Source organism: Flavobacterium sp. LAR06 (assembly GCF_041946075.1).
Taxonomy (GTDB): domain Bacteria; phylum Bacteroidota; class Bacteroidia; order Flavobacteriales; family Flavobacteriaceae; genus Flavobacterium.
This window is the reverse complement of the sequence record NZ_JAUTYT010000007.1, coordinates 1-57,384: the sequence shown is the minus strand read 5'-3', so window position 1 is coordinate 57,384 and position 57,384 is coordinate 1. Positions and strand designations below refer to the sequence as shown.

General features: G+C 35.2%; 61 protein-coding genes and 1 other RNA gene (1 of these 62 only partly in view). 23 read left to right on the top strand and 39 right to left on the bottom strand.

Going from position 1 to position 57,384, the window contains the following annotated elements; all coding sequences use genetic code 11:
- Positions 1 to 498, top strand: the 3' portion of a protein-coding gene (locus Q7C23_RS11560; protein ID WP_375032666.1) for an acyl-CoA dehydrogenase family protein. 1,308 nt of this gene lie to the left of the window's left edge; 498 of the gene's 1,806 nt are visible here — the last part of the coding sequence; the start codon falls outside the window, past its left edge; its stop codon occupies positions 496 to 498.
- A 333-nt stretch (positions 499 to 831) separates the two neighbouring features.
- Entirely contained in the window at positions 832 to 1,926 is a 1,095-nt protein-coding gene (locus Q7C23_RS11555; protein ID WP_375032665.1) for a glycoside hydrolase family 18 protein, read from the top strand.
- A 74-nt stretch (positions 1,927 to 2,000) separates the two neighbouring features.
- Here Q7C23_RS11555 and Q7C23_RS11550 read toward each other — a convergent pair whose 3' ends face one another.
- The 4 genes from Q7C23_RS11550 to Q7C23_RS11535 all read right to left on the bottom strand — a co-directional run bounded on the left by Q7C23_RS11550 (position 2,001) and on the right by Q7C23_RS11535 (position 4,520).
- Positions 2,001 to 2,489, bottom strand: a complete 489-nt coding sequence (locus Q7C23_RS11550) for a hypothetical protein (RefSeq protein WP_375032664.1) — start codon at positions 2,487 to 2,489, stop codon at positions 2,001 to 2,003.
- 82 nt (positions 2,490 to 2,571) lie between these two features.
- Positions 2,572 to 3,489, bottom strand: coding sequence for a transporter (locus Q7C23_RS11545; protein ID WP_375032663.1), 918 nt, complete (start codon positions 3,487 to 3,489; stop codon positions 2,572 to 2,574).
- 46 nt (positions 3,490 to 3,535) lie between these two features.
- Positions 3,536 to 4,057 carry a DUF4251 domain-containing protein gene (locus Q7C23_RS11540; protein WP_375032662.1) on the bottom strand — a complete coding sequence of 174 codons (522 nt, stop codon included), beginning with the start codon at positions 4,055 to 4,057 and terminating at the stop codon, positions 3,536 to 3,538.
- A gap of 37 nt (positions 4,058 to 4,094) precedes the next feature.
- Positions 4,095 to 4,520, bottom strand: coding sequence for an META domain-containing protein (locus tag Q7C23_RS11535; protein ID WP_375032661.1), 426 nt, complete (start codon positions 4,518 to 4,520; stop codon positions 4,095 to 4,097).
- Positions 4,521 to 4,733: 213 nt separating this feature from the next.
- Between Q7C23_RS11535 and Q7C23_RS11530 the strand changes: the two genes are divergently transcribed.
- Positions 4,734 to 5,261 (top strand): superoxide dismutase family protein, encoded by a 528-nt coding sequence (locus Q7C23_RS11530; RefSeq protein ID WP_375032660.1) that lies wholly within the window; start codon positions 4,734 to 4,736, stop codon positions 5,259 to 5,261.
- A gap of 105 nt (positions 5,262 to 5,366) precedes the next feature.
- Complete coding sequence (locus Q7C23_RS11525) at positions 5,367 to 6,569, top strand: LETM1-related biofilm-associated protein (protein ID WP_375032659.1); 1,203 nt, start codon at positions 5,367 to 5,369, stop codon at positions 6,567 to 6,569.
- 48 nt (positions 6,570 to 6,617) lie between these two features.
- Here the strand turns inward: Q7C23_RS11525 and can are convergent, their stop codons facing one another.
- From can to Q7C23_RS11505, 4 genes are all read right to left on the bottom strand, one after another.
- Positions 6,618 to 7,256, bottom strand: coding sequence for a carbonate dehydratase (gene can, locus Q7C23_RS11520; protein ID WP_375032658.1), 639 nt, complete (start codon positions 7,254 to 7,256; stop codon positions 6,618 to 6,620).
- Between the two features lie 127 nt (positions 7,257 to 7,383).
- Positions 7,384 to 9,027 (bottom strand): SulP family inorganic anion transporter, encoded by a 1,644-nt coding sequence (locus tag Q7C23_RS11515; RefSeq protein ID WP_375032657.1) that lies wholly within the window; start codon positions 9,025 to 9,027, stop codon positions 7,384 to 7,386.
- 79 nt (positions 9,028 to 9,106) lie between these two features.
- Complete coding sequence (locus Q7C23_RS11510; protein ID WP_072972689.1) at positions 9,107 to 9,391, bottom strand: hypothetical protein; 285 nt, start codon at positions 9,389 to 9,391, stop codon at positions 9,107 to 9,109.
- A 134-nt stretch (positions 9,392 to 9,525) separates the two neighbouring features.
- Complete coding sequence (locus tag Q7C23_RS11505) at positions 9,526 to 10,005, bottom strand: Dps family protein (protein ID WP_375032656.1); 480 nt, start codon at positions 10,003 to 10,005, stop codon at positions 9,526 to 9,528.
- A gap of 108 nt (positions 10,006 to 10,113) precedes the next feature.
- On the opposite strand from Q7C23_RS11505, the gene Q7C23_RS11500 reads away from it, so the two are divergent.
- Entirely contained in the window at positions 10,114 to 11,055 is a 942-nt protein-coding gene (locus Q7C23_RS11500) for a LysR substrate-binding domain-containing protein (protein WP_375032655.1), read from the top strand.
- 34 nt (positions 11,056 to 11,089) lie between these two features.
- On the opposite strand, the gene Q7C23_RS11495 is transcribed toward Q7C23_RS11500, so the two are convergent.
- On the bottom strand, positions 11,090 to 11,287 hold the full coding sequence (locus Q7C23_RS11495) for a hypothetical protein (protein ID WP_017496117.1): 198 nt from the start codon (positions 11,285 to 11,287) through the stop codon (positions 11,090 to 11,092).
- Between the two features lie 166 nt (positions 11,288 to 11,453).
- Positions 11,454 to 12,119, bottom strand: coding sequence for a tRNA (5-methylaminomethyl-2-thiouridine)(34)-methyltransferase MnmD (gene mnmD, locus Q7C23_RS11490; protein ID WP_375032654.1), 666 nt, complete (start codon positions 12,117 to 12,119; stop codon positions 11,454 to 11,456).
- Positions 12,120 to 12,427: 308 nt separating this feature from the next.
- On the opposite strand from mnmD, the gene Q7C23_RS11485 reads away from it, so the two are divergent.
- The 3 genes from Q7C23_RS11485 (at position 12,428) to Q7C23_RS11475 (ending at position 14,593) form a co-directional block, all read left to right on the top strand.
- Complete coding sequence (locus Q7C23_RS11485) at positions 12,428 to 13,498, top strand: branched-chain amino acid aminotransferase (protein ID WP_375032653.1); 1,071 nt, start codon at positions 12,428 to 12,430, stop codon at positions 13,496 to 13,498.
- An 88-nt stretch (positions 13,499 to 13,586) separates the two neighbouring features.
- A complete protein-coding gene (locus Q7C23_RS11480; RefSeq protein WP_375032652.1) occupies positions 13,587 to 14,162 on the top strand; it encodes a Crp/Fnr family transcriptional regulator in 576 nt (191 codons plus the stop codon).
- Positions 14,163 to 14,233: 71 nt separating this feature from the next.
- On the top strand, positions 14,234 to 14,593 hold the full coding sequence (locus Q7C23_RS11475) for a DUF4406 domain-containing protein (RefSeq protein ID WP_375032651.1): 360 nt from the start codon (positions 14,234 to 14,236) through the stop codon (positions 14,591 to 14,593).
- 45 nt (positions 14,594 to 14,638) lie between these two features.
- Here Q7C23_RS11475 and Q7C23_RS11470 read toward each other — a convergent pair whose 3' ends face one another.
- The gene (locus Q7C23_RS11470) at positions 14,639 to 15,019 is read right to left on the bottom strand and encodes a nucleoside triphosphate pyrophosphohydrolase family protein (RefSeq protein WP_194656934.1); all 381 of its coding nucleotides are present in this window, start codon (positions 15,017 to 15,019) and stop codon (positions 14,639 to 14,641) included.
- A 92-nt stretch (positions 15,020 to 15,111) separates the two neighbouring features.
- On the opposite strand from Q7C23_RS11470, the gene Q7C23_RS11465 reads away from it, so the two are divergent.
- From Q7C23_RS11465 to Q7C23_RS11445, 5 genes are all read left to right on the top strand, one after another.
- Complete coding sequence (locus Q7C23_RS11465; protein ID WP_375032650.1) at positions 15,112 to 15,300, top strand: hypothetical protein; 189 nt, start codon at positions 15,112 to 15,114, stop codon at positions 15,298 to 15,300.
- Positions 15,301 to 15,497: 197 nt separating this feature from the next.
- Positions 15,498 to 16,637, top strand: a complete 1,140-nt coding sequence (locus tag Q7C23_RS11460; RefSeq protein WP_375032649.1) for a transcriptional regulator — start codon at positions 15,498 to 15,500, stop codon at positions 16,635 to 16,637.
- Positions 16,638 to 16,739: 102 nt separating this feature from the next.
- Positions 16,740 to 17,282 carry an RNA polymerase sigma factor gene (locus Q7C23_RS11455; RefSeq protein ID WP_375032648.1) on the top strand — a complete coding sequence of 181 codons (543 nt, stop codon included), beginning with the start codon at positions 16,740 to 16,742 and terminating at the stop codon, positions 17,280 to 17,282.
- A gap of 33 nt (positions 17,283 to 17,315) precedes the next feature.
- Positions 17,316 to 17,732 carry a hypothetical protein gene (locus Q7C23_RS11450; protein WP_375032647.1) on the top strand — a complete coding sequence of 139 codons (417 nt, stop codon included), beginning with the start codon at positions 17,316 to 17,318 and terminating at the stop codon, positions 17,730 to 17,732.
- Between the two features lie 17 nt (positions 17,733 to 17,749).
- Positions 17,750 to 18,205, top strand: a complete 456-nt coding sequence (locus Q7C23_RS11445) for a sensor of ECF-type sigma factor (protein ID WP_375032646.1) — start codon at positions 17,750 to 17,752, stop codon at positions 18,203 to 18,205.
- A gap of 85 nt (positions 18,206 to 18,290) precedes the next feature.
- Here the strand turns inward: Q7C23_RS11445 and Q7C23_RS11440 are convergent, their stop codons facing one another.
- Positions 18,291 to 19,352: a WD40/YVTN/BNR-like repeat-containing protein gene (locus Q7C23_RS11440; protein ID WP_375032645.1), complete on the bottom strand. Its 1,062-nt coding sequence runs from the start codon at positions 19,350 to 19,352 to the stop codon at positions 18,291 to 18,293.
- A 120-nt stretch (positions 19,353 to 19,472) separates the two neighbouring features.
- On the opposite strand from Q7C23_RS11440, the gene Q7C23_RS11435 reads away from it, so the two are divergent.
- The 3 genes from Q7C23_RS11435 to Q7C23_RS11425 all read left to right on the top strand — a co-directional run bounded on the left by Q7C23_RS11435 (position 19,473) and on the right by Q7C23_RS11425 (position 24,256).
- Positions 19,473 to 20,789, top strand: a complete 1,317-nt coding sequence (locus tag Q7C23_RS11435) for a hypothetical protein (protein WP_375032644.1) — start codon at positions 19,473 to 19,475, stop codon at positions 20,787 to 20,789.
- Positions 20,790 to 20,918: 129 nt separating this feature from the next.
- A complete protein-coding gene (locus Q7C23_RS11430; protein ID WP_072972711.1) occupies positions 20,919 to 22,892 on the top strand; it encodes a KUP/HAK/KT family potassium transporter in 1,974 nt (657 codons plus the stop codon).
- A 149-nt stretch (positions 22,893 to 23,041) separates the two neighbouring features.
- Positions 23,042 to 24,256, top strand: coding sequence for an RsmB/NOP family class I SAM-dependent RNA methyltransferase (locus tag Q7C23_RS11425; RefSeq protein ID WP_194656942.1), 1,215 nt, complete (start codon positions 23,042 to 23,044; stop codon positions 24,254 to 24,256).
- Positions 24,257 to 24,341: 85 nt separating this feature from the next.
- Here the strand turns inward: Q7C23_RS11425 and Q7C23_RS11420 are convergent, their stop codons facing one another.
- Both Q7C23_RS11420 and Q7C23_RS11415 read right to left on the bottom strand, forming a co-directional pair.
- A complete protein-coding gene (locus Q7C23_RS11420; protein WP_375032643.1) occupies positions 24,342 to 25,385 on the bottom strand; it encodes an AMP-binding protein in 1,044 nt (347 codons plus the stop codon).
- A gap of 6 nt (positions 25,386 to 25,391) precedes the next feature.
- Positions 25,392 to 26,324 (bottom strand): lysostaphin resistance A-like protein, encoded by a 933-nt coding sequence (locus tag Q7C23_RS11415; protein ID WP_375032642.1) that lies wholly within the window; start codon positions 26,322 to 26,324, stop codon positions 25,392 to 25,394.
- 112 nt (positions 26,325 to 26,436) lie between these two features.
- Between Q7C23_RS11415 and Q7C23_RS11410 the strand changes: the two genes are divergently transcribed.
- Positions 26,437 to 26,781, top strand: a complete 345-nt coding sequence (locus tag Q7C23_RS11410; RefSeq protein ID WP_375032641.1) for an arsenate reductase family protein — start codon at positions 26,437 to 26,439, stop codon at positions 26,779 to 26,781.
- A gap of 94 nt (positions 26,782 to 26,875) precedes the next feature.
- The gene (locus Q7C23_RS11405) at positions 26,876 to 29,365 is read left to right on the top strand and encodes a TonB-dependent receptor domain-containing protein (protein ID WP_375032640.1); all 2,490 of its coding nucleotides are present in this window, start codon (positions 26,876 to 26,878) and stop codon (positions 29,363 to 29,365) included.
- Between the two features lie 429 nt (positions 29,366 to 29,794).
- Here the strand turns inward: Q7C23_RS11405 and Q7C23_RS11400 are convergent, their stop codons facing one another.
- Positions 29,795 to 29,974, bottom strand: coding sequence for a hypothetical protein (locus tag Q7C23_RS11400; RefSeq protein ID WP_375032639.1), 180 nt, complete (start codon positions 29,972 to 29,974; stop codon positions 29,795 to 29,797).
- Positions 29,975 to 30,008: 34 nt separating this feature from the next.
- Between Q7C23_RS11400 and fumC the strand changes: the two genes are divergently transcribed.
- Positions 30,009 to 31,394 (top strand): class II fumarate hydratase, encoded by a 1,386-nt coding sequence (gene fumC, locus Q7C23_RS11395; RefSeq protein WP_375032638.1) that lies wholly within the window; start codon positions 30,009 to 30,011, stop codon positions 31,392 to 31,394.
- 191 nt (positions 31,395 to 31,585) lie between these two features.
- Here the strand turns inward: fumC and Q7C23_RS11390 are convergent, their stop codons facing one another.
- Complete coding sequence (locus tag Q7C23_RS11390; protein WP_375032637.1) at positions 31,586 to 32,785, bottom strand: NAD(P)-dependent oxidoreductase; 1,200 nt, start codon at positions 32,783 to 32,785, stop codon at positions 31,586 to 31,588.
- A 240-nt stretch (positions 32,786 to 33,025) separates the two neighbouring features.
- Between Q7C23_RS11390 and Q7C23_RS11385 the strand changes: the two genes are divergently transcribed.
- Positions 33,026 to 34,228 (top strand): serine hydrolase domain-containing protein, encoded by a 1,203-nt coding sequence (locus tag Q7C23_RS11385; protein ID WP_375032865.1) that lies wholly within the window; start codon positions 33,026 to 33,028, stop codon positions 34,226 to 34,228.
- A gap of 67 nt (positions 34,229 to 34,295) precedes the next feature.
- Positions 34,296 to 34,691, top strand: a transfer-messenger RNA (tmRNA) gene (gene ssrA / locus Q7C23_RS11380).
- Here the strand turns inward: ssrA and Q7C23_RS11375 are convergent.
- The 23 genes from Q7C23_RS11375 to Q7C23_RS11265 all read right to left on the bottom strand — a co-directional run bounded on the left by Q7C23_RS11375 (position 34,646) and on the right by Q7C23_RS11265 (position 55,043).
- Entirely contained in the window at positions 34,646 to 36,202 is a 1,557-nt protein-coding gene (locus tag Q7C23_RS11375; protein WP_375032636.1) for a recombinase family protein, read from the bottom strand. The two genes, ssrA and Q7C23_RS11375, sit on opposite strands and share 46 nt — an antisense overlap.
- On the bottom strand, positions 36,153 to 36,350 hold the full coding sequence (locus Q7C23_RS11370) for a hypothetical protein (protein WP_375032635.1): 198 nt from the start codon (positions 36,348 to 36,350) through the stop codon (positions 36,153 to 36,155). Before Q7C23_RS11370 ends, Q7C23_RS11375 begins: the two co-directional genes overlap by 50 nt.
- Before the next feature lie 62 nt (positions 36,351 to 36,412).
- The gene (locus Q7C23_RS11365; RefSeq protein WP_375032634.1) at positions 36,413 to 36,697 is read right to left on the bottom strand and encodes a hypothetical protein; all 285 of its coding nucleotides are present in this window, start codon (positions 36,695 to 36,697) and stop codon (positions 36,413 to 36,415) included.
- 11 nt (positions 36,698 to 36,708) lie between these two features.
- Positions 36,709 to 37,761 carry a hypothetical protein gene (locus tag Q7C23_RS11360; RefSeq protein WP_375032633.1) on the bottom strand — a complete coding sequence of 351 codons (1,053 nt, stop codon included), beginning with the start codon at positions 37,759 to 37,761 and terminating at the stop codon, positions 36,709 to 36,711.
- A 26-nt stretch (positions 37,762 to 37,787) separates the two neighbouring features.
- On the bottom strand, positions 37,788 to 38,588 hold the full coding sequence (locus Q7C23_RS11355; protein ID WP_375032632.1) for a hypothetical protein: 801 nt from the start codon (positions 38,586 to 38,588) through the stop codon (positions 37,788 to 37,790).
- 23 nt (positions 38,589 to 38,611) lie between these two features.
- Entirely contained in the window at positions 38,612 to 38,923 is a 312-nt protein-coding gene (locus Q7C23_RS11350; RefSeq protein WP_375032631.1) for a hypothetical protein, read from the bottom strand.
- A 6-nt stretch (positions 38,924 to 38,929) separates the two neighbouring features.
- Positions 38,930 to 39,799 carry a conjugative transposon protein TraN gene (gene traN / locus Q7C23_RS11345; RefSeq protein WP_375032630.1) on the bottom strand — a complete coding sequence of 290 codons (870 nt, stop codon included), beginning with the start codon at positions 39,797 to 39,799 and terminating at the stop codon, positions 38,930 to 38,932.
- 11 nt (positions 39,800 to 39,810) lie between these two features.
- Positions 39,811 to 41,103, bottom strand: coding sequence for a conjugative transposon protein TraM (traM, locus tag Q7C23_RS11340; protein ID WP_375032629.1), 1,293 nt, complete (start codon positions 41,101 to 41,103; stop codon positions 39,811 to 39,813).
- A 4-nt stretch (positions 41,104 to 41,107) separates the two neighbouring features.
- A complete protein-coding gene (locus Q7C23_RS11335; protein WP_375032628.1) occupies positions 41,108 to 41,374 on the bottom strand; it encodes a hypothetical protein in 267 nt (88 codons plus the stop codon).
- 6 nt (positions 41,375 to 41,380) lie between these two features.
- A complete protein-coding gene (gene traK, locus Q7C23_RS11330) occupies positions 41,381 to 41,989 on the bottom strand; it encodes a conjugative transposon protein TraK (protein ID WP_375032627.1) in 609 nt (202 codons plus the stop codon).
- Between the two features lie 28 nt (positions 41,990 to 42,017).
- Entirely contained in the window at positions 42,018 to 43,220 is a 1,203-nt protein-coding gene (gene traJ / locus Q7C23_RS11325; protein WP_375032626.1) for a conjugative transposon protein TraJ, read from the bottom strand.
- Between the two features lie 4 nt (positions 43,221 to 43,224).
- A complete protein-coding gene (locus Q7C23_RS11320; protein WP_375032625.1) occupies positions 43,225 to 43,860 on the bottom strand; it encodes a TerB family tellurite resistance protein in 636 nt (211 codons plus the stop codon).
- A gap of 11 nt (positions 43,861 to 43,871) precedes the next feature.
- Complete coding sequence (locus tag Q7C23_RS11315) at positions 43,872 to 44,486, bottom strand: hypothetical protein (protein ID WP_375032624.1); 615 nt, start codon at positions 44,484 to 44,486, stop codon at positions 43,872 to 43,874.
- A 15-nt stretch (positions 44,487 to 44,501) separates the two neighbouring features.
- Positions 44,502 to 45,185 (bottom strand): conjugal transfer protein TraI, encoded by a 684-nt coding sequence (locus Q7C23_RS11310; protein ID WP_375032623.1) that lies wholly within the window; start codon positions 45,183 to 45,185, stop codon positions 44,502 to 44,504.
- A 235-nt stretch (positions 45,186 to 45,420) separates the two neighbouring features.
- Positions 45,421 to 47,235, bottom strand: coding sequence for a reverse transcriptase domain-containing protein (locus Q7C23_RS11305; protein WP_375032622.1), 1,815 nt, complete (start codon positions 47,233 to 47,235; stop codon positions 45,421 to 45,423).
- A 551-nt stretch (positions 47,236 to 47,786) separates the two neighbouring features.
- Positions 47,787 to 50,150, bottom strand: a complete 2,364-nt coding sequence (locus Q7C23_RS11300) for a TraG family conjugative transposon ATPase (protein ID WP_375032621.1) — start codon at positions 50,148 to 50,150, stop codon at positions 47,787 to 47,789.
- A 19-nt stretch (positions 50,151 to 50,169) separates the two neighbouring features.
- A complete protein-coding gene (locus tag Q7C23_RS11295) occupies positions 50,170 to 50,499 on the bottom strand; it encodes a DUF4133 domain-containing protein (RefSeq protein WP_375032620.1) in 330 nt (109 codons plus the stop codon).
- Between the two features lie 12 nt (positions 50,500 to 50,511).
- Entirely contained in the window at positions 50,512 to 50,802 is a 291-nt protein-coding gene (locus Q7C23_RS11290) for a DUF4134 domain-containing protein (RefSeq protein ID WP_375032864.1), read from the bottom strand.
- A 182-nt stretch (positions 50,803 to 50,984) separates the two neighbouring features.
- Positions 50,985 to 51,422, bottom strand: coding sequence for a hypothetical protein (locus Q7C23_RS11285; protein ID WP_375032619.1), 438 nt, complete (start codon positions 51,420 to 51,422; stop codon positions 50,985 to 50,987).
- A 246-nt stretch (positions 51,423 to 51,668) separates the two neighbouring features.
- Positions 51,669 to 51,866 carry a YqaE/Pmp3 family membrane protein gene (locus Q7C23_RS11280; RefSeq protein WP_065449522.1) on the bottom strand — a complete coding sequence of 66 codons (198 nt, stop codon included), beginning with the start codon at positions 51,864 to 51,866 and terminating at the stop codon, positions 51,669 to 51,671.
- A gap of 113 nt (positions 51,867 to 51,979) precedes the next feature.
- Complete coding sequence (locus Q7C23_RS11275; RefSeq protein ID WP_375032618.1) at positions 51,980 to 53,170, bottom strand: hypothetical protein; 1,191 nt, start codon at positions 53,168 to 53,170, stop codon at positions 51,980 to 51,982.
- Positions 53,171 to 53,195: 25 nt separating this feature from the next.
- Positions 53,196 to 54,080 carry a helix-turn-helix domain-containing protein gene (locus tag Q7C23_RS11270; protein ID WP_375032617.1) on the bottom strand — a complete coding sequence of 295 codons (885 nt, stop codon included), beginning with the start codon at positions 54,078 to 54,080 and terminating at the stop codon, positions 53,196 to 53,198.
- Positions 54,081 to 54,356: 276 nt separating this feature from the next.
- Complete coding sequence (locus tag Q7C23_RS11265; RefSeq protein WP_375032616.1) at positions 54,357 to 55,043, bottom strand: hypothetical protein; 687 nt, start codon at positions 55,041 to 55,043, stop codon at positions 54,357 to 54,359.
- Between the two features lie 333 nt (positions 55,044 to 55,376).
- On the opposite strand from Q7C23_RS11265, the gene Q7C23_RS11260 reads away from it, so the two are divergent.
- A complete protein-coding gene (locus Q7C23_RS11260) occupies positions 55,377 to 57,077 on the top strand; it encodes an AraC family transcriptional regulator (RefSeq protein ID WP_375032615.1) in 1,701 nt (566 codons plus the stop codon).
- A 75-nt stretch (positions 57,078 to 57,152) separates the two neighbouring features.
- On the top strand, positions 57,153 to 57,329 hold the full coding sequence (locus tag Q7C23_RS11255; protein ID WP_375032614.1) for a histone H1: 177 nt from the start codon (positions 57,153 to 57,155) through the stop codon (positions 57,327 to 57,329).
- Positions 57,330 to 57,384 lie beyond the last annotated feature (55 nt).

The following is a 57,384-nucleotide window of genomic DNA, read 5'->3' as shown; positions in this document are numbered from 1 at the left end:
CCTGCAATGAAAGTTCAGGAAGAATTAATGGGAATTCCATCTTTTGATACTCCTGATTTCTCTGAATTATTTGCTGAAGAAAAAGGAATTATCGCTAACCTGAAAAAAGTATTCTTGATGGTTGCTGGTAGCGCTGTTCAAAAATATGGTCCAGATTTAGATTCTCACCAACAGTTATTAATGGCTGCTTCTGATATCTTAATCGAGGTTTACATGGCTGAAAGTACTATTCTTAGAACGGAGAAATTAGCCAAAAATCAAGGTGAAGCTAAAGTACAAGAGCAAATTGCCATGGCAAAATTATACTTATACAAAGCGGTAGATATCGTTAACTCTAGAGGAAAAGAAGGAATTATTTCTTTTGCTGAAGGTGACGAACAACGTATGATGTTAATGGGATTAAAACGTTTCACAAAATACACAAACAATCCAAATGTTGTAGCATTAAGAGAAACGATTACTTCTAAGTTAGTTGCAGAAAACGAATACTGCTTCTAATACAAAAATAGTTTTTAGCTTTTAATTTGTTTAAACCCGCACAAGTCCGAAACTGTGCGGGTTTATTTTTTTTCCAGCCCTGTTTTTTTCCACCATATTAGTGGAATAAGTTCATTTAAAAGTAGAGACGCATAGCAGTGGGGGTTAAACTACAGTGCATATAAAATAGGTTTTGCTACAGATTAAAAATCTTTGAAACCTGATTTATGAAGCGCAATATTTTTGCAAAGATTTGCAAATTTTCGTTAAAATTAGCTTTATGATACAAATAACATAGTTAAATATTAAATGTATTGCCTTATATTTAGCATTCAAAAAACAAAAAACTTTAAAATGAAACAAATTAACCTGATCGCCTTTTTGTTATTGTGCAGCTTTACGACTAGTGTTTTTGCGCAAAAAAATAAAAAAATGGATATCATTGCTTACTACACGGGCGATGACAAATTGATTAACGAATACGAAGTCAACAAACTGGATCAAATTATTTTTAGTTTTTGTCATTTAAAAAATGGAAAACTAAGCGTTGATTCTCCTAAAGATTCTATAACAATTAAACATTTGGTTTCTTTAAAAGCTAAAAATCAGCAACTTAAAATTGTTTTATCTCTTGGTGGCTGGGGTGGTTGCGAGCCATGTTCAGCTGCATTTTCAACAGATGAAGGCAGACTTACTTTTGCAAAATCCGTGAAAGAAGTTAGTGATTATTTTAAAGTAGATGGTTTAGATTTAGATTGGGAATATCCATCAATTGAAGGTCTGCCAGGTCACTTATACCAAGCCGCTGATAAACCTAATTTTACTGATTTGTTAAAAAAATTGCGTTCCACTCTAGGTAAAAAGTATGAACTAAGTTTTGCCGCGGGAGGTTTTCAAAAATGTTTGGATGAATCTATAGACTGGAAAGGCGTTGCACCATATGTAAATCGTATTAATATTATGAGTTACGATTTAGTAAACGGATATTCTAAGGTCACGGGGCATCATACACCATTATATAGTACAAATCCGAAAGAAGAATCTACTGACAGAGCGGTTAATTATCTATTAAAACAAGGCGTTCCTGCTAGCAAATTAGTCATAGGTGGTGCATTTTATACCAGAACATGGAAAAATGTTGAAAATGTAAACAATGGCTTATATCAGGCTGGTGAACATATTGAAGGTGTAAATTTCAAAAATTTTGCTACTACTTACACTGAAGCAAACGGCTGGAAATATTTTTATGATGAAAAAGCGCAAGCACCGTATTGGTATAATGCAAATACAAAAACATTTGCAACCTCTGATGATCTTAGATCTATCAAAGCTAAAACAGAATATGCAAAAGCCAAAAAATTAGGAGGTATTATGTTTTGGGAACTTACTCTGGATAGCCAGAAAAATGGAATGGTAAATGCTATTTATGAAGTTAAAGTAGCTAAATAAAGAGTCTAAAAATAAAAAAAAGCGACAGTTATAGATTTTCTACAACTGTCGCTTTTTTTATCAATAGTGAAAAATCACATCTGAACTTTTGTTTTATCCAATTCACCAATAAAAGGTATTGACTCCTGAATTTCGTTACGAATAACAGTCTGCAGATAGACCTCTAGCTGAATAAATTTTGCAGCATTTATTGCTCCAATTGCTTTTTTAGCCTGACCATAAGTTTTGGAATATAACTTTTCATAATCCTGATTATTTTTTAAAGTTCCTTTGGCTAATTCGTCTGCTTTTTCTTCCGTAAGAGTTGCATAGTTCTCTGCATAATAATTAATTAGCTGTAATTTGGTTTGACCAAGCGCTTTACGTTCGCTTTCGTAATTGTCATATACTTTTGTAAAAGCAGCATTTTGAGTATCAGACAAATTCATATATTGTTTTACGAGGTCACTTTTAGATTTTCCATAAATACTCTGCACTAATTCTACATCTTCTTTATATGAAGATTGCGCATACGATGAAAAGGAGGCGATTGCCATAACAAGAATAAGACTTAATTTTTTCATAGTTTTTTGGTTTTAGATTGATTCAAACATTTACTCATTATCAAATATACTGATTTTAAACACATTACACCATTTTCAATCTCTAAAAGAAAGAATATTGATACGCTGCCGTTAAAGCATAATAATTTAAGCCATTGTTTGTATAGGCCCCTACATGGTATTGAAACCTAAGAGACTGGCCTTTTGCAATTGGTGTTGAAAATGTTCCTCCTACTCTCCAATTATCAATCTCACTGGCATCAGAAACACCATCGGTAATTGTTTTGCCTCCAAAAAACCAGGTCGTATTAAAACCAAGCCACATACTGTTCTTAAAATAATAACTGGCGTGTGCCTGTAAGCTGCCTGTTGGTTTCTGCTCCATTTTTTTTCCTAAAAAATCATTGTTAGCGGTATAAAACCAGACGCCACCATAGACTTCAGCATAAAAATGAGAAAATCGCTGCGAAATACCAACCTCAGGTTTAAATCCCCAACGGTTTGTACCAATATTCACGCGCTTATCATCATAATATTTTCCTGTTGGAATGGATGTCACTAAACTCACCCCTAAAATGGTTTTTTGCTCAAATTTTCTAAATTCTGATTTATCAAGAGCCGGGGAACCTAACAAATTGATTCCAAATCGTACCTTCATATCACCAAAACCCGTTCTTGAACCTGTTATATTCTGACCACTTACGTTCACTGATCCATCCATAAAAGTAAAAGGTAATGCAACTTGCACGCGAGCCAATTTATTTGCCAAACCAAATGTTCTCACATAGGTTGCGGCCAGATTATGACTTTGAATAACGAAATCAGAAACTGGCAATGATGGTTCTGTTAGTACATTTCCATCCATAAAAGCATATCCGAAGGCAGCTACATTTAATTTTTTAGGAACATTAGCATATACCCGAGGTTCTAAATCCTGGCTAAAACCTGAAGACATTCCCAACAGAAACAACATCAAAAAATAGTGTTTCTCAATCAAAGCATAAAAAGTATTTTTTGGCATAAAGTAAAGAATTCGGGGATCCAATTATTTAAAACTAAGGCTCTTCTTATTTCTTAATTTCATCTGTTTTTGGAGCTTCAATTTCTCCATCATATGAAATCGATGCTCTGTTATTACTGCTGATAGAAAGCGAGGCCCCTCCATTAAAAAAAATATTAAAATAAAGCGTATAAACATCATCTTTACCTTTTACAGTTGCTTTCAAAGTATACGATTTTTTCTTTTTTTCAATCTTTACGTTTTCCGGCACGCCTTCGAATTTTATACCACCATCTCCCCCATATGGTACACTAAAAGCACGACCAAAGAATGGCAAATCACACGTGGTTTTGTCTGTATTAAATTTTAAAAAATAGGTATTGTAATCTAAATTCAACATCCGGCCTCCTTGTGGAGTTGCTTTTTGTGCTTCAAAAACAAAATTTTTAGAATCGATAAGTGCTTCTATTTCTTTTTGTTTCTGTAATTCACGCTCTGCTTTTAATTCTTTCTTTGTTTTTTCCTGAGCCAAAACTGGAAAGCTTAAAAAGCACAATAACACTAATAAAATTGATAATTTACGTTTCATAAATAAATTTTTAATAGAGTTAAATAGAAGTAAAAATTTACTTTTTGGTAAATCGCATCATAGCAATATCACCAGAAATAAGATTCAAAGTCTTACCATCATCTGTCACATCATAGGAAGTTATTTTTTGCAAAGTGCTCATAAATACTTGTTCTCCTTGTCCGTCCTGGCACATCATTTTTGTCATTGCCATAGGTTGAGTGAAATCAATTTTATTAGCGTCGAGAACCAGTTTTCCGTTAAAAGAATTACAGCTGCTGTTACCCGAAATATGATTTTCTTTAAGATCGAAATTTATGGTTGGTTTTTTGGTGGGGTACAATCCATCAAAAGCAATTCTTGGGCCCGAAATATAATTTAGTTCCCAATTTCCTTCTAGTTTAGAAACTGAATCTACTTTTTTGCATTTACACGAAATTAGTATAGCACTTAAAAAAAACAGGATAAAAACATTCTTCATCATAACGTTAAAGATTAAATATTAATGAATTAGAAAATCGAATTTGGGAAAATTTTCGTTAAAAACCTCTACGAATTTAAACAATATTTTTGTCTTCAGCCTCAAACTATTAGTAAAATACGACTAATAGTTTTAGATTTTTTTAACTTAAGACGTTAAGTTATATCGTATTTTTTATGTTAAATTTACTTAATCTTTAATTTAAAAGCCTCACGTATGAAAAAAATAATTGTTTCTTTCGCTATAATTACTGCCTTAATTATTGGCTGTAAGACAAATACAAAATCAAATGATGCCAAAACTTTAACTGTAAATCTGGAACCAAAAAGTAACAGCACCGTAAGCGGAACTGCAACTTTTACAGAGAAAAACGGAAAAGTAACTTTTGTTGCAAAAGTGGCCGGATTACAGCCTGGTGTTCACGCTATACACATTCACGAAAAATCAGATTGTACTGCTGCAGATGGAAGTTCAGCTGGCGGACACTGGAATCCAACCTTTAAAAAACACGGAAAATGGGGCGTTGGTGAATATCACAAAGGCGATATAGGAAACTTCACTGCTGATGCAAAAGGTAACGGAACTATAACTTTAACCACTGACGAATGGTGTGTTGGCTGTGGAGATGCATCCAAAGATGTTTTAGGCAAAGGTTTAATAGTACATCAGGGAACAGATGATTTTACCACTCAGCCTACCGGAAATGCCGGTGGTAGAGTTGCCTGCGCAGGAATCATCAAATAAAAATACAATAACCACTATTTTTTCACAAAATCTAGTGGTTATTTCATTTTAAAGTAATTCTAAAACAAGAAAAAGATATAGCTTTGTAGCCTCAAACAAAAGTTAATGATTAACCCATCAGCACCAGGTTGGATAGATAAGTTTTTTAGCGAACAAAAGTTTTCAGAAGCTATTCCTTTTGAGACTAATGAATCGTTTTACGATAAAGTCAGAGCCACCGGATTTATTTATGGCCATATCATTTCGATTGATTCTCAAATTCCCATTCCGATAAAAGGCTGGTTTAAAACCGAGATTTCTAAAATTGCCTTATTAAATACTTTGTATGGTGTTTTTTGCCTGGAAAAAAGAAATTCTGAACCCAACAATTTCACTACCGAAGTTTTAAAATTTTATAAAGAAATGAATCCTGAAGGATTTAATCTGTTTAAGATTTTACTTCCAAAAGATACTCCTTCCCTTTCGTTAGAAAGTATAATCGATCAACGAGTACAGACTAACGACAGTATTATCAGTAAAAACTTTTCGCATCTGGTAACCAATGCTTTGTTGTTTATTGATGTATTAGCGTTTAGACAATATTTAGAACATGGTGCAATTCCGGAGAAATATTTAAAGCGAATTGAGGAAACCGTTCTTGGTATTGTTGGTTTGGCCTTAAAAACGAAAACGGTAAAATCGCAGCATGATGATTTACTGATTAAGCTTTTTGAAGCGTCAATACGCTATTCAAAATTTTCAAAAGTTACTGTTGATACATTAGAAACTTTACAACTTGATTATTTTACCAATAAACTGGAGCATTATTATTTAATCGACATGGCCGGAATGGCTTTATGGAGTGATGGTGTAGTAGAGAATGAAGAAGCTTACTTTTTATATTCATTAGGATCAATGATGCAAGTTTCAGACGATTTTGTAACACATAGTATCGATACTACCAATTCGTTCATCACAACACATAAAAAGAAGATTCCGTATTTCAATTATTCAAATCCGGTGAAACATTTTTATGATCAGATGACACACACAGTCGTAAAATTGATTATTAGAAATAAAAACAGACTGGTTAAGGAAATTGTTCAGAGCAAAGAATTAATGGTGCTGCTAGCTTATTCTACAACTAGGGATCTGGATGCCAAGGAAAAGAAAAAAGTAAAAAAACAGCTTTTGGATATCTGCAAAACGATTCCGTCGCTTACGATCTTTTTACTTCCTGGCGGAAGTTTGTTATTGCCGATCCTAATAAAGTTTATTCCAACAATGTTACCATCAGCTTTCAATGAAAACCTAGACGAAAACGAATAAAAAAAATCGCCCTTTTGAGGCGATTTTTTATTCATATAAATGATCTTCTTATAGATTATTCAATTGATAAACATCATCTAATTCAGCATTCGAAGCAATGTTTACATTTAAATCAGTTATAAAACCAGAATTTAATCCGTAAACCCATCCGTGAAGCATTAGGTCCTGACCATTTTGCCAAGCGCCTTGTACAATAGATGTTTTTGCTAAGTTGTAAACTTGTTCTTTAGCATTGATTTCAACAAAAGCATTAAAACGCTCTGTTTCATCTTCAATTGAATTTAAATACTTGTCGTGTAAACGGTATTCATCTTTAATATGACGAATCCAGTTGTCGATAATTCCAACTGACATATTTCCCATTGCAGCTTTTACACCACCACAACCATAATGTCCGCAAACAATAACGTGTTTTACTTTTAAAACATTTACCGCATAATCTAATACACTTAACATGTTCATGTCTGAGTGCACTACCATATTAGCAATATTACGGTGTACAAAAACCTCACCTGGCTTAGCTCCAATAATTTCGTTTGCAGGAACACGGCTGTCAGAACATCCAATCCACAACAATGGTGGCGTTTGTCCTTTTGCTAAATCTGCGAAATAATTTGGGTCTAATGCTAATGATTTTTCTACCCACTGCTTGTTGTTTTCTATTAATTGCTTATAAAACTCTTTCATTATTTTTTAATTTTTGAATGGCATTTCCATGTGATTAAACGTATCAAAAAGAACTTATGTAAAGTTACCTAAATTTTGATAGTTCTACCCCTGCAGAAATACCTTAATTTATTTAATTTATTAAAATTTATTTTTTTACGGTTTCTTTTTTAACCAATGCTCTCTTCGCAACATCATAATAATGTTCGATTGTAACGTGATTGTCTTTGTCAGGTGTATTTTCTAACTCGTAAGCTTTCTTAAAACCTTTCAGTTTTACTTTGATATTTTCATCAATAGCACGAGTTTCTTTAAACTCACGAATTAAATCCAAAACATCGTGTGCGATATATTCTGTATCATGCGCGTTGATGATCACTTTTGAATTTTCAGGAATTTCATTCAATGTCAACTTGATAGCCGCTTTGTTTAAGAAAGAAACTTCCTGAGCTAAGTCGATATGAATAACATCTCCATCTTCGTATTCTTCCTTTTTAAAGCTGTAAGCTCTTTTTAGGTTTCCTCTCAATACAAAAATAATACTGATAATAATTCCTAATGCAACACCTTTCAATAAATCTGTCGCTACAACAAATACTAAAGTGGCAATAAAAGGCACGAATTGGTATTTTCCTTTTTCCCAGAAATGCAAGAAAGTTGCAGGCTTAGCTAATTTGTATCCAACTAATATTAAAACAGTTGCTAAAGTAGCTAACGGAATTTTATTTAAAATTGCCGGAATACTCAATACACTTACTAATAAAAGTACACCGTGAATAATAGCAGACATCTTAGATTTTGCACCTGCATTATTATTTGCAGATGATCTAACCACAACTGATGTCATTGGTAAACCTCCTAAAAGTGAACTCACGATATTACCAATTCCCTGAGCTCTTAACTCAACATTTGTATTGGTATAACGTTTTTGAACGTCCATTCTGTCAGCAGCTTCAATACATAATAAAGTTTCAATAGAAGCTACAATGGCAATTGTAACAGCTACTACCCAAACCTGCGGATTTGTTACAGCAGCAAAATTTGGTGTAATAAGAATTGATTTAAATTCGTCAAAAGATTTTGGAACTGGCAAAGAAACCAAATGCTCTTTTGCAATTGCCAATGAGCTTCCTGTAGAAGTAAAAACTTCATTTAAGACTACACCTGCAATAACCGCGATAAGTGCTCCCGGAACTAGCTTTAATTTCTTTAAAAAAGGAACTTTATCCCAGGCAATTAATATTACAAATGAAACTAACGAAATAACTACAGCTCCTAATTGAATATGATTAATTACATCAAATAAAAAGGAGAATGAATTGCTACCATCATTCTGAATAAAAGCCTGATCACCTTCAAAATCAGCATCATAACCAAAAGCGTGTGGCAATTGTTTCAGAATAATAATAATCCCGATACCCGCAAGCATTCCCTCGATTACATTGGTTGGAAAATAATTTGAAATACTTCCGGCTTTTAAAAATCCTAATGCTAATTGAATTAATCCAGCAATAAAAACAGACATTAAAAAAACATCGAAGGCACCAAAATCAGTGATAGCGGTAAGAATAATAGCTGTTAGACCAGCTGCCGGACCAGATACACTAATATGTGACTGGCTTAAAAAACCTACCACAATACCACCAACAACACCTGCGATAATTCCAGAAAATAATGGCGCTCCAGAAGCCATTGCAATACCTAAACACAATGGAAGAGCCACCAAGAAAACCACCAAACCTGAAGCAAAATCAGATTTAAGGTTGGCAAAAAGATTAATTTTTTTTGACATAATACAATACTAAAAATTGATACATTAAAGATCTACTGCATCTACTATAAATACAGTTAGTTTAAAATAATCGGAAGTATTATACTAAATTGGGAGGTGGAGCAAATATGCTCGGAGAAATATTGTCTAATTTTACAATATTTTCAGACACGATGGTCTTTTTTTCAATATAAGCAGGCATTACAACTTCATGGTGAAGTATTGCCGGATAAACAGCAGCCTTAAGTTCTTTGTGTGAGTGCTCCTCTTCAGAAAAACTAAAGAATATAGACGTATCATTACTTTTCTTCATCAACGTCACAACAGTAGGCGTTGCCAGGAAAGCAATAAATATGAATAATAATATGCGAGCGAGTAATTTCATTGTCGCAAAAATAGTGTTAAACAAATAAAATCAAAGCTTGAAGCAAAAATTTTTATAGAAATTTAACATTCGTAAAAAAAGCAGTATCATCTATGGCGATAATACTGCTTTTTAAATTATTTATAAACAACGAATTACAACTCTTCTTCAAGCCATGCATTCATCATCCAAATCGTTTTTTCCTGCTCCGCAATGAAGTCACTCATCATAGAATTTGTCCCTTCATCATTGATTTCAGCTGACTGATTTAAGATTTCTCTTTCAATTTTAAGTAAATCTGATAAAGAATGTACGATCAATTGAACCGCTTTTTCATCATTTGAAATATTTTTTCCAACTGTCAATTTGTTGTTTTTTATGTAGTCTTCAAAAGTATGTAAAGGAGTTCCGCCAATTGTCAAAACTCTCTCTGCTATTATATCAATTTTTAATTGAGAATCTGTGTATAATTCCTCAAATTTTACATGTAAATCAAAGAAACGTTTTCCTCTAATATTCCAATGTATCCCTCTTAAATTTTGGTAGTAAACCTGAAAATTAGACAATAAGACATTCAATTCTTTTACTAACAATTCTGACTCTTTTACAGGTAATCCTAAAATATTCGTTTTCATGTTTTTATTATTTTACAGTAAGTTACTACAAATTTAAAGTAACTCCTTAAAAAAAGTTATAAAAAAAAATTATATTTTCTTATTTTTGCATCACAAAATACTATCAAAATGACGATAACTCAATTACAATATGTGTTAGCTGTTGCCGAACACAAAAATTTTACGCTAGCTGCCGAAAAATGTTTTGTGACGCAACCCACTTTAAGCATGCAGATTCAGAAAATTGAAGAAGAACTTAACATTTTAATTTTCGACAGAAGCAAAAAACCTATTCAACTTACAGACATTGGTCAGAAAATTGTAAATCAGGCTAAAAACATTGTAAACGAAGCAGATAGAATCAAAGATATTGTAGAACAGCAAAAAGGTTTCATTGGGGGAGAATTCCGTTTGGGAATTATTCCGACGATTATGCCAACGCTTTTACCAATGTTCCTGAACAATTTCATTAAAAAATATCCAAAAGTAAAACTCTTAATCGAAGAGCTGAATACAGATGAAATTATTGTGAAACTTAAAAATGGCCATCTTGATGCTGCCATTGCCGCTACTCCGCTCGAAGACGAAAAAATAAAAGAAATTGTTTTGTATTTTGAGCCGTTTGTGGCTTACATACCTGAACAACATGCTAATTTTCAGAAAGAAGAAATTGAGGTAGCCGACTTAAATATCAATGAAATTTTACTTTTACAGGACGGACATTGCTTTAGAGACGGTATTTTGAATTTATGCAAAAACGGAACCGATGTCGAACAAAACAATTTTCAGATTCAAAGCGGAAGTTTTGAAACACTGATAAAATTGGCCGACGAAGGCTTGGGCACAACGTTACTACCGTACTTGCACACCATGGATTTAAAAGATTCCGATAAACTGAAACTACGTAATTTTAAGGAACCAAAGCCTGCCCGTGAGGTAAGCTTAATTTACCCGAAGAGCGAATTAAAAATGCAAATCATTGACGCGCTTCGATCAACTATTGCCGGGGTTGTAAAAGGAGCAATAGTTTTTCAGAATGTTCAAATCATTAGTCCGCTACAAAAGAAATAAAAATAAAAAAGGAGCCAATTTGGCTCCTTTTTCTTTATACTTTAATTAGTAGTAGACTTTGTTTTAATTCTGGTTTTTCAATAATAAAATTCAATAACCATTCTTGCAATTGTTCCATCTCATACGGTAACAGTGTTTTGATAGCTTTTTCCAGCTCTTTGCAGAAAAGTATCGGATCGAAACTAACTCTCTCAAGTATTGATTTCGTGTAATCAAACATCATTTTTGACATAATAAAATAAGATTTTTGGGGGTTATCTATATTTCTAAACTCGCACCAAATTTAAACAAATAACACATACAAAGCTTTATTTTAACTATTTTTTTTAAAAACTTTAGCAACGAAACCGTTTTCTTAGTACAGATAAATCAATATAGAACCGTTATAAATAACTAATTTAAACCCTTTTAAAGGCTCGAAACATTTCTCGTTTCCCTGGAGGTCCAGCTAATTTTTCGACAGTAAAACCAACAGCAATCATGCTTCTTTTAACAACTCCGCGAGCGGCATATGTCACTAAAACGCCATTTGATTTTAAACTATTGTACATTTTCTGAAAAATTTCAGTACTCCATAATTCGGGTTGTACACGATATCCGAAGGCATCAAAGTAAATCAAATCAAAAGTTTCAAAATCGTCGATTTCATCAAAAAATTGTTTCCTTTTGGTTAACGAGAATTGATCGCAAATTTCCACTTTATTATCCCATTCACATTTATGCATTTTCTCAAAAATGTTATGAAATTCCAATGCTTCCAGCTCTTCTACATAATTCATGGCTAAAACTTCTTCAGCATTTACAGGGTATGCTTCTACCCCAACATAATCGATCTTCTGATTTTTTTTGATTGATTCTAAAAAAGTAATGAAAGCGTTTAATCCGGTTCCAAAACCAATTTCAAGAATACTAACCGGATCTTTTTCAAATAAAGAAAGTCCGTTTTTTATAAATACATGTTTTGCTTCCTGAATGGCACCGTGCTTCGAGTGATAACATTCATCCCATTCTTTCAAATGAATTGTTGTTGAACCATCTAGCGTTTTAATTATTTCTCTTTCCACCTTTTTCAATATTTACAATCTGATTTTATTGTTTTTCAGACCATTTTACTAGTCAAATTTAGTCAAAACAAATGCGTAAAGCCTTAAAAAACGATACTTTTTTCATAAATTCTTTATAAAAGTCAGTGATTTTTTTAGGTTTATTATAAGATAAATAAATCTCAGTTAAAGGCCGTAATTAATACAGTTTTAGCAAGTAATTTATATATTTTTACTTAATTTTGCATTTAATAAAACCTATTTTACACCAAATCATCACGTTAGAACTCTTTCTGTTGAGATGAAAATTACATAAAACATATATTATTATGAGTACAACTCAAACAAGCAAAATTGAAATCAGAAAAGCTACGTCGTCAAAAATAAGCACTGTAGACTTTGAAAACTTAAGCTTTGGTGCTGTTTTTACAGACCATTTATTCGAATGTGATTTTAAAAATGGAGAATGGCAAAATCCTGTCATTAAGCCGTATGCTCCTATTTTAATGGATCCTTCTTCAAAAGTCTTTCATTACGGTCAGGCTATTTTTGAAGGAATGAAAGCTTATAAAGATGAAAATAATGATGTTTGGTTGTTTAGACCTGATGAAAACTACAAACGTTTCAATAATTCTGCTGTACGTATGGCAATGCCAGAAGTTCCGGAAGCTATTTTTATGGATGGCTTGAATGAATTATTGAAAATCGATCAGGAATGGATTCAAAGAGGAAACGGAGCAAGTATGTACATCCGTCCCTTTATGATTGCTACAGGGCCTGGCGTTATCGCAAATCCGTCTGACGAATATAAATTCATGATTTTACTTTCTCCTGCAAAATCATATTATGGAGGCGAAGTGAAAGTAATTATTGCTGAACATTATAGTAGAGCTGCAAATGGTGGAATTGGAGCTGCAAAAGCGGCTGGAAATTATGCTGCACAGTTTTACCCAACTAATTTGGCCAACAAAGACGGTTTCCAACAAGTAATCTGGACAGATGATGCAACGCATACTAAATTAGAAGAAGCGGGAACAATGAACGTTTTCTTCAGAATTAATGATACCTTAATGACTGCTCCAACAAGCGAAAGAATTTTAGATGGTATCACCAGAAAAAGTTTGATTGCTATGGCCGAAAAAGAAGGATTAAATGTAGAAGTTCGTCCTGTTCTTGTATCAGAATTAGTAGAAGCAGCTAAAAACGGATCTTTAAAAGAAATTTTTGGAGCTGGAACTGCAGCAGTTATAAGTGTAATCAAAGGATTCTCTTATCAGGATGTTTATTATGAAATGACTCCAATTGAAAATTCTTATGCTTCTCTTTTAAAAGAAAAACTAACAAGTCTTCAAAACAAACTTTCTGAAGATACTTTTGGCTGGACTGTTAAAGTTCAATAATCAGAAGACATTTATAAAAACAAAACCCGGCAGATTCTGAGAATTTGTCGGGTTTTCTATTTTATATTTGTTTTATAATTGCTAAAAAATGAATGACAATCTAATTTTAAAAAATGTTGCTAAACATATTTCACTTGATGAGAATGAAATATCTTATTTTCTTTCAATTTTGAAGGAAAAAAAATATCCTAAAAAAAGCATTATTTTAAAAGAAGGAGAAACTTGCAGCGTGATTAATTTTGTACAATCAGGAACTTTACGAGCATTTTACAGAAGTGCAGAAGGAAAAGAATCAACCATAATGTTCGCAATTGCTGACTGGTGGATTACTGATATGGCTTGTTTTATAAATCAACAGCCCGCCATTCTAAATATTGAAACAACTGAAGAAAGCGTTATATTTCATTTACGAAAAGAAGATTTAGATAATTTATATCTTAAAATCCCAAAATTCGAACGTTTTTTCAGAATCATTATGCAAAATGCTTATATAAGAGAACAGTTAAGAGTCATTCAAAACCTTTCTCTATCAGCAGAGCATCGTTATTATATCTTTTTAGAAAAGTATCCGCAGGTAGCAAAACAGGTTACTCAAAAACAAATAGCGTCTTATTTAGGCATTACACCTGAATTTTTAAGTATGATAAGAGCCATTAAAAAATAGTTCATTTCTTAAACTACATTATTTTTTTACTCTACTATCTTTACGTCCTTTACTTTATAAAAAATAAAGATATGGTTATACTTATTGCAGGTCCTTATCGTGGTGGAACAAACGACGATCCTAAATTAATTCAGCAAAATTTAGACAAATTAGAAGCCGTAGCGCTTCCTTTATTCAGAATGGGACATTTGCCTTTAATTGGCGAATGGATAGCGCTACCATTAATGCATTTAGCTGGCTCAAAACATATTGGCGATAGCGCTTGGGATGAAATACAATATCCCGTGGCTCATCGACTTCTTGAAAAATGCGATGCGATTCTTCGTCTTGAAGGAGAATCAAAAGGAGCAGACAATGATGTGAGAATTGCCAAAAAAAGAGGATTGAAAATTTATTATCGTTTAGAAGACATTGCCAACGAAGCGTTATAAAACAAAAGAACCTAATAGACTTAAGAACCTATTAGGCTTTTTATTTTACAGTAATTTTGAAAAATCGGGTTTGAAATAATTCGGGCCTTTCATTACTTTTCCGTCTTCACGATAAATTGGCTGACCATCTTCACCTAACTTACTCATGTTACTACGCTGAATTTCATCAAAAACAGCTTCAATTTTATCCTGCAAACCATGCTCAATAATGGTTCCGCACAAAATATACATCATATCCCCAAGGGCATCAGCAATTTCTACCAAATCATTATTTTGCACTGCATCAAGATATTCTTCGTTCTCTTCTTTCATTAAATTATAGCGAAGATATTTTTTAGTTTCACCCACATCTGCAATTGGTGTTTCGCTGTGTCCTATTTTAAAAGCAGTGTGAAATTCCTTTACTGCGTCTATTTGTTTTTTCATATATAGATAAATTTGTTTTTTAATGAAATGAAAAGCCAAATTAGCAACTATTCATATACAATTCTCTAAATTTGTCAAAAATTATTTTAACTATGTTTAGTCAGGGACAATTAATATTCGCAGTCTGTTTTTTCATCGCCTTTGTAATCGTAATGATATTTGCTTATCGAAAAGATCTTGCATTGCACAAGATTTTTTACAAAGGAAATTACAAAGTCTTAATCGTTTTTCTTCTTTTTATTGCGATACTATTTATCATCAAATTCTTTTTTAAAAGGTAATTTCGTAATTTATTTCTATATTTAAAAATATAAAATAAATGTCGAAGTTTTACAATTAAACTGTATCACAATCGTTCTGTCTAAAATTAATTTTAACTTGAAAAGAACAATTTAAAAAGTATACTTTTATTTTTTTCTGCTATAGTGCGACTAGTGATAAAATTTATAACTTTACGACACCAAACAACCTACCACCAATGAAGATTTTAAAATATTTATTTCTTTTATCGTTATTAAGCTTAGTTGCGCTAACCGTTTTTGTTGCTACGCAAAAAGGGATTTTTTCTGTAGAAAGAAGCAAAGTCATCAACTCTCCCCGAGCGACTGTTTATAACTACGTAAACGATTTTAGAAATTATGAAGATTTTGAATCCTGGTCAGTAGAAGATCCTACAATGAGAATGACTTTTCCAAACAAAACAGCTGGTAATGGTGCCTCTTTTTATTGGGAAGGTTCTGATGGAAAAGGAAATGCAATAACCTTAAAAACAAAAGAAGGAGAAAGCATTCAGCAAAAAATGAATTTTGACGGTACAGCAGCAGATATCAACTGGACATTTAAAGATACTTTGGCAGGTAAAACAAAAGTAACATGGAAAGCCAAAGGAACTATGAGTTTCTTATTTAAAATTTACACTGCTTTAAATGGTGGTTCAGATAATATTATTGGAACCATTTCTGAAAAGAGCCTTGCCAACATCGATAAAAACCTAGATTACGAAACAAGAACATATGCTATTAAGGTTAATGGAGTAGTTAAAAAAATTGAGACTCCATATATCAAACAGACTTTCACTAGCGAAATTCTGAAGGTAAATAAAAATGCCCGAATTGTAATTCCGAAGCTTATAGAATTCAGCGAAACAAATGGTTTGGCTACGAACGGAAAACCTTTTATCATTTATCATACTTATGACACCGCAAGCGGATTGGCAAAAATTTCAATCTGTTTACCTATAAATAAAGAAATTTCAACAAGCGCAGGAAGTGATATTACGGCAGGAAAACTAAATGGATTTGAAGCTGTAAAAACAACTTTAAAAGGAGATTACACCCATACAAACGAAGCTATTGCTAAAACAACAGCTTTTATTAACAATGAAAAAATTGTTCCGGATTTAAGCTGGTCACACCTTGAGATATTGACTATTAGCAAAATGGACACAAAAAGCCCATCAAAACTAATGACGGAAATCTATTTTCCAACAAAACCTAAAGTAATTCCGGTTGCAAAAGTTCCTGTTTATCAACCTCAAACAGAACCACAAACTGCAAGACCGGCAACTCCTACTCCTGCTGCACCAAAAACAACTGAAGAAGAAGACTCAGAATTCTAAAAAAAAGTAAAGACGATTAAACCTTTTGCTCATAATTCATTCTAATCATTATAAGGTTAAAATTCCTAACTTTATATGTTATAACAAGATAAAGGTTAAAGCTTGACAAACGAGAAGGAATTTATAGCGCAATTATTAGATCCTAAAACGCAGAATGTTGCGTTTCAAAAACTCTTGTCTGATTATCAAAAACCATTGTATAATCATATTCGAAACATTGTTTTGAATCATGATGATGCCGATGATGTTTTACAAAATACTTTTGTAAAAGTGTTTCAGTACCTAAAAAGCTTCAAGGGAGAAAGTAAACTTTTTTCCTGGATGTATCGCATTGCAACAAATGAAGCCTTGACATTCTTAAACCAAAAAGCAAAGCTAAACGGAATAACATCCGAAGCTTTACAAAATAAAGCCATAGACAATTTAAAAGCTGATACTTATTTTGACGGAGATGAAATTCAGATTAAGCTCCAGAAAGCGATTATCACCTTACCGGAAAAACAACAATTAGTCTTTAAAATGAAATATTTTGAAGACTTAAAATACGAAGAAATTGCAGAAATTTTAGGAACATCAGTCGGTGCATTGAAAGCTTCTTATCATCATGCGGTTAAAAAAATTGAATTATATGTTACGTCAAATTAAACCTTTTGTAACTAAACCTATCTTATAGACATTATGAAAGCATTTAAATTAGAAAACGAACCGAAAATACAAACCGGATTTAAAACTCCGGATCATTATTTTGATACTTTATCGACAAAAGTTTTACAGCAAATAAACGACGAAAAAGAAGTAAAAGTAATTCCGATTTACAAACGTAAAAAAGTACTTTCACTCGTGGCTGCTGCCGCAGTTGTAGTAACTCTGATGATTCCTGTAGTAAACAATTACAATGCAACATCAAAAGAACTTGATGAAGCGACATTAGAAACTTACTTATCGTATCAATCCAATTTAAATCAATATGATTTAATGAAAGAACTAGACACAAAAGATATTGACAAACTAAATAAAGGCGTAGCACTTGAACAAGAAACATTAGAAGACATTTTGTCTTCCAATCCTAATATTGAAAACTTAATTTCAGAATAAAACAAAAACTTAAAAAGATGAAAATTAAAAACATACTACCGCTATTGATGTTCTTAATCAGTTTCTCATTTTATGCCCAAAATGATAAAGTAGATGAAAAACGCGAGAAAATTAAAGCCTACAAAGTATCATTTTTAACAACAGAACTGGAGCTTACTTCTACAGAAGCAGAAAAATTCTGGCCTATTTATAATGCTTTCGATGACAAGCAATATGAATTGCGTCACGAGAAAATGAAAACTTATCTGCGTAAGCTGGATGATGACAAAATTAATTCAATTTCAGAAAAAGAAGCCGCTAGTCTGTTATGTCAAATAGAAAGTACAGACAAAGAACTTTATCTTTTACGTGAAAAATATATGTCAAATCTTAAAAAGATACTTTCGGCAAAAAAGATATTAAAGCTTAAAAAATCAGAAGATGATTTTAATCGAAAATTGCTAAAACAATATCGCGATAAGGCTGGAAAATAATAAAGAAACAACAGCGATAAGCCCCCTATATAATAATACTTACTTTATTATTTAGGGGGCTTATTATTTATAAACTATTTATTTTTTATTTAAAGCGTAGTCTTACCATTTTGTTATGACCTGCCGCAATTGCAGTGTTTCGATTGATGAAACGAATTGTAAAAAGCTTTGAATCAGTTGATAATTGCGTCCAGTTTTCTCCTCCATTTTGAGAGTATTGTATTCCTTCTGAACCAACACAAATAATTTCTTTACCATTCCCTCCCGGAACATATTGCACACATGATGCATACCCAAATCCCATGTTCTGTCCAATTATCTGCCAGGTTTTTCCACCATCAGTAGTAAAGGCCTTATTTCCAGATTTATTGTTCGGAAGTTCATAATCGCCACCGGCAATAAATCCGTGTTTAGAATCGTAAAAATCAGCAGTAAAAATACCTGTCATTGTTTTCCCCTGAACAATAGGAGTCTCAGTTACTTTCCATGTTCTCCCTTTATCAGGAGAATAAAAAACACGTGCTTTTTTACCTCCGGAAACCAGCCAGGTTTCATCACCATTTATTACAATATTTGTATTACTAGCTGCAAAAGCTGCTTCACCCTGAGCATTAGTCGGTAATTTATCTGATAATAATTTTGTCCAGGATTCACCCCCGTCACGTGTAACAATAATAGAGAAAGTATCTTCAGTCGGATCTCCTATCGCAATCCCTTCTTTATCATTCCAAAATTGCATACTATCGTAAAAAACTTTAGGATTAATTTCTTTGTAAACTAATTTTACTTTGTGATCTTTTTTAGAAACCTGATAAAGAAGTGCGGGATTTCCCACACTTAATAAAAAGATATTTTTTGAATTTTGGGCAATACTTCTGAATTCTAACTTCAAGGTATCGCGGTAAATATGCTCTTCAAATTTTTCTTTTTTTTCTAAATCATAATATCCAAAACGAGAATTATCTCCACCGTACCAAATTTTATCCTTATCAATAGAAATGGCTCTAATACTAATTTTATCCTTAAATAAAGTATCCACCTGCATTGATGTAAAACCATTTAAAAACAACTTTTCACTCTTGTTATTCAGCGTTTTAAAGGACACGAATAAAACAAAAGCGCAACAAAACAATAATACTTTCTTCATATAGGTAGAGATTTAGGTGTTGCTAAAATACAATTATTTATAACATATAAAATAGCTTTTGTTTTTTTTTCTGGCACAGTAATTGGATATCCCTGAATATTAATCTTAATATGATTTGCCATGAAAGCCAAAGTACTTTTTTTAGTGTTCTTAGCAATAGGTCTTAGCTCTTGTTCTGCACAAAGCCAAACCACAGTATATGCGAAAAATTCAGATATCAGCGATAATTTAGATTTAAGAGCGGTTGCCTCCATTTTTGGAGAATCAGCTAATCTTCAGGATTTTGAAAGACGTTTAAATGATCCTAAATATCAAATATCAAATCTAGATTTAAATGGAGATGATCAGGTGGACTATCTTCGTGTAATCGAATCTGTAGAATCGAGAACTCACGTTGTCATTATTCAGGCGGTTCTTGATCGTGATGTGTATCAGGATATTGCCACAATTGATGTAGAAAGAGATAATTACAATCAGGTAAATGTACAGGTTGTTGGAAACAGCTATTTATACGGAGCCAACTATATTTATGAGCCTGTTTACAGTGTTGTTCCGGTAATTTATACCTCATTTTGGGTAACAAACTACAGACCTTATATTTCTACCTGGACATGGGGTTATTATCCAACTTATTATTATGCATGGAGACCTTATCCAATTTACAGATACAGAAATAATATCAACGTATGCATAAACGTAAATAATCATTACAATTATGTTAATACCCGAAGAAGCTACAGAGCTCCTGCATTGTACGAATCAAGACGTACTTACGGATATGAAAGAATGCGTCCAAACAATAGTTTTGCACAAAGACATTCAAATGTTAATAATAGATATGAATTAGATCAAAGACGTGTTGCGAGCAGAGAAACAAACAGAAATTCTAATGTTTACAGCAGCAACAGATCTAACACGAATAGGGTTTCTGGCAACAATACCACAAATTCAAACAGAGATTATAGTCAAAACAGAACAAACTCTGATAGAAACTACAACTCAAATCGTGTTTCATCAAGAGACAATCAAAACAGAGTAAGCACACCTTCAAGAGTTGAAAACACACAGAGAAACGCTGAACCAAGACGTGATTATTCTGAGAACAATAATTCAAGAGGAAATTCTGAAAATAGAATGAATACAAACAGAACCGCTGCAACTCCAAGAGCTGAAGCACCTAGAAACTCAGACTATAACACGAATAACTCAAGAGGAAATTCTGAAAACAGAATGAACTCAAATAGAACAGCTTCGTCGCCAAGAGCAGAAACATCAAGAAACTATTCTGAAAACAGATCCAATGCTGCAAGACCGCAAACTACTCAAAGTCCTCAAAGATCTGAAGCACCACGAGTAAGTCAGGAATCACGAGGAGGAGGTCAATCGCAAAGAGAGAACAACTCAGGCGGTTCAAGAGGTAACGGTAGAAGAATTTAATCTCAAACCATATTTCAGTAAAAACTAAAAGCACAATTGTTTAATTGTGCTTTTTTTTATTTTTACTATTAATTGACGCTAATTTATTTTAAAACAGTAAATTTGCAACCGTCTTTTATAAAAATATACATGAGCGCAGCGCATAAAAACTTACACAGTAAGTTGTCTATTGGAGGTTTATTGATCACATTAGGAATTATTTATGGAGATATTGGTACATCTCCATTGTATGTAATGAAAGCCATCTTAGGTGATCATATCATCAATGCAGACATCGTTTTAGGAGGTATCTCTTGTGTCTTCTGGACATTGACATTGCAAACCACTATAAAATATGTACTTATCACGTTAAGTGCAGATAATCATGGCGAAGGCGGTATTTTTGCTTTGTATGCCTTAGTTAAAAAAACCAAAATTCAATGGCTCATCGTGCCCGCCATTATTGGAGGAAGTGCATTGCTTGCAGATGGAATTATTACCCCACCCATTTCGATTTCCTCTGCCGTAGAAGGAATCAGGGCATTCTATCCAACAATGGAAACTTCAACCATTGTCTATATCGTAATCGGAATCTTATTCATATTATTTACTATCCAACAATTTGGAACTAAACTAGTTGGTAAGTTTTTTGCTCCTATGATGTTAATTTGGTTCGCGATGTTAGGTACGTTGGGAGCTATTCAAATTTTAGATCATCCAGAGGTTATAAAAGCTATTAATCCGTATTATGCTTACCATTTGCTATCCATACATCCTGATGGTTTCTTCGTTTTAGGATTTGTATTTTTATGTACTACAGGAGCTGAAGCATTGTATTCAGATATGGGACATTGTGGACGAAAAAACATTAGAATTAGCTGGATTTTTGTAAAAACAACTTTGGTTTTAAATTATTTTGGTCAGGCTGCTTACTTAATTCACCACGAAGGAAATACATTACAACAATTAGGCGGAGAAAACGGAAATCCTTTCTATCTTATTATGCCACACTGGTTTTTGCCATTTGGAATTGTAGTAGCTACTTTAGCAGCTGTAATTGCTTCTCAGGCACTTATTAGTGGTTCATTTACTTTGATAAATGAAGCAATGCGTTTGAATTTTTGGCCGAAAGTAAAAATCAAATATCCAACTGAAGTAAAAGGACAATTATATATTCCATCAATTAACTGGTTATTGTTTTTCGGTTGTGTTGGTATTGTATTGCACTTTCAGGAATCAGGAAATATGGAACATGCTTATGGTCTTGCTATTATCTTATGTATGATCATGACAACTATTTTGCTGAATTATTACTTAATCATGAAACGCGTGAAACTATACTTTATGGTTCCCTTGATCACGATTTATTTATTAATTGAATTTAGTTTCCTATTTGCTAATATTACCAAATTTGCCGAAGGTGGTTACGTGACTTTAATCATAGCAATAATGCTTATTTCGATCATGACGATTTGGTATTTGGCTAAGAAAATTAATAAAAGCTACACTAAAATCATCAAGATCGATGATTATAAGAAAGTTTTAATGGAGTTGAGCGAAGATCTTTCAATCCCTAAATATGCAACGCATTTAGTATACATGACTAATGCGAATCGTGTTGATGAATTGGAGGAAAAAGTGATTTACTCTATTTTACAAAAACGTCCAAAAAGAGCTGATATCTATTGGTTCGTACACGTAAACATTTTGACTGAACCTTATAAAACACAATATAAAGTTACTGAAATTGCGAAAGACGATATTTACAGAATTGACTTTAATTTAGGGTTTAGAGAGCCTACCAAAATCAATTTGATGTTTAGAGAAGTAATTCGCGACATGGTAAAACGTGGAGAAGTGGATATCACCAGCCGTTACGAATCATTGAATAAAAACAATATTATTGGTGACTTTAAATTTGTATTGTCTGAGAAGTTTTTATCAAATGACAATGATTTAAGATGGCACGAAAACATTATCATGAACTCTTATTTCTTTATTAAGAAACTGAGTTTGTCTGAAGAAAGAGCTTTTGGTTTAGACAGTAGTTCTGTAAAAATAGAGAAATTCCCAATGGTGCTTCACGCTCCGGAAAATATCGGATTAACCCGAATTATAAAATAAAATCATCCCTAAAATAACGCAGAAAAACACTCTTTTAAACTTTATCAGAGTGTTTTTTTTTCTTTTACTGAAAGTCGAAAAATAAGAATCAAAATTAAAAATTTAACTTTCAATCAATTAATAGTACCTTTGCAACTCAAATAATTAAAATGAGATTACACAGAAATTTAGTTTATACTACCATCGATTCTTTAAATGCTATCTTCAATGAAGGAGAATATGCAGATAAAGTGGTAGCAAGAGCATTAAAAAAAGACAAACGTTGGGGAAGTTCTGACAGGAAATTTGTTGCTGAAACGATATACGAAATTGTTCGTTGGAAAAGATTATACGCTGAAATTGCCGAAGTTAAAGAACCTTTTGACAGAGACAATTTATGGAGAATGTTTGCTGTTTGGGCAGTTTTGAGAGGATATCCTATTCCGGATTGGAGACAATTGGAAGGCACTCCTGAAAGAAAAATAAAAGGCCGTTTTGACGAACTTTCAAAAACCAGAGCATTAAAAGAATCTATTCCGGACTGGATGGATGAATTGGGTGTAAAAGAACTTGGCGAAGCCGTTTGGTCGAAAGAAATTACCGCTCAGAATCAACCTGCAAAAGTTATTTTAAGAACCAATACTCTTAAAGGAACTAAAGAAAACTTAAGAAACACCTTGATGGATTTAAATATTGAAACAGAATATTTAAAAGATCAGCCGGAAGCTTTGGTTTTAAAAGAAAGAGCAAATGTATTTCTAACAGATGCTTTTAAACAGGGACTTTTTGAAGTTCAGGATGCTAACTCACAATTGGTTGCCGGTTTTCTTGATGTAAAGCCAGGAATGCGTGTGGTTGACACTTGTGCCGGAGCCGGAGGAAAAACATTGCATATTGCTTCTTTAATGGAAAACAAAGGACAATTGATTGCAATGGATTTGTACGAAAGCAAATTGAAACAATTAAAATTAAGAGCGAAAAGAAATGGCGCTTTTAATATTGAATATCGTATTATTGACACTACAAAAGTGATCAAAAAATTACACGAAAAAGCGGACCGTGTTTTAATTGATGCACCATGTAGCGGTTTGGGGGTTTTAAAAAGAAATCCTGATGCGAAATGGAAATTACAACCTGAATTTATTGATAATATCCGTAAAGTTCAAAGTGAAGTTTTAGAGAGTTATTCTAAAATTGTAAAACCAGGCGGAAAATTAGTTTACGCCACTTGCTCTGTATTGCCATCAGAGAATCAGGAACAAGTGGAGAAATTCTTAAAAACTGAAATCGGAAAACAATTTACATTCATAAAAGATCGTAAAATCTTGGCCTCTGAGTCTGGTTTTGATGGATTTTACATGGCGTTGTTAGAACGTAAAGCTTAGATTTAAATTCCAAAATAAAAAAATCCCAAATTCCAGATATTAAATTGGAATTTGGGATTTTTCTTTTTTATAATAAATTATCTTTTTAAGATTGCAAACTTGGCTTTCTTAGTAATTTTCCGTTTTCATTTTCCTTGAATTTCGGAACAAAAACTATTTCTTTTGGTTTTTCGTACTTATCTAAAACATCAAAAAAATCAGCAGCAAAATCTTGTTTTTCCCCTTCAATAACCAAAATTAATTTCTCTCCCAGAGTAACATCCGGTATTCCGGTCACAAAAAATCTGGAATCTAATTTCTCTATCAGCTTTGCTTCTATTTGTTCAGGAATCAGCTTCACTCCTCCACTATTAATCACATTATCAATTCTTCCTAAAAAGATAAATTGATTTTCTCTTATTATTTCAACTAAGTCGTTGGTAACAATCGGCTCATCAGAAATTGACGGTACTGTAATCACCAGACAACCACGATCATCCTGTGCTATTTTTACATTTGGTAAAACAGTAAAAACACTTTCCCCTAATTTTTTCGCAGCAATATGGGTAATGGTTTCTGTCATACCATAGGTTTCGTAAATCTCTGTTTTCAAAGGCAATAATTTAGCTTCAAGGGCCGAATCCAATTTTGCTCCTCCAATGATTAACTTTTTTACATTTACTAATTCTTCAATCGAATTTTGAACCTGTAAAGGTACCATTGCAACAAAATCATATTTGGTTTCATTTAGCGCTAACGGTTCTGTACTTGGTGTTACGACATCTAAATCGAGACCTAAAATTAAGCTTCGAACCAACATCATTTTACCGGCAACAAATTTTACCGGCAAACACAGCAAAGCTTTATTACGAGGCTCTAATTCAAAGAAATCTCCAGTAGCCAATGCCGATTGAATCATAGCTTGTTTCTCTAATTTTACAGTCTTAGGAAGTCCGGTTGTCCCCGAAGTTCTCATTTCGATATAGTCTTTATTATCGAACCAATCCAGTAAAAATTCGCCTATAGCCTGTTCATTTACATCACCTTCTTTTATATAATCATAAGCCACCCGGCACAAATCAGCTGCATTTAAATGGTATCCATTTATCCGAAAATGGTTGTGAACGTTCTTGTGTGTTAATTCTAACATAAGTATTTAGTTTGATGTCTCTAAGATACTAATTTTCCCTGTTAATTTTTCTTTCCAATTACTCCATTTATACTTTTTGGCAAAAATAAAAAGCAAAATTGGGTAAACCACAAAAATAGGCAGAATCACATCCAGTCCGGCTGAAGGCTCTGACATATCTTTAAAGATAGAATAGGTCTGAAACACTGACCAATCTGAAGTAACTAATATAGCTCCAACCAAATTATTAGCAGCATGAAAACCTAAAGCCAGTTCCATTCCTTCATCCATTAACGTGATGATTCCCAGAAACAATCCGGTTCCAATGTAATAAATCATAATAACATAACCCATTTTTGCAACTTCAGGATTAAAAACATGCATTGATCCAAAAATCAGCGAAGTCATCAGAAGCGGAAACCATCTATTTTGAGCCAGATTAGCAAATCCCTGCATTAAATATCCTCTAAAAACATATTCTTCAGTACTCGTTTGTATCGGAATAAATATTGTACCCACTACAACTAAAATTAAGAAAGGCAGCAGTTTAAAATTCCAGACAAAATTCTCTGGAGATCTCATATAGATTGCCCAAAAACTTAGAGCTGAAAATACAGCCCATAACACAAATGAAAATAAAATACGGTTCCAATCTATCTTTTTACGTGATGTCGTTACGGACAAAAGTGTTTGATCATGCAAATACTTCACAACAAGGTAAATTCCTGCGAAAGCAAAAGCAAAAGAAATCATGATCAAAAACAAAGTAAGATTGGGATCAAAAATGCTCATAGCTCCAGCGTTGTCCGTAGGGAAAGCTTTTTTGTTTACAAAACTGGAATATAAAAGTGCTGCAGAGAAAGGAATTTGTCCTATAAAAGATGCAATAATAATTAAAACGGATCCGACTAGATAGAGCCAAAATTTGTTTTGTGGTTTAATTCCCTGTTCTAAAAACATATTTTAAAATTTAAAAATGAGGATTCAATTTAATAAGTAAATCTTACTTTTGGTGTTGCTAAAATACCTTTTTTTGCATTAACTATTCTTACAACATCCTAAATATAACAAAATGATACAAATTTATCATAATCCACGTTGTGGAAAATCAAGAACCTGCCTTGCTTTTATGGACCAGGCTAACCAGGAATATGAAATCATTCCCTATTTAACAGAGACTCCAACATTTGATGATTTAAAAGTTTTACTGGAAAAATTAGGTCTTGAACCACTTCAATTAGTCAGAACTAAAGAAAAAATCTGGATTGAAAATTATAAGGGAAAAACATTGACCAACGACCAAATCATTCAATCAATGATTGACAATCCAATTTTAATCGAGCGTCCAATTGTAATAAAAGACGGAAAAGCGATTATTGGAAGAGATTTAGATTTGGTCGCTTCTTTTTTAGATTGAATATAAAGTGTCATATTAACATTTTTTTGTGATTTCATTCATTAAACCAAAAGCTACTTTTGCGGTCTAAGAGTAAATGAAACCAAAAATAACAATGAAAAAAATCAAATTTGCTGTATTACTTGTTCTTTTCTTGACAAGTTTTTACAACTATGCACAGCAGCCGCCTACAGGTAAAAACAAGGTAAAAGTTAGCGGAAAAGTATTCGAAAAAGTTAGTAAACAACCACTTGAGTATGCTACAATCTCGATCATGGCTCCAAACGACACCAAAGTTATTGCAGGAGGAATCACCAACCCAAAAGGTGAATTTGAAGTAGCTGTTGCTCCTGGCACTTATGATATAAAAGTTGAATTTATTTCGTTTAAATCAAACGAAATTAAAGGAAAAAACATTTCAGGCGATACTAATTTAGGAGTTGTAAATTTATCAGAAGATGCAGCACAATTGAGTGAAGTTGTTGTTCGTTCCGAAAAATCAACAGTTGAAATTAAACTAGACAAAAAAGTTTATAATGTTGGTCAGGACATGATAGTAAAAGGCGGAACTGTAAGTGATGTTTTAGACAATGTTCCGTCAGTTTCTGTTGACACGGAAGGAAATGTTAGTTTGAGAGGAAGTGATAATATCCGAATTTTAATTGACGGAAGGCCATCAAATGCTATAAATGTTGCAGAAGCTTTACGTCAGCTTCCTGCAGATGCGATTGATAAAGTTGAAGTTATTACCAATCCATCAGCACGATATGATGCTGAAGGTGGATCAGGATTAATTAATATTATCCTTAAAAAAGGTAAAAACCAAGGTTTCAACGGAACTTTTATTGCCTCAACAGGAATTCCTGAAACGTATGGTTTAAGTGCTAATTTAAATTACAAAACAGAGAAATTAAACTACTTCACTACTGCAGGTTATAATTACAGAACCAATGAAGGTGGTGGTGGAACTACTTCTGAATACTTCGACAAAACTACCGGAGCTACAACAGGTTTTTTAGACGAAGATCGTGACACAAAAAGAACCAGAGACGGTTTTAATGGGAGAGCCGGAATAGAATGGTCAATCACACCAACCACTTTCTGGACCAATGCCATCAACTATCAAAAAAATTCAGGTGAAGATGAAGACATCATCAATTACCAAAATTTTGATGCAGATCGTAATTTTACAGGTACATCTTATCGTCTAAATAACGGTGATACAGGAAGCGAAAATGTAGAGTTTACTTCAAATTTAATTAAGAACTTTAATGATAAAGGACACAAACTGACTGCTGATTTCTCTATTTCAAGAAACACAGACGACAGCAACAGCCTTATCACAGGATCTGACAACTTTAATAATACATTAAACGATCAGGTTCAGAAACAAGTTCAGTTACAAGCTGATTATGTTTTGCCTTTAGGTAAAGGAAGTCAATTTGAAGCTGGATATAAAGGAAGTTTTGGAGATTTAAATAATGAATATTACGTTCGTGATGAAAATGGCGCAATTCCAAATTTATCAAACAACTTAGAGTACAAAGAAAACATTAATGCACTTTATACTTCGTACGGATTTAAAGTAAACAAATTCTCTTATTTATTTGGTTTACGTTGGGAAGATACCAATATTCAGGTTAACTTGTTAGACACTAACGATTTCAATACAAAAAAATACAACAATCTGTTTCCAAGTGCTTTTGTTAGTTATGAAATCTCAGATCAAAGCAATTTCACTGCCAGTTATAGTAAACGTTTATCAAGACCAAGAGGACGTTTCATGAACCCGGCGGTAAACTATTCAAGCAACGTTAATATTTTTCAGGGAAATCCGGATTTAGATCCTTCCTTAACTGACAAATATGATATAGGATTTATAAAAAGATGGGATAAGGTAACTTTCAATACATCAGCTTATTTTGAAGATACAAAAGATGTTTTTAGCTTCGTGAGATTCCCTACAGGTGAAGTTGTAACTCCTGATGGCGAGGTCGTAACTCCCGCACCAGGCGAAAATATTGATGGTGTTCCGGTTATTAAAAGTACACCCATTAATTTAGGAAAAGAACAGAAATTTGGTTTCGAATTTACGCTGAATTACACTCCTTTTAAGTGGTGGAGATTAAACAGTAACTTCAATCTTTATAATGTAAAAACAACCGGAGAGAACAGTTACACAGATACAAATGGTGATCTTATAGTACAAAATCTTGACAATCAGGCCAATTCTTGGTTTGCAAGAATTAGTTCTAAAATTACATTGCCGTACAAAATCGACTGGCAATTAACCGGAATGTACAATGGTGAGCAAAAAACAGCACAAGGTAAAAATCTGGGCATGTTTGGTTTGAATACCGCTTTCAGTAAAGATGTCTTAAAAGACAAAGCAACCATTGCTTTCAATATAAGCGATATTTTCAACTCAAGAATCATGAAATCATACACTTATCTTGATTATCAAACTTCATACAGTGAAATGCAATTCCGTAAACGTCAATTCAACTTATCGTTTACTTATCGTTTCAACAAACCTAAAAGCGACAGAGAAAAGAATGCACAGCCTAGAAATGAAGGTGATGGTGGAGGAGAATTTCCTGGATAAACTTAGTTAAATTCCAAAAATAAAAATTCCAAATTCCAATTAATCAAATTACTGATTGGAATTTGGATTTTTTTTATTGGATTTTTTTCACAAAAAAAGGACTCGTATAAACGGGTCCTTTCTTTATGAAGTCAATTTAAAATTAAATTGATTGCTCTTCTTGTCTCTTTTTTGCTCTTTTCTCTTTGAACATCTCCCAGCTTGCTCCCGTAACCCAATAAGATACGAAACCAACTAAGAAAAACATCAACCAAAATCCTATAGTTAGTATGGTCAAGAAAAGTAAAAAGCCTAAGTACTGTGAAAATTCAAACATGTTTTCCGGAATTTTTGAATGTAAGGACAAATGTAAGTTTTATATTTTTCCTTAGCAATAAAATCCAACTCAATTTTTATAAAAACACAATTATCCGTATATTTAAACTCATTTTAAATAAGGATTTTTTGATATGAGAAACCTCGTTTTTGTTGAACAATCTCAAATAGAAGAAGATGAGTATTTTCAGGAGCTGGTACTGCTGTCCTTCCAATCTTTTGTGGTGAACCCCACCACAAAAAGATTTTCCCTCCCACCAGGGCTAGGGCACTCATTTTCAAAAGATCTTTCATTTTTTAATCATACAATAATAAATACACCTATATAATGAAATACAGAATAGAAAAAGACACCATGGGCGAAGTACAAGTCCCGGCTGATAAATATTGGGGCGCTCAAACAGAACGTTCCCGAAACAATTTCAAAATTGGACCATCGGGCTCAATGCCACCAGAAATCATTGAAGGTTTTGCGTATCTAAAAAAAGCGGCTGCTTATGCAAATTACGATCTTGGAGTTTTGCCTATAGAGAAAAGAGATGCTATTGCAGTAGTTTGCGACGAAATCTTAGAAGGAAAATTAGACGATCAATTTCCGCTTGTAATCTGGCAAACCGGTTCAGGTACACAAAGCAATATGAACGTAAATGAAGTTATTGCCAACCGCGCTCAGGTTCTTAAAGGTTTTGAAATTGGCGAAGGCGAACAATTCATAAAAGCTAATGATGATGTGAATAAATCACAATCCTCAAACGATACTTTCCCTACTGGAATGCATATTGCAGCTTACAAAGTCATTGTTGAAACAACTATTCCGGGAGTTGAGAAATTACATGCAACCTTAGCAGCAAAAGCAGTCGAATTTAAGGATGTTGTAAAAATTGGCCGCACGCACCTTATGGATGCTACACCTTTAACTTTAGGTCAGGAAATTTCAGGATATGCCGCTCAATTGTCTTTTGGTTTAAAAGCCTTAAAAAATACTTTAGCTCATTTATCAGAAATCGCATTAGGCGGAACTGCTGTCGGAACGGGCTTAAATACCCCAAAAGGTTACGATGTAAAAGTTGCCGAATATATTGCAAAATTCACCAATCATCCTTTTGTAACGGCAGAGAATAAATTTGAAGCATTGGCAGCACATGACGCCATTGTAGAAACGCATGGTGCTCTAAAACAATTGGCTGTTTCTTTAAATAAAATTGCCAATGATGTTCGAATGCTGGCATCAGGACCGCGATCCGGAATTGGTGAAATCCATATTCCTGAAAACGAACCGGGTTCTTCTATTATGCCAGGGAAAGTAAATCCAACGCAATGTGAAGCCCTAACCATGGTTTGTGCTCAGGTTATCGGAAATGATATGGCAATTGCTATTGGCGGAATGCAGGGCCATTATGAATTGAATGTTTTTAAACCGGTTATGGCGGCAAATTTCCTTCAGTCAGCAAGATTATTGGGCGATGCTTGTATCTCATTCGACGAACATTGCGCTCAGGGAATCGAGCCAAACTACAAACGTATCAAAGAATTAGTAGACAACTCCTTAATGTTAGTTACGGCTTTAAACACTAAAATCGGATATTATAAAGCCGCAGAAATAGCACAAACCGCTCATAAAAACGGAACAACTCTTAAAGAGGAAGCAGTTCGTTTGGGTTATGTAACTCCAGAAGATTTTGATGCCTGGGTGAAACCGGAAGAGATGGTTTGATTTAATTGTTAATGGTGAATGGTGAATTATTAATTGATTTGGTTTGCGTCACTTCAACTAAAGAAAAGTCACTTCTTAATAGCGAACAATTATGTTAGTTTCAATAATAAAAAGGGTTTTATAGAAGTCTAGACTTCTATAAAACCCTTTTTATTAGATCAAATCATTAATTTACAATTAACCATTAATAATTAACCATTGACATAGTCTTGCAAATAAGCAAACCTTGGAGTCAATTTTCCTTTTTCAGTAATTTTGGCTCTTTGTAGAATTCCGTCTTTATCTCCGTTAAAAAATGCCGGAATAACATGTTCCATAAATTGCTCTCCAAAACCTTCACTTGCATCTTTCGGAATTTCGCATGGCAGATTATCAACCGCCATTACTACAATTGCAGCAGGATGAAAAACATCAACTTCTTTATTTTCTAATGGGAAATAACCATAAATAGGTTCTTCAATAGTAGAAGAACGCAACGTACAGGCAATTGGCCCCTTAACATCACATGAAATATCAGCAACAACTCTCAATTTACAATCACTTGCATTCAACATTTCCTGAGTTAAAATCATTGGTGCTGCATTGTCATAAAAATGACCTGCGTAATATATGTCAGATACTTTCGTGAATTTTTCAAAATCAGAAACGTATGCTTCAGGATGTGAGGTAAAATCATTGAAATCTAAAACCTGTCCGTCTATTCGTTTATTGTATTCTAAAACATCCAATTGCACATAAACCGACTGCGTATAATTTTTGGTCAAATAATTATCGACAGTAATTTCTTTTACTTTAATAGCATCCAAAATTTCTTTTGCGCCACTTCCTACCTTTCCAGTTCCCGTAAGTACAAATTTTAAAGGCGGTAAAGTAATACGTTTTAATTGCTCGATTAGAGCTTCTTTTCCAGCCAGTGTTTCTGCTTTAGGCAATTTGAACAATTCAAATTTTATTCCGAAAGCGCGAATTCCGTTGTAAACGCCAACCATTCCGGCATATTTTCCAAAACCAATCAAACGACGATTTTCAGCATCCACAATAGTTTCATGGTCGTATAAATCGATATTTTTTTCTAAAATTGCTTTCAACAATTTTCTATTATAAGGCTGCTTTTTTATGGTATGCGAAAAAAAGAAATAAGCCTTATTTGGAATCAAATTCTCCACAGGAACTTCTTTTACTCCAAATAAAACATCGCAATCAGATACATCATCTGTCACTGTTATGCCCATACTTTTATATTGCACATCAGTAAAAATTCGAATATCAGAACTTTCAACTTCAACAGTGGCTTCATGATAAAGCTGTTTTAATTTAGCAAGCTCACTTGGCGAGAACACTACCCGTCTGTCTGGTGGGGATTTTCTTTCTTTTATAATTCCAAATTTCATTTATACGAGATTAAAATAGATATTAATATAACTTTTTAGATTCAATTTGTTTCAAATATAACAAAAGTAGTTAAAATTTTGTTGTTATTTTCTCTTTTTAAACATTTTTATAACGCTAATAGCTGATGTACAATCGACTAACAAAAAAAGAAGTTAAAACAATGTTAAAATCAGATTTCTGAAAGAGTCAAAAACCGAAAACATAAATATTGAATTCTATATATTTGTTTTTAAAGAATGATGAAAATGAGTCTCCTAAAAAAAACAAATATACCACAAATACTTTTTCTAATCTTAGTTTTAAGTTCATGCGGAAAAGATAAAAAAACAAGTGTTGATACCGCTTCAACAGTTGAAGATACAATGCCAAGAATGAAGCCATTAGGTCCTGAAAAAAGAATTTCACAGGCCTATATAAATTCAGTAAAAGGGAGAATAAATCATTTTTACAATAAAAACTGGCCAAACAACAGCATGAACGGAAGCTTTCTTGTTGCGCGCAATGGTCAGATTATTTTTGAAAGATATAATGGATATGCCAACAAAAATGAAGGCACAAAAATAACGGCAGAAACACCTGTACAAATTGCTTCTGTCAGTAAAGTATTAACTGCAACGGCGGTATTGAAATTAGTCAATGCGGGTAAACTGCAATTAGATCAAAAAGTAAATACAATCTTAAAAACTTTCCCATACGAAGATTGTACGGTTCGAATGCTTTTAACGCATCGCAGTGGTATGCGTAATTATGCCTATTTTACAGATCACGACAAATCGGTTTGGGACAGACACAATCAGCTTACCAATCAGGATATTTTAGATATTTTAGCCACAAAAGACATTGGACTGGAATCCAAAACAGGAACACGTTTTGGCTATTGCAATACCAATTATGCCATGCTTGCCCTTATCATCGAAAAAATTACAGGCTTACAATATAAAGAAGCCATGTCTGAAATCATTTTCAAACCTTTAGGCATGACACATACCTATGTTTTTGACGATGATAAAGAAAGAAAAACGATTGTTCCTTCATATAAAGGAAATGGTGCCGAAATTGGTTTTGATTACCTGGATAATGTTTACGGAGATAAAAACATATTTTCGACAGTACGCGATCTTTTAAAATTTGACAGAGCAAGAAATTCACCTGACTTTTTGAAACCTGCTTTATTAAAAGAAGTATATACGGGTTATAGCAACGAAAGAAAAGGGACAAAAAATTATGGTTTAGGTATCCGAATGATCAATTGGGAAACGGGACAAAATTTCTATTTTCATAATGGCTGGTGGCATGGTAACACCTCCTCTTACATTACTTTAAGGAAAGAAAATGTTACGATTATTGCCTTATCCAATAAAATGACCAGAAACACTTATGCGGTTCGTAAACTGGCGCCAATATTTGGAGATTACCCTTTTAATTTCAGGGATGAAGAATAATATAATTTTTAAGTAAAATTTATTATTTATCTAAGCGCAAATAGTATAAATTTGCAAACTCATTTTTGGGGTCGACTGGTTTTGACAGCAAGTCGAATTGGAAAGTAAGCACGTCGAGCATTGAGACCTTGCTCGTAAATATAAGATCTTACAATTTTACACGGCGAAAATAACTACGCTTTAGCTGCATAATCCGAATTATAGTAAGATTAGCCACGTCCCTATAAGATAGGGAAGCTGGATTCTCCTTGAAAGCCTTGGTTTGTGGCGGTCAGTTTAGGGGAACCGTAAAAATAAACCTAGATTTCCATGAGCTTCGGGTGGAGATCGAAATTAAGAAGATAAGTGTTGAGTGGTTGTTCCTGACCTAGCTTAACATCGAAAATCCAATCAGGAAATAAACGTGTAGAAAGCTCTTTAGTTGCTTGTTTGGACCCGGGTTCGATTCCCGGCGACTCCACTCGACGGGATAATTGAAAAATTATCCCGTTTTTTTTCATAAAAAAGCAAACCTTTCTTTCTCATTACCAAGTGATTAACAGCAAAAACATGATGCATTGTAGGTGTTCGATAGATACCTTTTTCATAGTACAAATTGCTGTCGAACACCAATTTTACAAACTCTCGTTTATCTAAGGTATCTCCACTGTTGTACAGATTTGAAACATCTGTCATTACTTCTAAATGTTTTTGCAGGATTTTAAAAGCCTCAGATGAATTACCGCTTAATCTTTTTATAGATTCCTTATTATTTTCAATTGTAAATTTATATGTGGCATACCATCTATCATAAGTGTCCTTATTGATTTCGCTATTAATCCATTTCTCCTCTAACAGAAACATTTTTTTTTCTGTATCTTCTAATTCCTGTCTTTTTAGTTCTGCTTTTTCCTTATTATTTTTTAATTCGTCAGCTACAGAACGGTCACATCCTTCCCTAATTTGATCAACGTTCCTCTTAGATAGACTCATTAATTCACAAATTTTTAAAAATTGCTCATGCGATTTTACAACGCTTATATTATTATGTTTTGGACATTTACATTTATAATAATAAAAATAGTTTCCAGATTTACCACGAGAAGGCGCACCTGTCAGTAAATTTCCACAATGGCATTTTAAAACACCACGAAGAGGCATTTGATCATCAATAATTGTTCTAACTTTATCCGGTTTTATCATCTTGCTCTGAACCATCTTCCATACATTAATATCAACAATTGGTTCATGAATACCGGGAAATAATCCTCCCGGATGTTCTTTATAAGCCTCAACTTTTAATAAACCTGCATAAACTGAATTAGTTAATACTCTGTGTATAGCGTCATTTCCCAATCGACTAAAACCCAGTTTTGCTGCCATTTGTTTAATCATTGTAGCTGGTACATCACGTAAATAAGCATCATAAATAAAATTCACTATTTTAGCTTCCTTCTCATTAACAACAAGTTTTCGCTGCTTTCCTAGTCCCTCCTTTCTATAACCAAAAGGCGGTGAATTATGAACAAAACGACCTTCTTTAGCACGAGCAGTATAAAGTCCGCCTTTAATTTTTATACTTCTATTAATATTATCCTCCTCAGCCAATAAAAGCTGTAAACCAGCTCTAAAAAAACTTCCTGGGGTATCATAATCAAAAATAATCCCTTCAGAAACACTAACTACCTGAATTCCATATTTATTTTGAAGAGTTTTTACCAGACTCATAGCCTCTCCAGCGTTGCGGCTAAACCTATCCAGTTGATCAACCAGAAGATAATCAACATTTTTATAATGTTTTGAAATAAACTCCTGAAGCTTAATAAAATCGGGACGATCAAATGTCTTAGCACTTTTTCCTCTGTCAATGAATGTATCGACTAATTCAATATCATTTGATTTTATCCATTGATCTGTATACATTTCCTGTCTTTCGATCGAGCCGTTACTCTGCCCAATCTGACTGAATCTCAGATATCTTATCGCCTTTTTCATAAAACTCTTTTAAGGTGCTTGAAACAATTATTTTAATAAATAAATTTACTAATTTCTGTTCTCTTACTTTATCAATTTCATCAAAAGTTTCTTTAATTATATGATCTTCATCTACAATTTTCTTTTTTAACTTTTTTATCTTCTTCATTGCTTTATCGATCTAACAAAAAAAAGCCCAATTAAGGGCTTTTCGATTTAATACTTTTTTATCTAACTCATAAAATAAATTTTACTAGCCTGCGTCTTTTTAAATGATGGTTCATATGTAATATATCCATATTCACTTAATTCGCGTATACATTTATGATAAGTACAGGCAGATAATATTTTTGCTTTTGGCGTTATTTCATGTCTGTAAACTTGAATTGGGTTAATAAAACCCTTATCAGCACGGTATTGAAGTAAGGCAGCATATATAGCGATATGTGTGGTACTTATCCGAAAATCATTTTCAATAGCAGTAAAAAAATCAGATAGAGGTTTTAAATTTTCCATAGCATTTAATCTTATAAACTATTACTTCTCACATGTCTTTTATTTTTAATGCTTTCCTGTACTACATGATTTTTTTTCTCTGGCTTTCCCCTTTCTGTACTTTTCTCCAATCTATTTGTTAGAGAAATTCTTTTTTGGCTTTCACTATAAGCAATGAGACATTTGTGATGCGGATCAGCTTCAATAAAGATCTTTTGCTCCGTTTGGTCCTTTAGCAATGCTGCCTCCTCCCTACCGCCCTCTTTGAGCGAACTAATCATGGCAGTAAGTTCTGATGGGTCCGAAATTTTTAATGGCAGCCGGGATAAAGCTTTTTCAATACTATAGCCGTAGCTTTCCTGGAATTCTTTCAAGCGATAATTTCCATCAACGTCTTTATCGTTAAGATCAAACTGAAACCATTTTTCGTCTCTCTTAACGGATCTTCCAGCCAGCAAATTGTAAACCTCTTTCAGACTAAAGTTATTTTCTTCATTAGTTTTAAAATAATAACTTCGCTCTTCATTAGGCTTACGATCATTTTTCAATGTGGCCTTATAACCGTCAAATTGATATCTTCCGCCATCCTGATTACTAAAATCAAGCCTATATTCAATTCTTTCTTTTTCACTTATATAATAGGAAACCGGAATCGAAAATTTTGATTCCCCATTTTGTATACAGTCTTGTACTTTTTTAAAAACATCGGTAAAACCTATCTGCTTTAGTTTACTATCTAAATAGCTGTTATTATTTGATATCCGCTGGACATAAGAACTATTTTCAGGAGTTATACCTGAAAGCAAATTAGAAATAGTCTTCAGGAGCCTGAGTACAACATTGGGGTAAAGCGTTACAAGCATACCTTTTTTTTCTTTTTTAAGGATCTGCAGCATTAACCTTTCCTCAATGTTGACTGTAGCTTTAAATTTATAAAAGAGATAATCATAATATTTGATTCTTTCTTTAAGAAGTGCGGTGTTAATCGTTGGGCTTGCAGAAAACAATTTTGCCAGATGTTCTTCCCTTGCTTTCCATTCGCGCAAATCCGCTTCAACTCTGTTAACTCTAATCTGTGGCCCCATCTTTACAATTTAAATTCTCTTTTAGCTCATAACGAATTCGCCTTCCTTTTGCTTTTAGTCTTGTTCTTCTCCGATGAAATATCCTCGCTCGCATTATCCTGATTTTGTCTGGACTCTTTGGCGGTTGATTTCCCTTCACTCTCTGATTGTTTTTGCTCTTTAGTTTCACGGCTGTTTACTCGCTGCATGTTTTCGTCATACATTTTTATCGTTTTAAAATGAGGTTCAGCCTGTATAAAATGTTTCTTATCAGATCCGTCAATTTTAATAGTTACAGATTGTAGATTTCCTCTTTTTAGTGAGCTTAAGAGGTTTTCTTTATGATCAGCATTACCAAGTTCCTTGATTGCATATTTGCTGAGAACCCCTTCCAAATCATATCCGTAATTTTGATGATATTGCTCGAGTTTAAAATTTCCACTTTCTTCAGAATTTTTAAAATCAATTTTCAGCCAGGCGTTATAGACCTCTCCTTCTTTGGTTTTTAAATCTTTATTTACCGAGCGGCCTTCCAATAAATTGTAAGCTTCCTTAAGTGTAATGCTGCTGCTGTTGTTATTGATATAAAAAGTCTGTTCCAGCGCGTCTTTGGAATCTTCTTTTTTAAGGTTCACGTGGTAGGAATTAAAAAAATATAAATCGGTCTGATCTGATTTTTTAAAATTCAACACTGCAGTCATGGAATCTGCTCCATAGACACCTTCCTTCGTTAGCGTAAATTCTGTCTCCCCTTTAAGCATTTTCTCCTTCAAGTCCTGTTCGAATGTTTCTCCAAAGCCAGTGTATTTTAACTGGTCTTTTAAGAACTCTAAATTTTTCTGATTCATAATGTTTGTATTTAAGTTATTTTCTAAAATTTTCTTCTTATCCCTTTCCAAACGGGCAAATGCGGTAAGATCAAGAGTGTGGCGGTATCAATTTCGCTTTTCATAACTATCTTTAAGTTATTTATAAGCGAATCTGTTGGCATACTTTTAAAATAATCTACATCGTTAGCTCCAACAAGGCAATAATCCTCCGCTCCCATTGATGATTTAAAGAACTGAATAGTATCGCTATCGGTTAGCATATTTACAGGATATGCTATACAGCGATATCCGTAAGATGCCATTTCCTCAGCTAACGACAACAACATTTCAGTATCAGCTATATTTATTATCATAATGTTTTAACGTTTAAAGCTGAGAGTGCTGAATTCTTCAATTGGAAATACTTTATCAGTCAGCTTATTATCAACATCAAGCTCTAAATGTCTCCCGCCGCTTTTTTCAATGAGCTGGATTGTCAGATACTTATGCTCGGGAATTGTAAATTTCTCGAGTGCATACACTTTTATTACCTCAGACTTATAAGGAATCACAGCAGCTGATGAACTTTGGTACAAAGGCTCTATTTCTATTTCCTGCGATGCAGTGCGTTTTGATTTTTTCTGGTCTCTGATAAAAAAACGAAGCTGATCTATATCGTAGTTGATTTTCGATTTATTTTCAAACACTACCCTCAAATACAGAACATCCTGATGAATAAAAATACCGTTTACCTCCAGACTTATCTGAAACTTTAACTTCTTTAAACCGCTGGTCTTTTTCTTTTTGGATAATGCAAGGGAAGCGCACTGTTCTATTTTCTTCTGATTTTCGTTATCAAGCGAAAACAAAATATCCCCATTAACTACAGCCGTATGATCAGCTTTAATATTTAAGTCAGGGCATGATTCATCATAGCTCAGAACAAATACATATAACCTCGAGTCAGCTGTTACAACTGTGAGATTGGTCTGGGTAAAATTCTGCTTTGCCGCTTTGACCAGTAAAATATTCTCTACCCCTTTGGCCTTCTGAATTAAAACATCCGGGCTTCCCTTATCAATGCTTTTGATGGCATATGGAAAAACGATACTGGTGGTTTTCGAATATCCAATGTGCAGCTTTTTAAATTCGTCCTGACTTACACCATCATCTTTATTTACGAACTGCGCAAAGCCCGATAACACTGTCATAAGACAGCATAACATAAAAGTCCAGTTTCTAATTTTCATCTTTTAATTTTTTAATTTTTCAAATTCTTTTGTTTCTCATCAAAAAGCAATACCTGATAACCGGCTTTAACAACCACTTTAATGAGTTTTACTTTTTTACTTATCAGGCTTTTTGCAGCTTCAATTCCCATTCCTGCCGCCTGCGCTCCCCAGGAGTCCGTAACTCCTGTAAGTCCAAGGGCCTGAATAGACCTGTCTGCAGAAGCCTTAGCTACATCCCGGTTTATAGCTCCTGGAATATAAATTCCATCAATACCGTCCATATCATACACCGTCAATTGTACCGGGAAAATTGAATTTCGATACTGGATATTATCAATCTTAATCTCCAGTCTTTCTCCTTTCAGGGAGGCCATTCCGTATATAAATGTATTTTTGGGAATCACAATTCCCTGAAGAAATATATCACTACTCAGTCGGAGCTTAACCACAGATCCGTTGACAATGGTTTGGGTCTGGTGGATAACAGCCTGAATTGAATTTTGGTGCTCCTCCTGCTCTATATTCTCATCAACAGTATAAAAAGAGTTGCTCCTTATAGAACTCAGATCGGTATTGTCCTGTCCAAGTGACGTCACATTATCTTCTTCTTTTCTACGGTTAACGGTGAAGACTTTTCCTTTTTTACTCGCTGAAGACTCCTTGAGTCTTTCCTGCACACGGGATGGATGCTGGATATCCAGTATGTTTTCAAGCATTCCCCCAAGCTGTTGGAGTTCCGGGTCGGGCTCCTGTGATTCGCCCATCGTATTCATCAGCTGTTCCAGGTCCTTTATCTCGTCCGATACACCTTTGGATGAACCGTAGTTTTCAAATTCTCGCATATCCTGACCATAACGATCAGGCACGGAGGGCTTACTAATTGTTTTTTGGAGGGCTTCTAGTTTTTCGTAAACTTTTTTCTCACTTGTACTCTGAAACGAAGTCGAATTAAAACCCGTTCTTTTTTTCGGCAGCTCCTGCGCCTGAAAATCAATTTCAGAAAATGCACCAAAGGGTTCTTCCAATACTTTTTTATTGGAATAGTTGGGATCTTTTTTTATCTGTTCCTGAAATTTTACAGAATCTACGGCCGCCTGATCATAATAACTCATTTTATCGAGCGCAGAATCTGGTGTAAATTTTGGAATTGGAAGCGTAAAATTGAATCCCTTACGAATTTTGTCTGCATCTGCAATCGCTTCTTTTTGTCCTCCTCCTAAAGTGTAAAACAGTATAGTAATGAAAGGAAGTGTTATTAACGGCAGAACCAATAGCATTTTTCGTTTTTTTGCCTCTTTAAGCGATATTGTTTTATGTTCCATGGCCTTATTTTTTCGAATTATTAATTTTAATTTTTGCAATTACGGTGGTGTTTTGAACCGTTAGATTGTTACTCTTTGAGAATGCCGCATAAATGTTATAGACAAAGTAAGCTGTTGTGAAAATCGTAAATAATACCAACAGGCAAATGAGCTTTCTTCTGGAAAGACCATTTAGAAGTACATCCATTTTCTGAGCCCATTTAGCCTGTGCAAAATGAAAATACTTATGATAGGTAAATGACGTTTCTTGTTTTTTGAATAGTGATTTCATGGCTGTCTATTTCCTGTTTTCCACTGTTAGATCTTTGTTTTCAATGGTATTAAAACGTTCGATTAGAAAACCGTGCGGATTATTGTCGCTTCTCGATACATTGCGAAGATTACCTTCTGTTATCAGGTTTCTTTTCAAAATGCTGGTTGTTCGTATAATGTTCTGTTTGGCAAAACATTTAAAGCGGTAGGGATATTCACGGGTATCGATTGCGATACTGTCAACCTGAATGGTCTGGCTGATATTCCCTGAAATAATCCCCGAATAGAATCCATTTTCTTTCAGGTCATCGTAAATTCGTTTGGCACTGTCATCAGCAAGATAAAGCGCTTTGGTGACATTGGTTTTAATAACCTTATCGTCCGGATCAAGGGTAAAGAAAAACTTGTGAAAGGTCTTTACATGATCCCGTGCCTCCACCGGAACATTATCTTTTCTTTCCGATGCGTAAGCTTCGAGCGCCTTTCCATTTGCCAGTATATAAACCTTGTCCTGCATTAAGGTTACCGATTCAAAGCTTTTATAAAGTGTATAGCAGCACACCACAATACATCCCACAATGACAAGCAAGGTAAACCCTCTTACATACCGGAATGCCGTATCTATATTTTTCATTTTGGTAAACATGGGCAAGTCTTTTATTTTATTTAGAATTTCCTTTAAGCTTATCGCTCCTATAATTTCCTTTCTCCTCAAAGTACGGAGCGCTTCCCGATGATGACGACATACTCTGGGACATCCGGCCTGCCGCATTTCCCATGGAATCCAGTACCATACCGGCTCCCATTGATGCTTTGGAAACAACCGAACTGGTTGAAGTACTGAACAGCCCGGTAACTTTCTGGCCTAAAGCGCCACCTCCGGCGGCATGTACTATGTAATTGGCAACCGATGGCACTGTGAAATAGCCGATAATGCCGATAATCATGAAAATCAAATAAGCCATATCGGTCCTGCTAAAAAAGGTATCTCCTGTAGACTGCACCTGCGACAGGTCCAGTTTAAGCATCAGTTCCTGAATTTTGCCGATAATACTTCCAAAAATATTGGCTACCGGAAGCCATAAATAAATATTGATATATCTTGCCAGCCATACCGTTAGCGTGTGCTGAAAACCATCGAAAACCGCTATTCCAAATACAAGGGGCCCAAGAATGGAGAGCACAACAAGTTGGAATGTCCTGAGGGTATCAATGCATAGGGCCGCCGCCTCGAATAAAACCCTGAGCACTTCGCTCATCCACTCCTTAACAGAATTTCGGAAGTTATACGAAGCTTTTTCCATGGCAAATTTGACATCATTGCCGATTCCGGCCAGCATGCTTTCATTGGACGGGTCTTCATCATGGGTGTACTTATACCATTTATCCCGGTCCCCTGTTCCGGCCACCCCTACATACATCTTCCAGGGATCCGTTTCCCTGATCGCTTTTTCCTTCTCTTTCAAAAGCACCGCTACAGCATTGTTCGATCCTGTTACCATAGCAGCAGTGGCAGTAACGGTCGGTTTCATGATACCATTAATAAACGCCAGTACCGAAGGAAAAATCATTATACAGAATCCAATTACAAATGGCCTGAATAGCGGATAAAAATCAATCGGCTCTGCGTTTGCACTATGCCTCCAAACTCGCGAAGCTATATACCAGATAGTCCCGAATCCGGCTATTCCCTGTCCGACTGCTAAAAGATTACTGCATAAGGGTATCATTTCATCATAAAGCTGGTCCAAAACAGAATGCAGGCTCTGCATATTATCACCAAGTCCCTGCGCCTGAATAGCAAAAGGCATCAGCAATCCCCCAATTGTAAAAACAATTGTTATGTAAGGTTTAATAATGTTCATCACTTCATTTTTTTAATTCCTGAAGCTCTTTGGAAGCATAAACGTCCCCGGCTTCCTTAGCCCTCTGCAGTGCCAGTACATTTGATGTTGCATTAAAATTTCTGAGAAACACTAGCTTATCCTGCATCTGAAGGTAAATATCATCAATTGCCTGGAGCCTTTCATCATCTGACATCCGCAGTTTATCAGCTGTTAGTACCATAGTGAGCTCATCCAGATTCCTTAAACTCTGGCTCAGAAGATTTCCATACACTTTTTCAAAATAGCTGATTTCCTCAGTAGTGAAGTTGCCGCTCTTTGCAAACTGGCTTAAACCTTTTTTACTTTCCCTCATCAGCAGTAGCTGAAAATTGATAATATCTCCTACCCTTTTATAATTTTTCACAACAGGACTCACCTCCATAAGGGCATCCAGAAAAGTTTTATGCAGGCTGAAATTTCCCTCTGACACATCTTTTACTGCTTTATAGCCTCCCGAGAGCAGTTCATAACCCTTTTTCATATCGCTTAAAATCTTTTTAAACTGGGAGAGTTTCTCAATATTTAAGATGAGCTGCTGGATCTCGGCTGACTGTGCATTTGCCCTGTTTGGAATAAATACCAGACAGACTAACAGTATTAAAATCAATAACTTTTTCATAGCTTTTTAATTTATAATCCGTAAATTGAAGATGTGTGTTCACTATCATTTCTTTCATGAGCTTTTGACAATGACAAAAGCTTTGCTTCATTACTGAAAGACTGACAGAATTTATAATCCTGCTGCATGGTTTTATACAGCTCATCAATACGCCTGATCCTCTGGTCATCTTTAAGTTCCAGTTTTGAATCGGTAGTCAAAACTAAAAGCTGGTCAAGAGTATCACTGCAGTTCACCAGCAGTCTCTCAAAGGAGCGCTCTATATAATCCAGTTCATTTCCATGAAACAAATCAGCTGCCTTAAGATCACTATAGGTCCTTTTATAGAGTTTCATTATTTTAAACTGCATGGAAACAATTTCAGCGGCTTTATAATAATTCCTGACCTTTGGATTAATCTTCAAAAGCGATGCAAAATAATCACTATGAAGACTGACTTCTCCTTTCTTTACATCACCTATAAAGTTCAGTCCCTTGGATACAGCCGAATACCCTTTTTTGGCATAATCAATATAAACCTGAAGTGCTGCAATCTGCAAAAGCAGTTCCTTTCTCTGCTTGGCCTGAGCCTGCATTCCCTGCTGAAAAACCACCGCTCCCAGCAGTATTAGAATTAGTTTTTTCATGCTATTTTCATTCAATTATGGAATTCCGTAAAATTGTTTCACCTGATTTACTTCTGCTTCTGTTTTGGCCCTTTGAAGACTGAGCATTACATTCTGCTGATTAAAAAGAGTGAGGTCATCGTAATTGGCATCAATCTGATCTGCCGCTTCATTAATAATTTCAAGTCTTTTCAGATCGCTCATCTGTGTGGAAAACGAATCCAGTATTAAAAATATCTGATCAATATTCTTTACGCTCTCTTCCAAAATACCGGAATACACGCGCTCCATATACCGAATCTCATTTTCTTTGAAATGAGTATCCTGTCTGAACAGGTTCCAGGCTCTTTCATATTCGGCAACCAGTCTGGTCTGTTTCCTGGTAATATCCTTTATCCGCTCATAATAGGTGATAATGGATTTCACTTTGGCCAGTTCTTCATAATAGCCTTTATAAAGTTCCTTTTGCTTCTTAGTCCAATCCGAAATTTCATCCAGTTTTAATTTCGAGAGCACATTTTCAATCTTCTTCTGGGCATTCTGCAGCCAGATTGTTTTATTCTGCAGTTTCTGAATCCGAAGGTCAATGGCTTTGATCACTTTTTTGGTAACCGCTTTTACAATTTCAAGTATCGGCAGTGCAGCGGTTTTTTCCGCAGGCCTGGCCGGCGCGTTGAGCAGCAGCAGACAGATCATGCAGGTAATTACTTTTGTTTTCATTCCGTTAAATTAATTTCCGTTCCTTATATCGCGCGCCATAGCGGCGATGCCTTTTTTGATGTCCCCGCCAAACTTTTGGGCATAGGCATTCATTTTAACTTTCTCGCTTTCCTCGGTCGTGTAGGCGTAGGATAAGAACCCGGCGCCTTGCTATATTAACTATAGCAGGTTTCCAAGAACTCTCCCCCGAACCGTACGTACCTGTCTCCAGGTATACGGCTCTCCATCAATTTATTCAGTCTAACTTTCCTGCGTGTATCTTATAGTGGCATTTTGAACAGACTGCCAAAGTTTTTCTTTTCCTTGCAATCATTCTTTTCATCCAATCTTCTTTACCTTTCAGGTCTTTCAACTTTCTTATATGGTGCATTTCTAATTTCTCGTTTGCACCGCATAATTCGCATTTTTCGTTTTGCAGTCTTGCTATAAGGCTGTTTCTTCCACCTGTAATGGTAACTGTCATGGGTAAATTATCCACGTAAGCTCCACGAGCAATTTTCTGGCGTTTGAAACCTTCATTGTAAAAGCGTCTATAGATGATGTCGCCTTTCCTGTTTTTATAAGGAATAGAGAACACCCCATTGATACACTTTTTTGTCTTTTCCTTACTTACCGAAGTTTGATATTTCAGTGCATAGGTTTTGTACATACTGTACTCCATGATGTAAGAAAATGACTGAACATATGAACTGTTGTTAGCGATTGCGTAGTAATTGTAAAAGCCTCGGATTTCAGAATTTACCTGACTTATGATCTCTAAATCATCTAAGTCCTTCATGTAATATCGAGAGCGTGGTTCCCAAACTTCTGTGCCTTTCCGTGTAACTAATTTTACCGCATTATAGCTCAATAGTTTTTTCTTCATCACTTCTGCTGTTACATAGAGTACAATCTTGTCTCCAAAGCATCTTACTGTTCTACCGTGCTTATCCCTCTTTGTTTCATTGGATTTACGCACGTACACATCAAAGCCTAAGAATTTAGCTGGTTTCTTAGCATTGGTTACCAAGGTTTTTTCATCCGAGAGTTCAAGTTTCAGTTTTTCAAAAAGAAAGTTCTTAATGTCATCCTTAATCCTTTTACAATCTTCTTTACTACCTATGACCCCGATAAGAAAGTCATCCGCATATCTCACATACTTCAACTTTCTGTAACTGCTATCCATCTTATTATAGGCTGGATATTTGTTTCTTTCTTGTCGTAGTACCTTAATGTCCGCAATCATTTGTGCTCTAACAGTTTCATCTGTCTCACATTCTAGTTTCTTTGCCAAACGGTATCGTCTCTGTTCGTATAGTCTGTACTGGCGTGTTGCCGTCGTTCTTTCCCCTTTATCAAATTCTTTGATGTAATCCTTAATATATTTATCAAGTTTATCAAGGTAGATGTTGGCAAGGATTGGACTTATAATTCCCCCTTGCGGTGTACCACTGAATGTTTTGTGATACATCCAGTCTTCGATATACCCTGCATTTAGGAACTTCCTAATTAAACGGATAAACCTGTCATCATTGATACGTTTTTTAAGGATTCCAATCAACACTTCGTGATTGATATTATCAAAGAAGCCTTTTATATCTCCTTCAATGAACCATCGCACAGCTGTAAATGATTGCTGAACACTTATTAATGCCGTATGGCAACTTCTCTGTGGTCTAAAACCATGTGAAGTATGTTCAAAATAGCCCTCATATATAGCTTCCAAAATCATTCTGATAACTTCTTGTACTAGTTTATCATCGAAAGAGGGAATTCCAAGCGGACGTTTCTTACCGTTTTTCTTCGGTATATAAATCCTTTTGGATGGGTTTGGCTGATAGCTTTCATTTTTGATCGATTCAATCAGCCTTTCAATGCGGGATATACTCATTCCATCGATAGTTCTTCCATCGACACCTTTTGTCATATTACCTACTTTGCTGTAGATTTTCTGATAAGCTACATAGTACATCTCTTCATTGAACAGAACTTTGTACAGCCTTTCGAATTTATAGCTCGAATCTCCGCTGTGCTTTATTAGACTGTTCAATACTAATTCTGGATTTCTCATAATGTCTCTCACATTTTCCATTAACCGTATTAAACTAAATTGACTGCCTCCCTTCGCCATGTACAAGGCTTTCCCTTGCTCAGACTACTACGGAGGCTCCGTTACCTTATCGAATATTCAGGAGCTTTTCTCCATAGCCACATCAGTGGCATTTCGACTTAGGCAATCCCCATTTAGACATATAGCAACTATTGGCTTGTTAGATTCTCGGATGCGATGTTCGCCTTTTTCTGCTTATTGCAGCTACGCTGTGGTTTGTTTATGCTATAACTACTACCTCACATTAGTATAGTACCACAGTATGACGTTTATAACTATTTTCCGTCATAGCCCAAGAACCGGCCGTTCAGACTATCGTTCAATCAATCCAGACTTCATCCTTATATCTAACTTTTCAACTTGCCACTCAGTCGCAACTTAATAGTTAGTTGACTTGTGGCTTTTCCGACATGCTACACTCCCCGTCGGGTTTCCCGTTCGGATAAGTCGGCTGTTGATGGGCGTTATAAACACTTGCCCAGTGGTTGCCAAACCACATTTGCTATATGCCCTTATGGGCGCACCAAATATTCCTCCAGTGAAACTTCCGTTCGATACACTTTTGAAAGCATTCCTCCCAGTGAAATAAATACTTCCTTATATTTCTTATCCGGATCATTGGCTTTATTTACCGACAGCACCAATGCTTTTTCTTTTTCCGTGAGCCCCAGCAGCTCCTGTATCTGATCAAACTTATTCTGGTACTTGCTCTGGTCGAGAAGGATCTTACAGTCGCTGTTATTGATAATGGCCTGTTTGACCACTGGCGAGGAAATGATATCCTCTACCTCCTGAGTGACTACGATAGCCTCTCCAAAGAATTTACGTACAGTCTTGAAGAGATACTTAATATATTCTGCCATTCCTTCTTTGGCAATTGCTTTCCAGGCTTCTTCGATAAGAATCATTTTACGGATGCCTTTGAGCTTTCTCATCTTGCTGATAAAAACCTCCATGATAATGATCGTTACCACAGGAAATAAAATTGGATGATCCTTGATATTATCGAGTTCAAATACGATAAACCTTTCTTTTAAAAGCTCGAGATTCTCTGTGGCATTAAGCAGATAATCAAACTCCCCACCTTTGTAATACGGTCGAAGGACATAGAGAAAATTATTGACGTCAAAGTCTTTTTCCTTTACTTTATCACTTTCCAGAATGGGTACAAAATCATCTTTCAGAAAATCGTAAAAACTGTCAAAACAGGGGAAAATGCCTTTATTGACTTCAACCTTTTCAAAGTATAGCTGCAAAGCATTTGACAGGGCAACATACTCGCTTCGGTTAAAGGTTTCATCATCCTTTTTCCATAATGCCAAAAGCAGTGTTTTAATGCTTTCTTTTTTTTCGGTATCCAGACTGTCGCCTTCTCCAATATAAAAGGGATTAAAGCGGATTGGATTCTTTTCGTCATAGGTGAAATAATAGCCGCCAACCATATCACATAATCCCTTGTAACTGTGACCCACATCCACCAGTACAATATGGGTTCCCTGCTCATAATAGCTTCTTACCATATGATTGGTAAAAAAGGATTTCCCACTTCCCGATGGCCCCAGAATAAACTTGTTTCTGTTCGTGCAGATTCCCATTTTGACAGGCTCATCACTGATATCCACATGAACGGGCTTTCCGGTCAGCCGGTCTCCCAGCCTGATTCCCATAGGGCTGAGTGAAGACCTGTAGCCGGTTTCCATATTCAAAAAACACACGGCCTGCTCGGTGAAAGTGTCAAAAGTATCATTCATCGGGAAGTCCGCTGCATTTCCCGGTATGCCTGCCCAGAAAATCTGTGGGGCACCGACCGTTTCCTGCTTGGCTGCCGCGTCCATCTGAGCCAGGGCCGAGGATACTTTGTTTTTAATATCCTTGAGTTCTTCTTTGTCCGTACTCCAGGCCAGAACATTAAAATGTGCCTTAACCGGAAGCCTCTGTTGGGATATCGCCTCGTTTAGAAAATCGTTTGTGGCATCCCTGGCAATCATATTCTCTCTACTATAAGCCGATAAAGATTGAAGCCTTAATCTTTTACTTTCCAGCTTTTGAATCGTTTTTTGGGCATCTTCTACAAACAGATATTGGTTGTAGATATGGTTGCAGGATAAAAGCTGTCCAAGGGTTGATGCAAAGCCAACACTGAATTTTGTTTTATCAGTAGAATACCGGTCAAAATTGATTCTCGAACCGCAGAGCGCCGGGAGATCGGCCGCATCCCCTAGTGTGAAAAGCTGGCAATGTTTATCACCGACCGCCAATCCTTCATCAAACCTGATATCTTTAAAAACAAATGAATCCTCTCGCTCTGATAAAAAGCAGTACTTTTCAATCAGCCCCAATTTTCTGCTTTCACTTTTAAGCACATCGTTTTTCAAGCGGGTAAGCTTTACAAAACCGCTGTCTTCCATAATTCTTTTAAACTGACCTGTAGCGTCGATAAAATCCTGCAGCAGCTCTGTTTTCAAAGTTTCTTCCGGTACTATCGAACGCCTTAGAAGATTGGAGAAAAGCGAACTTGAACTTTTTCTTCCCACTGGTTTCTTGGTCAGCATGATATAACAGGAATGCTCCAAAAAGGGTCTTTCATTAAAAAACCGCTCACTGCTCCTTGTCAAAAAACTGCTGTCATCTCTTGTAAAATCAGCGCTGTGTTTCTTCTCTAAAAACCAGTCCTGTTTGTGAAATACGCAGAATTTAGGAAATACTTTTATTGCTTTTATCCACGACTGGTGAAAGGACTCATACTCCTGGTCCGATAAGGTAAAAATCTCTGGCAGCTCAGCCTTGAATACCACCGTTACATCTCCCTGCTTTGATAAAATACAGTCATGCTCGACTGCCATAATCGGCAACAAATCCTCCATCCTCTTCTCCATCACCCTCTCATTTTTATTTTTAACGTCCTACAGCTACATCTTTGCAAAAAATCGCCCTGCTGTACACTTTTATGCATTTTGGAATCTGCTTTTTAGCCAGCGCTTTCATCATTCCATGCTCTCCATAGGTATTGCTCATCCTGTAAATCTTGAAAACTAGAAAACTGCCTGCTGTGCTGATAAAGCCGACACAAATTAAGGATGGCAGACCAATGATATACAGAACTGCAAAAAGGATCATAAGCAATACCACGCCTGCTCCCAAATACCAGATGTACTGCGCTTTTAAGCCTTTGAATTCGATACTCTGATTAATTCCTTTGTTGATCTGGTAAACGCTGTTACTCATAAGATCTGGCGCTTAAACCCCGAAGAAGGATTTAATTACTGTCGCAACCACTACTAAAAATACACAGCTTCCGAACCAGGCGGCTGCAACCTTTCCGGTATCCGGATCGCCCGCATTCCATTTCTGATAGACTTTAACTGCGCCGATAAGCCCCAGTATAGCACCAACAGCATACATAAGTTCTGTGCCTGCATCAAAATAACTCCTGACTTTTTGGTTTGCCTCGTTAATCCCGGCAACACCATCCTGCGCATATATTCTAATTTCATACAGCAACATCAGCAAAAGGATGCAATAGGACATTACCTTCTCTTCATTTAATTTCCCTACCCTTAATTTCAATCTACATTTTCTCATCACACATCATTTTAAAGTTCAAATCACCTAATTAAAAAACGGAGGAACATCGCTGTTGCAACTCTATTTCCTGTCACATAAAGCCATACCGCACCAGAGAGAACAGGGATTATTCCTCCGCTGAATTTTCAATCCTCTTCTTCCCACAAACTGTCCATCTCCACAATGGTCAACGACAATTCAGGGTATTTGGCGCTCTCCAAAACAGCAAGTGAATTGATTTCCCCGCGAAGCGCTGACTGCTTTACAAACGGATATTCCAAGAGGATAAAACGGATGTAATTTTTAAATGCAGCTTTGGATAATCCTCCAGTATCACTTTCAGTAAGCACTGTTAAAATCTTATTATACAATTCCTCCGCATCTTCCAGTGTACTGAAAGATTCCTTGAATTCGGAAAACGGTCCTGAGGAAAAATCTTCTTCCCGATTCAAGGAGTTAATCTTCTTTTTAAAAAGATCCCGGACATTTTTCCGGTAGTATCTAAAAATAAGATAACTGTACCATGCCAAAACCAAAAGAGCCATTGTAGTGAGGTAACTGCTCCATGAAATATTTGAAAACATAACTATTTCTTTAAAGATTAAACATCGAAGCCTAAATCATAAATGGATTATGATTTAATTACAATGCAAAGAAACAGCAGATACAGCCCTGCTACAAGTACAACTTTCCCTGTACCCTTTTGTACCCCGTAGTTAAAGCATTTGATAAGCTTTTTAACTGCCAAAGGACCTCGAAAAAGAAGCATATAAAAAAAGCCCCTGAAAGCAAAAGTGCTTTCAGGGGCCTCAATGGCTTATGAGCTTATTTTATTTTGATCTCACTGCTTTAATAAGTTTTGCATTCCTTCTGTCCGCTCTGGAATTCTGAAGCGATATAACAGCCCAGATTGCTGCCGGAATCCAACCGATCAGCGTAATTTGCAGTATCAGACACAGCAGCGCTGTCAGAAGTTTTCCACGCAGAAAAAAAGACAGCGATGGCAGGAATATAGCGATTAAGGTCATCATAGTATTTAGTTTAAGTTAACAATTAAAAGTGCATAATTTAAAATCATCAATGATGTATTAGTCTGCAATTGGCTTATTTTGTTTCAATGCATGCAGTACTAATTCAAAATTTAATACGACCTGATTTTTTTAATCATTTTCTCCAGGGTCATAATGGCTATGTTTTTATCATTCTCTTCAGCATTATAGGACTTGCTCCTAACAGACTGATAGGACAAATCTCTTTTAAAGGCCGTGGACAAATGAGGTACTATCCTTTGAAAAACAAGGCTCATGGATCGGGATTTCACCACTCGCGCTTCATCGGCTGCCCGCAGAATAATGCCGATCTGATCTGCAGAAAGATCACATTCCACCTTATTATCCGTTTTATCGTGAGCAACCGTTCCTTTAGAGGAAACAGCCGAAAGTTCCAGCTGCCTTTCCAGATACTGTATTTCATGCACAAACCAGTTGCCGAGTACTGTTTTAAGATGCTGCGTCCCTGCTTTAAAAAAAAGCTTCTCATCAGAATAAACCTGATTGAATTCCTTGCCGTAATACGAAAGCAGGTTCAGTTTCTCTGACAATTCCTCCGTTGTCTCAATTTTTGAGACCACACGCTGGATCAGCAGCTCTATATAAGCAGCACTGTTGAAATTCAGTCCTATAAGCAGATGGTCGAGCATGGAGCAAAGTCCATGCGTTTCTATAATATGTGCCCTCTCCAATTCATTTAAAAGTGTTCGTTCATACAGCAGCTGGCGGAAAGTTATCCTGTTTCGGTCCTGTATTGAAAGGGCTAATTCGAGCTCCTTAATCACCACACTTAAAACCTGCTGCACTTCCTCATTCTCCGCCTTCCTCTTCTTAAGGCTTTTTAATTTCAGCTGCAGTTCATTTCTGGACACCATCAGATACGTTATTGGCACCCGCTCATCTAAACTCAGATAATTGGAAAACCGTTTCTCTAAAAAGGACAGCAGATCGTCTAGGCATTTAACTACAGCCGTAGCAGCGGCAGCTAACAGAGGCTTCTGAAATGCAGAGCATTTATGGCTGTCCACTATCGTATCGAGCAGAAAAATCAGCGTGGAATGATACTTTCGCACCAGAAGGCGGATCTGCCTTTTCCGTCTGAGATCGAAAATTTCGTTTTTAATCCTGACCTGGATCCGGCCCGACTCTTTTACAACATATTCTGAAATAACAGCCAGTTCATCTTCTGACAATTGGCTTACATCTGTTTTATCGGGATTAAAATGCACCAGTATCAGCGTATCAAGCCATTCTAAAGGATAGTTATTGTTCATCATTTTCATGTTTAATTGCAGTTAACAGTTAAGACTAACGACTCTTAAATTTATCGGCAGCATTCGAACGAAATTCTGACGGGGTGCATGACATCCATTTTTTAAAAAAGATGCCCAATGAGGTGGAAGAACTAAACTCCAGCTCCTCAGCAATTTCAGCAATGCTGTAATTAGAATCTTCCAGCATTTGTAACGCTTCAGCAAGTACTGCTTCGGTTATCATCTTTTTGGCAGTTTTTCCCACAGCCTCCTTCACCGCCCTGTTCAGGTATTCCGGAGTAACATAAAGTGTCCCGGCATAAAATTTGACATTATGATGCTTTCGGCAATGAATGGATAAAACAGTTAAGAACCGGGCTGCCAGCGACTCCGCTTTTGATACATGGAGACCCGACGAAGCAATATATCTGGAATAAATGTACCGGAGCTCAAAAAACAGCAAATCAGAACTTAATCGCTGCAGTTCCAGTTCAAAATCACCTGCCGGCCTGTTCTGCCCTTCAGCATAAATCAGCCTGCAGATTAAGGACAGTACGAGATAATCAATGGAATCAAGACTTACTTTTACAGGCTGATTCCCATAGAGGTAAAACAGGGTACTCTCTTTATTGTATTTAAGTCCGTGCACTTGTCTAGCGGAAGAAAATACAATTAAAAAAAACTGCAGCTTATCTCCTGCTTCCATTTGCCTGCAGACCAATTTTTCGGGCAGGATTATCAAATCATAAGGCTCCAGATCAAGAACGATTTCTCCGGTGGTTATTTTAAATCTCCCGGACTTCATCAGCAACACTGCGGGATAATGAAGCTCAAACTTTTCATCCGCAGGAGTCTTGGCAATATACTTTTTGACCCTGTAAACTGCAGCTCCTAAAAAAGGAACCTTATTCAGCTCGTTGTTAATCAAATCTTTCAGCATAGATTCGTGTAATTGAAAGACAGCTTAAAAGAACCTGCTACTGTTAGTCATCAAACCGGTTATTTACGGCTATGTAGAACAGTCCGTAAAGATTAAGAAGTACTGTAATATACAGCAGATAGAACGTAAATCTGGTATGCACGATTATCATAGCGTCATAGATTCCATCAAAGATAAAAAGAGCTGTAATGAAGCCGAGACTTAACAGATTAAAAAATAGTAGCAGCACGTATAAAACAGTGGGCAGTTTCATTTAAGCTATCATTAGTTTTAATCTTAAATAACTTTGGACAATAAAGCGATTATCGAAATAATCGGCATTTCATTGCTTTCAAAAAAAGATCTGACAGATTTACCTCCTACATTTGTCTCCCAGTCCCTGTCTTTTCGCTCCTCGGCAGAATACAGTGAATATCTTGAAATAGAAGCTACGGTAAGGATCGTTTCCCGTTCTTCAGCTGAAAAAACAGCATCATTGAGTACTGTTTGCTCATAATTCGTAATGTAATCATAAATTACGCTGAATTCTTCCTGCCTCTTAACGATAAGATGCTGCAGAAAGGTGATCAAATTGTTTTTTGCATAAACCTGCAGGGCACTATTCTGAACAATCAGGAGCATGTTTTCATCAGGATTCTCCATTATGGATTCCACCATTTCATCGGTAAAGGGTATCAACCTGCCTGTCTGGCTCCCACTTCTAAATACCTTTGCAGAAATATGCCTGATCTGACCGGAAAGCGCTGAAACGGAATTTGGTGTCTGATGATCCTGATAATACAAGTGCAGCGCATCATAAACTGCCTTCCCTCTGGCATCAAAGGGATTTAAGGTATTAGCCGGATACTGTTCCGGCCTAACAGCTCCCGGAGCAGATAAATTTGCAACAGTGCTAAAATCTTCTTCAGCAGAACAGGAAACAAAAAAAACAGAAGTGATAATGCATAATAAAATGGTTTTCATGATTTAAATGGTTTGAAGGTGAATGGGAATAGCTTCCCCGTTCCTTTCATCCGGATAAGCAGAACTTTTATCCGGCACCATGCCGGACATTTTGCTTTTGAATTCAGGACAAAACTATTCTGCTTAAAAATCTCCCGCAACCTTATATCAGTGGATTTTCGTCAATTACACTATGGATTTTCGAGAAATCCATAGTGCTTTTTTCTTTAATATTCCTTTATTATCCAATCGTTTATGTTATTTTTATATTAATTTAAAGTAAAACAATTCATACAATTTCAAATTAGAAGTTCAGCGTTATCCCCAGTTTAAACTTCCATTAATGTCATACCAATGAATAGAAAAAATCTACTTTTACTATTGCTCCTTTTTTTTTGCTATTCCGCATCTGCCCAGAAAAGCAATTTTAAGATACCGGATTCACTGAAGAAAAAGAATTACGAATACCTGGATGATAAAATTTATGATTTCAGAAAGGATAGTATCCGGGCGTCAGTATATGCCCATGCCCTGCTTTACAAAGCCAAATCAGAACAGAACTGGAAGGAAATTATAAACGGCTATCAGAACCTGCTGCATATGTCTCCTGTGAAACTGCGCATTGTTTATGCTGACAGCATGATTTATGCGGCAAAAAAATCAAATGACAATGAACTGATCGGCAGCTCCTACCTTAGCAAAGGAATTGTGTACTACAGTCAGAGGATACAGGATCAGGCAATGGATAATTACCTTGCCGCAAACAGCTATATCTCAAAAACCAGCAATCAATACTTGATTCATAAGGTAAAATACAGCATTGCCCAGACTAAATTTTATATCGGATTTTACGATGAGGCTGTCTCACTTCTGCAGGAGTGCATCGCATATTACAAAGACGGGTACCCAAGGCCGTACCTGAATTCGCTTCACTCCCTTGGACTGTGTTACAACAAGCTTGGCAATTTCGGCCAGTGCTCTGAAATAAACGCTCTTGGAATCTCGGAAAGCAAAAGGCTAAAAATTGAAGAAATGACCCCTTACTTTATTCACTCGCAAGGCATCAATGAATATTTTAAGAAGAATTACGGAGCATCCATCAAAAATATTGAATCTTCAATTGAAGCCATTAAAGCAAATAATGACCCTGCCAATGAGGAAGTCGGATACTTTTACATAGGTAAAAGCTACTGGTCGCTGTATCAGAAAGAAAAAGCGGTAACTTATTTCCAGCAGGTAGATAAAATTTTCAATGAGAAAAAAATATTGCGGCCGGATTTAAGACAGGCTTTTGAGTTAATGATCACTTATTATAAAAGCAAAAAAGATTTCAATAAACAGCTTTACTACATGGACCAGCTGCTTAAAGCGGACACCCTGCTGACTGAAACCAATAAATATATAGTCACAAAAATCCATAAGCAGTATGACACCAAAGAACTTCTTCTGGAAAAGGAAAGAATTACACTGGATAATGAGAAAATGGCGGCAGAACTGCACTGGGAGGAGTATTACCGCTGGATATTTGCAGGGGTTATTTTACTGCTGTTTATTGTACTTCTTGCCGTTACTTATCATTATCAAAAAATCAGAACAAAATATAAAAAGAATTATCAGCTGCATATCGAAGAACAACAGACCGCTAAAGATAAGCCAAAAGCAGCAGCAGAAAAAGTTACTATCAAAAATATAAATTCCGAAACAATGGCTTTACTTTTAAAACATTTTGAAAATTTCGAAAAGGATAAAAAGTTCCTTGAAAAAGACTGGAATCTCAGCAGCCTTTCTTCAGCCTTTAACACCAATCCAAAGTATGTCTCCAATATACTGGAGCACTTCAGAACTAAAGGCATTAATGAATATATAAATGGACTTCGTATCGATTACATTATCAATCTGCTTCAGACAGAATCCAAATTCAAGCATTACACTTATGAAGCACTGGCAAAAGAAGCAGGTTTCAGCACCACGGAACGCTTTAAAAAAGCCTTTTTATCCAAAATGGGATTCTCCCCCTCATTCTTTATCAATAAGCTGAAAAAAGAAAAAATTTAACTGCTTTACAGAAATAATAGTAGGATATAATTTTTAACTTTTTACTTTTGTCCTGTAATTTTAAAAAACAGAACTATGAAAGATCTAATAACAAAAATCAACGCAGAAATCGAAACATTTAAAACAGAATCAGACTCACTAATTGAAAAAGGAGTTAAAGCTGCAGGAGCAAGAGCTCGTAAATCCACTTTGGAAATTGAAAAACTTTTGAAAGAATTCAGAAAAGTTTCGATAGAAAATCAGAAGAAGTAAATTATCACAAGCTGTTTTTTAGAATCTTTGATAATCAATTAATTACAGAGATACT

Bases quoted from the DNA above. Each gene is read 5' to 3' on its own strand.
- Q7C23_RS11555 (WP_375032665.1), top strand. From the start codon at position 832: ATGAAACAAATTAACCTGATCGCCTTTTTGTTATTGTGCAGCTTTACG.
- Q7C23_RS11550 (WP_375032664.1), bottom strand. From the start codon at position 2,489: ATGAAAAAATTAAGTCTTATTCTTGTTATGGCAATCGCCTCCTTTTCA.
- Q7C23_RS11545 (WP_375032663.1), bottom strand. From the start codon at position 3,489: ATGCCAAAAAATACTTTTTATGCTTTGATTGAGAAACACTATTTTTTG.
- Q7C23_RS11540 (WP_375032662.1), bottom strand. From the start codon at position 4,057: ATGAAACGTAAATTATCAATTTTATTAGTGTTATTGTGCTTTTTAAGC.
- Q7C23_RS11535 (WP_375032661.1), bottom strand. From the start codon at position 4,520: ATGATGAAGAATGTTTTTATCCTGTTTTTTTTAAGTGCTATACTAATT.
- Q7C23_RS11530 (WP_375032660.1), top strand. From the start codon at position 4,734: ATGAAAAAAATAATTGTTTCTTTCGCTATAATTACTGCCTTAATTATT.
- Q7C23_RS11525 (WP_375032659.1), top strand. From the start codon at position 5,367: ATGATTAACCCATCAGCACCAGGTTGGATAGATAAGTTTTTTAGCGAA.
- can (WP_375032658.1), bottom strand. From the start codon at position 7,256: ATGAAAGAGTTTTATAAGCAATTAATAGAAAACAACAAGCAGTGGGTA.
- Q7C23_RS11515 (WP_375032657.1), bottom strand. From the start codon at position 9,027: ATGTCAAAAAAAATTAATCTTTTTGCCAACCTTAAATCTGATTTTGCT.
- Q7C23_RS11510 (WP_072972689.1), bottom strand. From the start codon at position 9,391: ATGAAATTACTCGCTCGCATATTATTATTCATATTTATTGCTTTCCTG.
- Q7C23_RS11505 (WP_375032656.1), bottom strand. From the start codon at position 10,005: ATGAAAACGAATATTTTAGGATTACCTGTAAAAGAGTCAGAATTGTTA.
- Q7C23_RS11500 (WP_375032655.1), top strand. From the start codon at position 10,114: ATGACGATAACTCAATTACAATATGTGTTAGCTGTTGCCGAACACAAA.
- Q7C23_RS11495 (WP_017496117.1), bottom strand. From the start codon at position 11,287: ATGTCAAAAATGATGTTTGATTACACGAAATCAATACTTGAGAGAGTT.
- Q7C23_RS11485 (WP_375032653.1), top strand. From the start codon at position 12,428: ATGAGTACAACTCAAACAAGCAAAATTGAAATCAGAAAAGCTACGTCG.
- Q7C23_RS11480 (WP_375032652.1), top strand. From the start codon at position 13,587: ATGAATGACAATCTAATTTTAAAAAATGTTGCTAAACATATTTCACTT.
- Q7C23_RS11475 (WP_375032651.1), top strand. From the start codon at position 14,234: ATGGTTATACTTATTGCAGGTCCTTATCGTGGTGGAACAAACGACGAT.
- Q7C23_RS11470 (WP_194656934.1), bottom strand. From the start codon at position 15,019: ATGAAAAAACAAATAGACGCAGTAAAGGAATTTCACACTGCTTTTAAA.
- Q7C23_RS11465 (WP_375032650.1), top strand. From the start codon at position 15,112: ATGTTTAGTCAGGGACAATTAATATTCGCAGTCTGTTTTTTCATCGCC.
- Q7C23_RS11460 (WP_375032649.1), top strand. From the start codon at position 15,498: ATGAAGATTTTAAAATATTTATTTCTTTTATCGTTATTAAGCTTAGTT.
- Q7C23_RS11450 (WP_375032647.1), top strand. From the start codon at position 17,316: ATGAAAGCATTTAAATTAGAAAACGAACCGAAAATACAAACCGGATTT.
- Q7C23_RS11445 (WP_375032646.1), top strand. From the start codon at position 17,750: ATGAAAATTAAAAACATACTACCGCTATTGATGTTCTTAATCAGTTTC.
- Q7C23_RS11440 (WP_375032645.1), bottom strand. From the start codon at position 19,352: ATGAAGAAAGTATTATTGTTTTGTTGCGCTTTTGTTTTATTCGTGTCC.
- Q7C23_RS11435 (WP_375032644.1), top strand. From the start codon at position 19,473: ATGAAAGCCAAAGTACTTTTTTTAGTGTTCTTAGCAATAGGTCTTAGC.
- Q7C23_RS11430 (WP_072972711.1), top strand. From the start codon at position 20,919: ATGAGCGCAGCGCATAAAAACTTACACAGTAAGTTGTCTATTGGAGGT.
- Q7C23_RS11425 (WP_194656942.1), top strand. From the start codon at position 23,042: ATGAGATTACACAGAAATTTAGTTTATACTACCATCGATTCTTTAAAT.
- Q7C23_RS11420 (WP_375032643.1), bottom strand. From the start codon at position 25,385: ATGTTAGAATTAACACACAAGAACGTTCACAACCATTTTCGGATAAAT.
- Q7C23_RS11415 (WP_375032642.1), bottom strand. From the start codon at position 26,324: ATGTTTTTAGAACAGGGAATTAAACCACAAAACAAATTTTGGCTCTAT.
- Q7C23_RS11410 (WP_375032641.1), top strand. From the start codon at position 26,437: ATGATACAAATTTATCATAATCCACGTTGTGGAAAATCAAGAACCTGC.
- Q7C23_RS11405 (WP_375032640.1), top strand. From the start codon at position 26,876: ATGAAAAAAATCAAATTTGCTGTATTACTTGTTCTTTTCTTGACAAGT.
- Q7C23_RS11400 (WP_375032639.1), bottom strand. From the start codon at position 29,974: ATGAAAGATCTTTTGAAAATGAGTGCCCTAGCCCTGGTGGGAGGGAAA.
- fumC (WP_375032638.1), top strand. From the start codon at position 30,009: ATGAAATACAGAATAGAAAAAGACACCATGGGCGAAGTACAAGTCCCG.
- Q7C23_RS11390 (WP_375032637.1), bottom strand. From the start codon at position 32,785: ATGAAATTTGGAATTATAAAAGAAAGAAAATCCCCACCAGACAGACGG.
- Q7C23_RS11385 (WP_375032865.1), top strand. From the start codon at position 33,026: ATGAAAATGAGTCTCCTAAAAAAAACAAATATACCACAAATACTTTTT.
- Q7C23_RS11375 (WP_375032636.1), bottom strand. From the start codon at position 36,202: ATGAAAAAGGCGATAAGATATCTGAGATTCAGTCAGATTGGGCAGAGT.
- Q7C23_RS11370 (WP_375032635.1), bottom strand. From the start codon at position 36,350: ATGAAGAAGATAAAAAAGTTAAAAAAGAAAATTGTAGATGAAGATCAT.
- Q7C23_RS11365 (WP_375032634.1), bottom strand. From the start codon at position 36,697: ATGGAAAATTTAAAACCTCTATCTGATTTTTTTACTGCTATTGAAAAT.
- Q7C23_RS11360 (WP_375032633.1), bottom strand. From the start codon at position 37,761: ATGGGGCCACAGATTAGAGTTAACAGAGTTGAAGCGGATTTGCGCGAA.
- Q7C23_RS11355 (WP_375032632.1), bottom strand. From the start codon at position 38,588: ATGAATCAGAAAAATTTAGAGTTCTTAAAAGACCAGTTAAAATACACT.
- Q7C23_RS11350 (WP_375032631.1), bottom strand. From the start codon at position 38,923: ATGATAATAAATATAGCTGATACTGAAATGTTGTTGTCGTTAGCTGAG.
- traN (WP_375032630.1), bottom strand. From the start codon at position 39,799: ATGAAAATTAGAAACTGGACTTTTATGTTATGCTGTCTTATGACAGTG.
- traM (WP_375032629.1), bottom strand. From the start codon at position 41,103: ATGGAACATAAAACAATATCGCTTAAAGAGGCAAAAAAACGAAAAATG.
- Q7C23_RS11335 (WP_375032628.1), bottom strand. From the start codon at position 41,374: ATGAAATCACTATTCAAAAAACAAGAAACGTCATTTACCTATCATAAG.
- traK (WP_375032627.1), bottom strand. From the start codon at position 41,989: ATGAAAAATATAGATACGGCATTCCGGTATGTAAGAGGGTTTACCTTG.
- traJ (WP_375032626.1), bottom strand. From the start codon at position 43,220: ATGAACATTATTAAACCTTACATAACAATTGTTTTTACAATTGGGGGA.
- Q7C23_RS11320 (WP_375032625.1), bottom strand. From the start codon at position 43,860: ATGAAAAAGTTATTGATTTTAATACTGTTAGTCTGTCTGGTATTTATT.
- Q7C23_RS11315 (WP_375032624.1), bottom strand. From the start codon at position 44,486: ATGAAAAAACTAATTCTAATACTGCTGGGAGCGGTGGTTTTTCAGCAG.
- Q7C23_RS11310 (WP_375032623.1), bottom strand. From the start codon at position 45,185: ATGAAAACAAAAGTAATTACCTGCATGATCTGTCTGCTGCTGCTCAAC.
- Q7C23_RS11305 (WP_375032622.1), bottom strand. From the start codon at position 47,235: ATGAGAAATCCAGAATTAGTATTGAACAGTCTAATAAAGCACAGCGGA.
- Q7C23_RS11300 (WP_375032621.1), bottom strand. From the start codon at position 50,150: ATGGAGAAGAGGATGGAGGATTTGTTGCCGATTATGGCAGTCGAGCAT.
- Q7C23_RS11295 (WP_375032620.1), bottom strand. From the start codon at position 50,499: ATGAGTAACAGCGTTTACCAGATCAACAAAGGAATTAATCAGAGTATC.
- Q7C23_RS11290 (WP_375032864.1), bottom strand. From the start codon at position 50,802: ATGTCCTATTGCATCCTTTTGCTGATGTTGCTGTATGAAATTAGAATA.
- Q7C23_RS11285 (WP_375032619.1), bottom strand. From the start codon at position 51,422: ATGTTTTCAAATATTTCATGGAGCAGTTACCTCACTACAATGGCTCTT.
- Q7C23_RS11280 (WP_065449522.1), bottom strand. From the start codon at position 51,866: ATGACCTTAATCGCTATATTCCTGCCATCGCTGTCTTTTTTTCTGCGT.
- Q7C23_RS11275 (WP_375032618.1), bottom strand. From the start codon at position 53,170: ATGAAAATGATGAACAATAACTATCCTTTAGAATGGCTTGATACGCTG.
- Q7C23_RS11270 (WP_375032617.1), bottom strand. From the start codon at position 54,080: ATGCTGAAAGATTTGATTAACAACGAGCTGAATAAGGTTCCTTTTTTA.
- Q7C23_RS11265 (WP_375032616.1), bottom strand. From the start codon at position 55,043: ATGAAAACCATTTTATTATGCATTATCACTTCTGTTTTTTTTGTTTCC.
- Q7C23_RS11260 (WP_375032615.1), top strand. From the start codon at position 55,377: ATGAATAGAAAAAATCTACTTTTACTATTGCTCCTTTTTTTTTGCTAT.
- Q7C23_RS11255 (WP_375032614.1), top strand. From the start codon at position 57,153: ATGAAAGATCTAATAACAAAAATCAACGCAGAAATCGAAACATTTAAA.